Genomic DNA, 54801 nt, shown 5'->3' with positions numbered 1-54801 from the left:
TCGGGCTGCTCGACGGCATGGCTGACGGTGACGCCGATCTCCGCCATTCGGTTCACGACGCCGATCCCGGCATGCGGCCCACCCTCCGGAAGCACAACGAGCGTGCCGCCGGTGAGCTCGTACGGCTCCCAACTCGTCGACAGCTGCACGGGCCTGCCGTCAGCGAGGAACTCGTAGACGGTACGGACGCACAGATCACCCTCGGCGATCCCGAGCCGCGCCGCGATCTCAGCCGGCGCGGGCACCTTCGCCTCGGTCCGGCTCTCCCAGTTCCCCTGCTTGCCCAGTGCCTGCATATCCGCCCGGAACGGGGAACCGCCCGGCTGCTCACGCGCCGAGGATCGCACCACCCGTACGCGCTGCCTGGGCTCGGCGACGTAAGTACCCGAACCCGCGCGTCCCTCCAGCACACCTTGAGAGATCAGCAGTTCCTGCGCCCTGCGAACCACGTTCTCGCCGACACCGCACTCCTCGGCGATCTGGGCGCGTGAGGGGAGCCGATCGCCGGCCGTCCACTCGTGCTCCGCGATCCGCTGCCGCAGGACGTCGGCGATGCGGAGATAAGGCGGCTGCTCAGGCATGTGGAAAATCTAGTCCACTAGCTCTAATCTAGTTAACTAGCTTCACTCAACGTGTTCAATCGGCGACGGAGGCCCTCCTGTGCCCGCTTCGGATGCGAGGGCCAAGGATCTCGCCGTTCGGTTGTCGGCCCTCGGGCTGACCACACGCGTGAAGCCGCACGCCACGTACACGTCGATCGAAGCGGAGGTACCGGAGGCGCTGCCCGCCGAATCGTGGCGGGAGGTCTTGGAAGTGGTGGCGGAGGCCGACCGATTCGGGCTCGTCGCCAGCAGCTTGACCGGCCGCACCCTCTGGGCCGCCGTAAACAAAGCGGTCCCCGCGACGGGCGACGTCCGGGGACCTGGCCGTCAGCGATAGGAGCTGATCAGCGTGCACAACCGTATGGGCCCCACCCCCGCCCGCACCAGTGGGCTGCAACTACCCACACTCTCCTATGCCACGCACGGGAGGACCACGTACCGGTCGAGCTCGTGCGCGATCGGCACGCACTCGGAATGCGCCCAGTCGTCCCCCGCAGCGGCGCCTGTCGGAGTCCCCGTGATCTACGAGGCCTGCGCCTGCTCCTGCCACGTGGCGGACGAAGCCCCTGAACCGCGGCAGGCGAACCAGTGAGAGGGCAGCCCCCCACTGGCGCGTACGCCGCGAGCATCGAGATCACATCGGTCAGCGTCCAGCTCGGCGACGTCATCCCAATCGGTGGCCAGCCATGCCGGGTCGCCGACCTCGTCCAGATGCCGGCCGGGGCCAAGCGCCTGTTCTTCGAGACGGGTGAGGTGCTGACGCTGCATGCGCGGAGCCAACTCATCGCCCTCCGGATGATGAGGAAGTGGTGATCCGCCCCGTGCCCTCCCGCCGTCAGACCATCGCGGACGACCTCCGCCGCCAGATCGCGACAGGCCACTTCAAAGCCGGCGAACGCCTTCCCTCCGAAGCCCAACTCGCCACCCGCTACGAGGTAAGCACACCAACGCTTCGAAGCGCCCTCGCGCTCCTGCAAGGCGAAGGCCTGGTGGAGAAGATCCACGGCAGCGGCAACTTCGTCCGCCACCCGCTCCGCAGGATCACGTACGTCGGTGGAGGAGCCGCGCCGTACGCGCACACCGGGACCGCTGGGCCCCTGCGCCTGACCGTCCGAACCACCAACGTCCAGGCGCACGGCCACCTGACAGCCCTCCTGCACGTGCCATTCGGCAGCCCCCTGACCGAATTCCACTGCCTCAGTCACCAAGGAAAATCGCCGCACGGCCTGGCACGCATCTACGTCCCCCGCGACCTGGTGCCGGTCGACTTGGCCGAAGAGTCCCCCGAGGCCCTGACGACACGCCTGGCAGAGCTCCGCCCCCCACTGGCCGAGGTCCAGGAAAGGCTCAGTGCCCGCCTCCCAACCCCGGAGGAGGCGACGACCCTTCGAATCGGCACGTCCTTGGCCGTCCTCTCGATCACACGCGTGGCGACCGACACGACGGGGCGCGCGGTAGAAGCGGCCCTCTTGGTCCTGCCGGGCGACCGATCCGACGCACTCTTCACTGCCCACCCTCCGACGAAAGCGAGGACGTCGAAGAAATGACCTCGTACACCGAGCTGAGACTCCTCCCATGGCCCGGCCTCGACGGCAAGCCCTGCTTCCTGAGCACAGACGACGCCGGCGGCTACCTCTCCCGCCTAGCCGACAGCACCGAAGCGATACAGCTAGGCCTGGGTGCCGAGCTCCTGGACCACGCGCTAGAAGTACTCGCCGACGCCGAGACAGATCCCGACGAGCTCCGTCTACTGGCTACGGACCTAACGGGCGCCCTGCAAGACGCGGTCCGCGTAGCAACAAGCCGCGGCCGCCGCATCCCGCGCCCAGGCCAGTCGGTTCGCGCGGGATTGCCAGCGCGCTCCAGGTAGGAAACTCCATACAAGGCAACACCGGAGCGGCCCCAGGCCCAGTCTGGGGCCGCTCCTAGTTGGGAGACACGGCTCAGAGGCTCCATGCGCCCCACAAGTTGTGGTGGTCCGGGCCACCGGCGACAGCCCTGCGACTCCCTCAGGCCACGAATGGGCCGCGGACGGCAGGATGGCGCTTCAGGTCTCTTGCAACTTGGCGCCAGGGCCCAGTTCGGGTGCACCGAGAGAGATGCGACGTGTGGTCACGCTGATAGATTAGAACTTTTGTGCTAGTGAAGAGTGTTGGCGTCGGCCGTCGCCGATGTGGCGGCAGAGTGCCCACAGCACTGCTGATCATGGGCTTGACCTGGTCGTTCTCTGACTGTTGGAGGGCGGTACGGGAAGTTCGCCAGCGACCCGAGAACCAGCCAATGGCCAGTTTTCGCCTATCTAGGCAAGAGCCTTTTTCCCTACGTATGATCTAGATCTGAAAAATTGGATGCGGGCCGGGGGGGCTGGCAAGGACCATGAGCGCCATGAAGCAGGCAAGCATGCACGTGAACTCTCTCGTGCTAGACGAGTCAAACCCGCGGCACGAGAAGAAGACCGCGAGTTTGGAAGAATCAATCGCGGCCCTCCTGGGGCATAACCCCGAGAAGCTCTATCGGCTGGCTAAGGACATCGCCCAGCATGGCATAAACCCCGCCGAGCTTCCCATCGTGGTCATCGAAGGCGATCGCAACATAGTAGTGGAGGGTAATCGGCGGGTAGCTGCGCTCAAGCTGCTCGGTAACCCTAGCCTCGCACCCACAGAGAAACTCCAGAAGCAGTTCGCCGCGATCGCGCGAAATAACGCTATCCCGAGAAGGGTGGCGTGCGTAATTGCCGAGAGTAGGACACAGGCGGAACACTGGATCATGCTTCGGCATGATGGAGAAAAGCAGGGCGTCGGCATTGTGCCCTGGAGTTCCGCGGAAAAGAGCCGGTTCAGTGGCCGGTCCACGCCAACGGGGAAGGCTCTGCTTTTCATTGAGGCCGTCTCCAAGTGGTTCGCTGATGATCCGAACCTCGTGAAGGACGCCCACACGGTGCGTAACAGTCGGATCACCAATCTCGGGCGGATGCTCGCTGACCCCTACGTAAGGAACAGGCTCGGACTTACGTTCGAAGGCGACGTTATTCTCAGGGGTTACAGCCTCGAAAAAATGAAGCCTGTATTGGCTCGTCTGTTCTCCGACCTTGCTGGGTCGGTGACGGTTGATCAAATCAAGAGCAAGGAGCAGAGGAAGGACTATCTTCAGCAGGTTGAAGATGACCTTCCTCGGCTCGCCGATAGGCTCGAAATCCCTCAGGTGTACTCCAAAAATGGAGCGACGAATGATCAATCCGTCTCCTCGCAAGGGGATCTGGACGACAATGCCCCGGACGCGAAGCCGGCGAAACGGCGGCGGGCCGACTTCGACAAAAAGTTGTTTCAGGGTGTTGTGCTCCGGCATGTGAGCCTCAGGACATCCGAAGTCCTGGAAGAGGCTAAGCAGCTGAAGATAGATGAGATGCCCAACGTCGCCGCGATCATGGTTCGGGCGGTGGTGGACATTGTGGCCACCGAGGTTGCTGAGAAGCTGAATTGGCGGCGGAACCAGGACACTCTCAAGGGTAGGATCGGGGCCGTACTTACCCAGGTGGACCCGAACAAGGACAACCCAACTCTCGTGAATGCCTGGCGGTTTTCGCAGCAGGATGATGGCGCTTTGGTCTTGAAGACGCTGCACTCCTTTGTGCATACGTGGGAGAGCAATCCACTCTCATCGGAGGTTAGAAAGTTGAGTATGGCGTACGGACCTCTCCTGATCCTCGCGGATGAGCTCTTGGAGAAGAAGCGCCGATGAGATACATTAGCCCGCTTCGCTATCCAGGCGGAAAGGCGCGACTGGCGCCTTATATTTCACAGTTGATGGCGCGACAGCGCCCGCGTCCCCGTTCGTACGCTGAGCCATTTGCGGGGGGCGCGGGTGCTGCTTTGCGTCTGCTTGTGGACGGTGAAGTTGAGCGAATCTACATCAATGACCTAGATCAAGGAATTTCAGCCTTCTGGCGCTGCGTTTTTCGGCATCCCGAGGAATTCTCTCGAATGGTGGAGAGCGAGGATATTAGCGTCGCGGCGTGGCATAAGCACTCTGAGGTGTATAGAAACCCGCAAGGGTTCGACGATCTAACTCTGGGGTTCTCTACCTTTTTCCTTAATAGGTGTAATCGATCTGGCATCCTCCGGGCAAGGCCGATCGGGGGGCTGGATCAGGCGGGTAATTGGAAGATCGATGCTCGCTTTAACAGGGCGTCGCTGGCTGCCCGAATTCGGTACCTCGGCGAGTTCGGAGAGAGGGTGTCCCTCTCGCAGCAGGATGCACGCGAGTTCATTAGGGATATTGAGCCCCACGGTTCCGACGTTCTTCTCTATGTGGATCCGCCCTACTTGGTCCAGGGTGACCGTCTTTATCTGGATTCATTGGCGCGCGAAGATCATGAAGAGTTGGCTAAAGTTCTTCGCGCAACTAGCCTTCAGTGGTTTCTGACCTACGACGCGGACAAGCGCATTACTGATGATCTCTACAAGGGATTCAGGTGTGCAGAGTTTGACATACTGCATACGGCTCAGATACAGCGCACGGGCGTCGAGTATGCGATCTTTGGCAACGGGCTGACTGTGCCGCGGTACGCGGGAATCATTGGAGAGGATAATTTTCGGTGGATGACTTCCTCCCGGAAGAAAGCCCTCGTCTAGCAGCAGTTGTGTTCCGAGGTCGGCGGAGCGGCTTTGGCCGGTGTCCTGCCCGGTTTGGGGTCGAGCATGATCAGGGGGCCGTACGCTGGTTGGCAACTCGGGCAGGCTTTGGGCCTGACCGCAATGTGGTCGAGTGGCCCCCTGGTCTTGCTCGACGCGGGACCCGAACCGGGGAGGTGGGTAAAGCCGTGGAGCCGACCGCCCCAGCCCCAGCGGGTTTCTCCCACCAGCTACCCGAGCTGTAGGTGCGCGGCTGGCGGTCCGGGCGGGAGCGGGGCGGAGACAGGAGCGCAGGCCCGGGGCGACGGGCGCGCGATGCCGCCTTGGCGGCGGAAGCGCCCTTGATGAAGTAGGGAAACTCTTATCGCATCGCTGCTGGGTCAGAGGGCGATCGGGCGGTAGGCCATGGCTCGGTCCACGATCTGTTCAGCAGTGGGCTCCGGTCCGGGAGCCGGATGGAAGATGTAGTTGATGATGTGCGGGCACCGTAGGCCCCGTTGCAGGGCTTCGATGATGGAGTCGTCCTCGGCCTCGCTCGAAGTGCCGCTGTCCATGAGGAGCTGGACCAGGTGGACGGCCTCCTCGCGGGTCATGACGTGACGAGATGGCGGCCGTCGTGGCTGCGGACGTGGGGGCCCGCTTCGTCCAGGGCGTCCAGGAGACGGATCGCGTAGACCTCGGACATCTGGGCCGAGACCTCGTCCGGAGTGAGCCAGGCGACCGCGGTTGATTCCTCAGAGGTGCGTTCTGTGCCGCCGGACGGCATGCAGCGGAAGACCAAGGCGACGATGCCGCGTGTCGTGTTCTTGTAGACGCCGGTTAGGGCGTCTACCTCTACCTCGATGCCCGTTTCCTCCAGGACCTCGCGGCGGACGCCGGCCTCCGGGGACTCGGTGAGTTCGAGGACTCCGCCGGGTAGCTCCCAAGTCCCGTTGTCCGCTCGGCGGATCGCCAGGAGTCGGCCGTCCTCGCGCAGCACTGCCCCGGCTACGGACACGGAGTGCAGTGGCGTTGACTTGGCCTGCGGGGAACCCGTACTCATGTACAGGAGCATAGGAGGAAGAGAAGGACTATGGGAACCGCAGTGGGAGGTGGCCGCGGGGCAGGGCCGCGCTACGTGCAGATCGCTGACGAACTCGTCCAGCAGATCCGGGCCGGCGTACTGAAGGCCGGAGACATGGTGCCGAGTGAGTCAGAGCTGGTGGATCGCTACGGCGTCTCCGGCGGGACGATTCGGAAGGCCATGGTCGAGGTTCGGGCCAGTGGGCTCGTGGAGACCCGGCACGGCAAGGGCTCGATGGTGAAGGCCCGGCCCCCCGTACGGCACCGGTCCTCGGATCGGTTCCGCCGAACGCATCGACAGGAAGGGCGGGCCGCCTATCTCGCCGAGTCCGCGCAGTCCGGCGCTGAGGCCAAGGTGAGCGTGCTGTTCATCGGGCCCATGGAGGCTCCGGAGGAGATCGCCGCGAGGCTGGGAGTGACTGCGGGGACTCAGGTGCTCGCACGGCGGCGGCTGTACTTCCGGGATGGGACACCTGTCGAGACAGCCAGCTCGTACCTGCCGTGGGACGTGGTCAAGGACATCCCGGAGCTGTTCGCCGAGAACCCTGGTCCTGGTGGCATCTATGCGCGACTGGAGGATCACGGGCACGTCTTTGCGGAGTTCGTGGAGACGCTCCAGGCTCGGCCGGCCACCAAGGCGGAGACCACGGAGCTGTCCCTGAGCCCCGGCGCGCCCGTGGTGCATCTGGTTCGCGATGCCGTGACGGAGGAGGGGCGAGTGGTCGAGGTCTGCGACACCATCATGGCCGCTGACCAGTTCGTCTTCGAGTACAGGATCCCTGCGCGCGACTGACGACCGCTCAACTCCCCACAGCCCGCTGCGAGTTTCTCTTCGTAGCGGGTTGACTCATGCATAGGAGTGGTGCACTCTTCTTCATGTCACTCATGTACATGAGTGACGGAGTCCGACCCCTATGTAGGAGTGATCTTCCGTGCGTCAGATCCCTGTGGACACCACCGGTGCGACCGTGATGGTCGCCCAGCCTCCGCAGCTCAAGCTGCGCGACAAGAAGACCGGCCAAGTCGCCGTCGACACCGAGAGTGGCAACAACCTCATGACCGTCGACGTGCTGTTCGTGATGAACGGCAACGCCGAGGTCGTGTCCGTCACCGTCGCGGAGCCCGACATCTCCGGCGACTTGGTCACGGGTACCCCCGTCGCGCTGACCGGCCTCGTCGCCCGACCGTGGGAGAACGAGTTCAACGGCCAAAAGCGCCACGGGCTCAGCTTCCGCGCCGTCGCCGTCACCTCACTGGCCAAGGCGGGCTGAGCATGGACGCCTTATGGGTCACGCTGCTGGTGGTCCTGGCCCTCGCGCTCCTTCTGTGCTGGCGGTGGCCCACCTGGTACTGGATGACCTTCGGGGTTACCTTCGCGACGATCCGCGTCCTGATCCGCTACCGGTCGGTCATGGACGCCTGCGGGCTCACCGTCCCGCCCGCCCGCTGGCGGCTGACACTCGCCCGGGTTGCCAACCGCCCTGTCCCCGAAGCTCGTTCGCCGCGCATCCTGCGACTGCGGCCCACTGCGACCGGCCTGGTCCTGAGGCTCAAACTCCGGCCCGGACAGGACGCCTTCGACTTCTCCGCCTCCTCCGACCGGCTTCGGCACTCGTTCGGCCTGCACAACGTCGTCTCCCGGGAGATCCGGTCCGGCGTCGTCGAGCTGCGGATGACCGGGTACGACGTACTTGAGCGCGTGCGCATGCCGCGGGCGCTGCCGTCCGAGGTACTCCGGGTTCCGGTGGCCCTGCGTGAGGACGGGGAGGTCCACTACCGGGACTACCGGCAGGTCCCGCACGCCCTGAACGTCGGCGCGACGAAGTCCGGCAAGTCCGTCTACCAGCGCACGCTCGTTGCAGGGCTGGCGCCGCAGAACGTCGCGCTCGTCGGCATCGACTGCAAGAACGGCGTGGAACTGTCCCCGCTGGCAGCCCGGTTCAGCGCCTTGGCAGAGAACCCCGCCGACGCGGCTGATCTGCTGTCCGCGCTCGTCCAGTACATGGGCCGCGTTTACCAAGTCATCCGGGCCGAGCAGCGCATCAGCGTCGGCCTGCCGGATGCGGAGATCACCGCCGACATCTGGGACCTGCCCGCGCACCTCCGTCCCGTACCCGTCGTCGTCATCGTCGACGAGGTCGCTGAGCTGGCTCTCGCCGCGAACAAGGCCGAGGAAGTCCGGCGGGACCAGATCGTCACCGATCTTGTACGTCTCGCCCAGCTCGGCCGCGCCGCCGGCGTCCACCTGGAGATCTGCGGCCAGCGCTTCGGCTCCGAGCTCGGCAAGGGCATCACCATGCTCCGCGCCCAGCTCACCGGCCGTACCGCCCACCGCGTCAACGACGAGACCTCGGCAAACATGGCCTTCGGGGACATCTCGCCGGACGCCGTCCTCGCCGCAGTCCAGATCGACAGGGACCGCCCAGGCACCGCCGTGGCCGGTGACTCCTCCGGCGGCTGGTCCCGAATCCGGGCCCCGCACACCACGCTCCGCCAGGCCGTGGACACCTGCAACGCCTCCGCGCACCGCACCCCGAGCATTCCCGAGCTGGACCCCTTCCGGCCGGCGCTCCCGCCTCGCGTGCACGTCGGCAAGGTCCAGCCCAAGGCCACCGCAGCAGGTGCCTTCTAAGCACTTGGCCCACCCCGGTCGGCGCGGCCTCTCGCGCCAAGTCCCTACCCGCCCCATGCCTGAAGGAGGTGAAGAACACCATGACCCGCCTGGTCCGCCCGGACGCCGTCCTCGTCCAGGCCGTCATCGCCGGAGCCCTCTCCTTCGCCCACCTGCACGACCTCGCCGAAGCCGCCGGTCAGGACGGCTGGAAGGCCTGGGCCTACCCGGTCAGCGTGGATCTGCTCCTCGTCGCCGCCTGGCACCGCCTACGCAGCCTGCGAGACGCGGGGGAGCCTTCGCGCTCGGCCTGGTCCTGGTTCACCGTAGCCCTCGCGGCCTCGCTCGGCGCGAACGTCGCGACCGCCGGCCTTCTCGACCTGCACGACGTCCCGGACTGGCTCCGCATCCTCGTCGCCGGATGGCCCTCGCTCGCCTTCCTCGGCGGCACGCTCCTGGTCCACCGGCCTACGACGACCAGCGCTCCGGACCCCGAACCTGAGCCGGTGGTTGAGGGGGAGACAGAACCCGGCGTACAGGCCGCTCCGGCCCCCGCCCTGCCCGCCCCGGAGCCCACGGTCACCGCACCACCCCCCGCCCTCGTCGCCCATGCCCAGAAGATCGCCGCCGAGCACCGCACCCGTACGGGCTCGGACATCGACACCGAGACCCTGCGAACCCGGCTCGGCGTCCCGCCCTCGCTGGCTGAGGCCATCGCCGCCCAGCTGGCCTGAGAGGAGATCCCATGCCCGCCCGGATCAACTTCCGCTCGCTCATGAAGATCGGCCCCGTCCAGATCGGCACCTACCGCGACCGCCACGGCCGCAGCAAGGACGCCGCCGTCTGCACCACCGACGGATGCGGCTGGTCCTCCGACTACAGCTCCTCGACCGCCGCCCAGCTCGCCGCCCGCACCCACCGCTGCCGCGTCAGCTGAACGCCTCGAAAGGCCACCGCCATGGACGTCCCGCTCTGGTTCGCCCTGCTCGCCGTCGGAGTCCTCGGCGTGAAGCTCATCCGTCCGCCCTGGTGGCTCGTCGCCGTGATCCTCCTCGGCGGCTTCCTCCTCGCGGACAGCTTCCTCGCCCCGGCCATCGACACCGCGATCAACAAGTAGCCCAACCCGGAAGGAGAACGACCGTGTTCAAGCCCAAGTACCCGAGCCTTGACACCTACACCCCGGCGACGATCCGGCCGACCCCGGTGCCCGCCGAACACTTCGCGGCGGCCCCGGTGTCGGCAAAGCCCCAGACCGCCCTCGGCGGCCTGGTCCAGAACTCGCCCGGGACCGCGCTCGCCCTCGCCGCCGGCGGAGTCGCCGGAGTCCTCGCCCTGGCGTCCGTCGCCGTCTCGTTGCTCCTGGCCGTCGCGGTCACCGCGGTCGCCCTGTCCGTCAGCGGCGTCGTCCTGCTGTTCCTCGTCCGCGCCCTGCGCCAGGACTTCAAGAACCACTGACCGGCCTCCAGGCGGCGCACAAGCCACCAAGCATCGCCGCCGCCCGGAGAGACCGGCCCCTCCCGACCGCAATCGAAAGGACCACCATCATGGACCGGGGCACACGCCCGCCGTGCCGCATCTGCCCGAACTGCGAGGCACACCCCTCCACCGCCCGCCGTCAGGTGGCGACCGCGTGACCGGCTCCGCGCCCCTCGCGGACCTGGATCCCGGCCTCCTCGGCGACATGCTGAAGGCGGCCGCCGATCCCGGTTACGCCCGCTGGGAAGATCAGATTCGCCGTACGGGCGGCTGCTCGGACCCCATCCACATCACCGGCTGGACCGTCACCAAGGACAAGACCACCGGCGAGACCCTGCACCGCTACTCCACCGAGAACGAACCCGGCGCCCGCCTCCGCATCGCCTGCGGCAACCGCCGCGCCTCCCGTTGCCCCAGCTGCGCCTGGACCTACGCCGGAGACACCTACCACCTCATCCGGGCCGGGCTCGCGGGAGACGACCGCCGAGATATCCCCGGCACTGTCCGCGAACACCCCCGCGTCTTCGCCACGCTCACGGCACCCTCTTTCGGTCCCGTGCACAACCGCCCCGTGGGCCGTCCCTGCCGCTGCGGCAAGCACCACCAGGAGGACGCCGCCGAACTCGGTACCGCCCTCGACCCCGAGACGTACGACTATGCGGGCTCCGTCCTCTTCAACAACCACGCCGGACAGCTCTGGCAGCGCTTCACGACCCGCCTGCGCCGTGAGATCGCCGCGTACGCCGGGCTCACCCAGCGGGAGCTGAAGGATGTGGTCCGGATTTCCTACGGCAAGGTCGCCGAGTTTCAGAAGCGCGGCGCGATTCACTTCCATGCCGTGGTCCGCATCGACGGTCCTGACGGGCCGGACAGTCCGCCGCCCGCCTGGGCCACGACTGAGCTCCTCGACCGTACGATCCGGGCGGCCGCCGCCCACTCGTACACCTCGATCAGCGTCCCTGCCGTCGCCGATCAGGCTGCTCGCACCTTCCGCTGGGGGACACAGCTCGACGTACGGCCCATCAAAGTGTTTGGGGACGGCTCGTACATCACCGAACAAGCCGTCGCCTCGTACGTCGCCAAGTACGCCACCAAGGCGGCCGAGAACACCGGCACCCTCGACCGGCGGGTCGGGAACAGGGAGGCGCTCGTCCTCCTGGACGTCCCCGAGCACGCCGCCCGGCTCGTCGGGGCCTGCCTCGACCTGGACCCGCTCTACCCGGAACGCAGGCTCGCCGCCTGGGCCCACATGCTCGGATTCCGCGGGCACTTCTCCACCAAGTCCCGCCGGTACTCGACCACCCTCGGTGACCTGCGCCAGACCCGTGCCGACTACCGCGCCGCCCAGGAACGCGAAGCACGCGGCCTCGGCGACGTCGAGCCGGGCACCGTGCTCGTCCTCGCCTCGTGGCAGTACGCCGGCCATGGCCACAGCCTCGGGGAATCCGTCCTCGCCGCCACCATCGCCCGCGACATCCAACTCAATCGCCAGACCGCCCGCGAAGCACTCGCGGAGCTCACCACGGATCAGGAGGCCGGGCTATGAGCGTGATGAGTCACCACGGCGCCGAAGCCGCGGCACCAGTGCTCTACCGCGTCGCCGAGGCCACGACGGTCCTGAGGCTGAGCCGGACCGTGATCTACGAGCTGATCCGTGCGGGTCGCCTCCGGACGGTCACGGAGGGCCGCACGCGCCTCGTTCCCGCTTCCGCCATCGCGGACTACGTGGCCCTTCTGGAGCGCGAAGCAGGTGCAGGGCGATGACAGCGCGCCGAAGCCGCGGGGACGGCGGTCTGCACTGGGACGAGGATCGGCAGCGCTGGATTGCCAGCGTGACCCTCGGCTTCTCGCCCAGCGGGAAGCGCATCGTGCGGAAGGGCAGCGGCAGGACCAAGACCGAGGCCAAGGCCAAGCTCAAGGAGGTGCTGCGGGATCACGAGGACGGGCTGGCCATCGCGCCCACCAACTACACGGTGGAGAACGCGGTGAACGACTGGCTTATGTACGGGCTGGCCGGCCGCGACGCGAAGACCGTGGCCACGTGCACCTCGCTCAGCCGGATCCACGTGATCCCCGCGCTCGGGGCCCGGAAGCTGAGGGAGCTGAGCGGCGAGGACGTCGACAAGTGGCTGGCAGACAAGGCCATGACGCTGAGCACGCGCACGCTTCAGGCGATCCACTCGTGCCTGAACCGCTCCGTGAAGCGAGCCATGGTCCGGGACAAGGTGAAGCGGAACATCGTGGAGCTCTGCTCGATCCCGACAGGCCAGCCCGGTCGGCCGTCGAAGGCGCTCAAGCTCGCCCAGGCTGAGGCGGTGCTGAAGGCGGCAGCGGGGACGTCCGCGTACGCGTACATCGTGGTGGCCCTGCTCACCGGCGCGCGGACGGAAGAGATGCGGGCCCTTACCTGGGACCACGTCTTCCTGAAGGGGGACCCGGACGCGTCGCCGCCCGTGCCGCCGCACATCGCGGTGTGGCGGTCAGTTCGCTCCACCGGGGACACCAAGACCAAGAAGTCGCGACGGACGATCGCCCTGCCGGCCAGGTGCGTGGATGCGCTCTGGCAGCAATTCGAAGATCAGGGATGGGATCGGCTGGCCGCTGGTGATCAGTGGACGGAGAAGGGGCTCGTCTTCTCTTCCGCGACAGGGACGGAGCTGGACTCCACCAACGTCCGGCGCGCCTTCCGGCAGGCGATCACCGGCGCCGAGGGAGTCGACGCGAAGGAGTGGACCCCGCGGGAGCTCCGACACAGCTTCGTCTCGCTGCTCTCGGACAAGGGTGTCCCGCTCGAAGAGATCTCCCGGCTGGTCGGGCACTCCGGCACAGCGGTCACAGAGGCGGTCTACCGGAAGCAGATCCGTCCGGTGATCCAGACGGGGGCGACGATCATGGACGGCATCTTCAAGGAAGATCCAAAGCCGTAGTCACTCAGTTAGTCACTCAGCAGAAACAGGTGAGGCACCTACCAAAATTGGTAGGTGCCTCACCTGGTCTTACTCTGTCGGGGTGGCGGGATTTGAACCCACGACCTCTTCGTCCCGAACGAAGCGCGCTGCCAAGCTGCGCTACACCCCGATCGCCGCCCGCAGGCTTGCTGCCTGGCGACATCGATTACTTTAGCGGACCGGCGCCCGTAGACGAAATCCGGTTTTCGCGGGGCGGCCGGGTGCCCTACGAGCGGGGCGTGAGAGTGAGGAGGGTCGCCTCCGGGGGGCAGGCGAAGCGGACCGGGGTGTAGCGGTTCGTGCCGCACCCGGCCGATACGTGGAGGTAGGCGCGGTGGCCGTTCGCCTCGTGCGCCGAGAGGCCCTTCACGCGGTCGGTGTCCAGGTCGCAGTTGGTGACCAGGGCGCCGTAGAAGGGGACGCACAGCTGGCCGCCGTGCGTGTGGCCGGCCAGGATCAGCGGGTAGCCGTCGGCGGTGAACGCCTCCAGCGACCGGAGGTACGGCGCGTGCACGACCGCCATCGAGAAGTCGGCGTCCGGCTCCGGCCCGCCCGCCACCTGCTCGTAGCGGTCCCGCTTGATGTGCGGGTCGTCCAGGCCGGTGAAGGCGAGTTCCACGTCGTTCAGCTTCAGCCGGCCACGGGTGTTCGTGAGGTTCAGCCAGCCGGCCGCGTCGAACGCGTCGCGCATCTCCTCCCACCGGTTGTGCACGGCGCCGACCACCGGCTTGTTGCCGTTGAGGCCGTGCCGGCCCTGCGCCTTCTCCAGGAGGTAGCGCCCGGGGTTGCGCAGCCGCGGCCCGTAGTAGTCGTTCGACCCGAAGACGTACACGCCGGGGAACTCCATCAGCGGACCCAGCGCGTCCAGCAGCTCCGGGATGCCCTCGGTGTCCGAGAGGTTGTCGCCGGTGTTCACCACGAAGTCAGGGCGCAGCCCGGCGAGGGACTGCAGCCAGGCCTGCTTCTTGTGCTGGCCGCTGACCATGTGGATGTCCGAGACCTGGAGGACCCGCAGCGGACGCATGCCGGGCTGCAGGACCGGTACGGTCACCCGGCGCAGCCGGAACGACCTCGCCTCGAAGCCGGCGGCGTACGCCACACCGGCCGCACCGACGGCCGCCACTGTGGCGGCGACCTTCAGGGGGACTCCGTAACGCGCGCGCATGGAGACATCGTCGCAGACGGAGCAGGCGCCGAAAACGAGTGGGCGGCACCGGGGGAGCACCTGGCAGACTCGGGGCATGACCACGCTCAAGGCCAAGCTCCAGGACGACCTCACCACCGCCATCAAGGCGCGCGACGAGCTGCGCTCGTCCACGCTGCGCCTCACCCTCGCCGCCATCACCAAGGAGGAGGTGGCCGGCAAGACCGCGCGTGAGCTCTCCGACGAGGAGGTGCTCAAGGTGATCGCCAAGGAGGCGAAGAAGCGGCGCGAGGCCGCCGACGCCTTCGCCCAGGGTGGCCGGGCCGAGCAGTCCGAGCGGGAGATCGCCGAGGGCAAGGTGCTGGAGGGCTACCTGCCGAAGCAGCTGTCCGACGACGAGCTCCGCGCCATCGTGGCGCAGGCCGTCGAGGAGGCCAAGGCCGCGGGCGCCGAGGGGCCGCGCGCCATGGGTGCCGTGATGAAGATCGTGAACCCGAAGGTGGCCGGGCTGGCCGAGGGCGGGCGGGTCGCCGCCGTCGTGAAGCAGCTCCTTTCCTAGGGGAGAAGACGACGAGGGAGGGGCCCCGGCCGGTCGGCCGGGGCCCCTCCCTCGTCTCTGCTCCGTCAGCGGCGGCCGCCGTTGCCGTTGCCGTTCGGGCCGCCGATGATGCCCGGCTCCAGGGTGATCCCGGGGAACGGGTCGGTCGGGTCGTCGGTGCCGCCCGTGGTGCCGCCGTCGGCCGTGCCGCCGCCGAGGGTGCCGGCGATGGTCCCGGCGTTCGCGCCGCCGGGCCGGCCGTCGCCCGGCTTGTCACCGCCGCCGGGCTTGTTCGGCCGGTTCGGCCGGCCCGGGCGGCTGCCCGCGTTCGGCGCCTGGGACTCCGGCGGCAGGCCGACCGTGCTGAAGTTCACCACCGGTCGTCCGGCCAGCGCGCCCGAGACCGCCTGCTTCCAGATCGGGCCGGGCAGGCCGCCGCCGAAGACCTTGTCGTAGTACTCGCCGCCGATGGTGATCTGCTCCATCGCCACCTGCTTGGAGCCGCCCGAGCCCACCCAGGTGGCCCCGGCCAGGTTCGGCGTGTACCCGACGAACCACGCGTTGTAGCGGTAGTCCGTCGTACCGGTCTTGCCCGCGCTCTGCCGGTCGGTCAGACCGGCCTGCCGGCCGGTGCCGGAGTCGACCACGCCGAGCAGCAGGGTGTTGATGGTGTCGGCGGTGTTCTCCGACATCACCCGCTCGCACTTGCTCTTGGGCACGGCGAGCGCCTTGCCGTGCGAGTCGGTGATCGACTCGATGGCGACGGGCGAGCAGTACGTGCCGCGGTTCGCGAAGGTGGCGTAGGCGTTGGCCATGGTCAGCGGGGACATGCCCTCGGTGCCCAGGGAGATCGCCGGGACCTCCTTGAGCTTGGTGCCGTCCGCCGGGATGACGCGGAGCTTGTTGGTCATCTGCGTCAGCGGGCACACGCCCATCTCGCCGATCATCTCGACGAAGTACGTGTTGACCGACAGCGCCATGGCCTCCCGCATGGCGTACGGGCCGACCTCGGACTCCTTCTCGTTCTTGACCGGCTTGTTGCTGTCGCGGACCCACGGGTTGTCCCCGCAGGTCTGCACCGTCTCCGGGTAGAGCATCGAGTACGGGGCCGCGTACGTCTTCGACGGCGTCATGCCCTGCTCGATCGCGGCGGCCGCGACGAACGGCTTGAACGTCGAACCGGTCGGGAAGCCGTAGGTCGACCCGCCCATCCGCTTGTCCACCGAGAAGTTGATCTGGGTCTCGTTCTTGCCGAAGCCGTACGGCTTGGACTGGCCCATGGCCATGACCCGGCCGGTGCCCGGCTCGACCAGGGTGACCGCCGTGGCGACCCGGTCCTCCTGGTCGACGTGGTCCTTGATCGACTCGTTGACGGAGTCCTGGGACTGCGGGTCCAGGGTGGTGCGGATGGTCAGGCCGCCCTGGTTCCAGATCTTGGCCCGGTCCTCGCGGGTGTTGCCGAAGACGGGGTCGGACAGGAAGGTGTTGCGCACGTAGTCGCAGAAGAAGCCGGCGCCCTTCACGGCGGTGATGCAGCCGTTCTTGGGACGGGTCACCTTCAGCTGGACCGGCTTGGCCTTCGCCGCGTCCGCCTCCGCCTGCGAGATGTCCTTGACGTCGGCCATCCGCTGGAGGACGACGTTCCGGCGCTTCATCGCCTCGGTGGAGTCGTTGACCGGGTCGTACCGGCTCGGCGACTGGACCAGTCCGGCCAGCAGCGCCGCCTCCTCCAGGTCCAGGTCCTTCGCGGCCTTGCTGAAGTAGCGGCGGGAGGCGGACTCGATGCCGTAGGCCTGCTGCCCGAAGTACGTGATGTTGAGGTAGTTCTCGAGGATCTTCTTCTTCCCGAGCTCCTCCTCGACCTGGATCGAGTACTTGAGCTCGCGGATCTTGCGCCCGAGGCTCTTCTGCTGGGCCTCGCGGACCTTGGTCTCGTCGTCGCCGGCCTCCTCGACGAAGACGTTCTTCACGTACTGCTGGGTGAGCGTGGAGGCGCCCTGCGCCGCGCCGCCCTCCTGCGCGTTGCGGTTGACCGCGCGCAGGATTCCCTTGAGGTCGACGGCGCCGTGCTCGTAGAAGCGCGAGTCCTCGATGGCGACGATGGCCTTCTGCATGTACGGGGAGATGGCGGTGAGCGGGACCACCTGCCGGTCGCGCGAGTAGACCGTGGCGATCAGGCCACCCTCGGCGTCCAGGATCGTGGTGCGCTGACTCAGCGGCGGGGTCTTGAGATTGGCCGGGATCTCGTCGAATCCCTCGACCGTGCCCTTGGCGGCGAGCCCCAGGGCGCCGGCTCCGGGGATCGCGATGCCGGCGAGTACGACTCCGGAGAGAACCGACACACCGAGGAACTTGGCGGCCTGCTGACTCCCCGAGAGCCCTCCGCCCGAGCGCTTCTTTGCCATGAAGGCAGCCTACGTTCTCATTCGCCGGACACACACGAATGCCTTGGCCTAAGCTGCTCCCAACTGTCACAGCAGTGTGGCACCGCATCAACCCCTCGGCTTGATTTTCACCCTTCCCGAATGGGGTGGACTGATGTCCGAATCTCGCGGTTCCCTCTGATGGCTCTCCGACGATTCCACCCGAATTGCCGGAATGGTCGGGCATGTCGCGCGATCACTCCGTCGGGTGATCTGCCGCTTACCCATAGTCCGTTCGGACCATTCAAGATTGGGCCCGTCGGGGGTGTTGCACTGTGCTCGCCTTCCGTAACGTCCTCAACTGGCAGCGGTGAATATGCCGCTGCCGCCGTGGGGGAGCCTCGATTCGGGAGAGGACGGCGCCGGCATGGGCTGGGTTACCGACTGGAGTGCGCAGGCAGCCTGCCGCACTACCGATCCGGATGAACTGTTCGTTCAAGGAGCGGCACAGAACAGGGCCAAGGCGGTGTGCACCGGTTGTCCGGTGCGGACCGAATGCCTGGCCGACGCCCTCGACAACCGCGTCGAGTTCGGCGTCTGGGGCGGAATGACCGAGCGGGAACGGCGGGCACTGCTGCGCCGGCGTCCCACCGTCACCTCGTGGCGACGGCTGCTCGAAACCGCCCGCACGGAGTACGAACGCAGTACGGGCATTCTGACCGTGGACGTCGGCGCGGACGTCGACGTCCCGTACGAGACCTACGCGGCGGCGGGGTAACGGACCCCGCACCACGCCGCACGAGCGACTCGCCGCTCCGGTCACCCGCCGGTCGCGAGCCGCTCACCGATGGCCCGAAGCCCGGCGAGGTCGTGCACATCGCCGGGCAGGGCGGCCACTTCGGCCACCGCCACCTCCGGGTGCAGCGAGGCGAAGCGGTCACGCGTGCGCTGCTCGCGCGCGATCACCTGCATCCGCTCGGCATGCAGTCGCAACAGCCCAGCGGTGACGTCCTCGATGGCGATCCCTTCCGCGTCCGGGGGAGTGTCCGCGGCGGAGTCACCCAGTCCAGCTTTCCCGGACTGCTGATCGACAATGCCGCCCTCTTCAAGATTCTCCGCGGCGGCCAGCGCCCGCTCCGCGGACAACCCGTCCGCCCCGCTGCCGTGCACCCGGTTGAGCACCAGCCCGGCCAGCGGCATCCGTTCCTCGGCCAGCCGCTCCACGAAGTACGCGGCCTCGCGCAGCGCGTCCGGTTCGGGCGCCGCGACCACCAGGAACGCCGTACCGGGAGCCTGGAGGAGCCGGTACGTCGCGTCCGCGCGGGTGCGGAAGCCGCCGAACATCGTGTCCATCGCCGCCACGAACGTCTGCACGTCCTTCAGCAGCGAAGCACCCATCAGCTTGCTCAGCGTGCCCGTCATCATCGACATGCCGACGTTCAGGAACTTCATCCCGGCCCGGCCGCCCACCTTCGCCGGCGCCATCAGCACCCGGATGAACTTCCCGTCCAGGAAGGACCCCAGACGCTTCGGCGCGTCCAGGAAGTCCAGCGCGGACCGGCTCGGAGGCGTGTCCACGACGATCAGGTCCCAGTCGTCCCGGGCCCGCAGCTGCCCCAGCTTCTCCATCGCCATGTACTCCTGCGTGCCGGCGAAACCGGCCGACAGGGACTGGTAGAAGGGGTTCTCCAGGATCGCCCGGGCCCGCTCGCCGTCCGCGTGCGCCTCGACGATCTCGTCGAAGGTCCGCTTCATGTCCAGCATCATGGCGTGCAGTTCACCGTCGCCCGCCACCCCCGCCACCCGCCGCGGGGTGTTGTCCAGGGAGTCGATCCCCATCGACTGCGCCAGCCGGCGCGCCGGGTCGATGGTCAGCACCACCACCCGCCGGCCCCGCTCGGCGGCCCGCAGCCCCAGCGCGGCCGCCGTGGTCGTCTTCCCGACCCCGCCGGCCCCGCAGCACACCACGATCCGGGTCTGCGGATCGTCGAGCAGCGCGTCCACCGCCAGCACTCCCGGCGTACCCACACCCGTCACCGCGACCTCGCTCACTCGTCCTCCCCCGCCTGCTTGCGCAGTTCGGCCGCGAGCTCGTAGAGACCCGCCAGGTCCATGCCCGCGCCGAGCAGCGGCAGCTCGTACGACGGCACGTCCAGCCCCGCCAGTACGCCGCGCTGCTCGCGCTCCAGCGCCACCCGCTCGGCGTGCTCGGCCGCCTGCTCCAGCAGCGGGCCCACCAGCCGCTCGGCCGGCCCGCCGCGCCGGTCGCCGCCCAGCCCCGCACGGGCCAGGGCCTGCGCCACCTCGGCCCGCCGGTCCCCGGCCGCCGACCGCAGCGCCTCCTCGTCCAGGTGGTGCGGCCGCACCATGTTGACCACCACCCGGCCCACCGGAAGCCCCGCTCCGACCAGTTCCTCTATGCCGTCGGCCGTCTCCTGCACCGGCATCTCCTCCAGCAGGGTCACCAGGTGCACCGCCGTCTGGGGGGACTTCAGCACGCCCATCACCGCCTGCGCCTGGTTGTGGATCGGCCCGAACCGGGCCAGCCCCGCCACCTCGTCGTTGACGTTCAGGAACCGGGTGATGCGGCCCGTCGGCGGCGCGTCCATCACCACGTGGTCGTACACGAACCGGCCGGCCTTGTCCTTGCGCCGCACCGCCTCGCACGCCTTGCCGGTCAGCAGCACGTCCCGCAGACCCGGCGCGATGGTGGTGGCGAAGTCGATCGCCCCCAGCTTCTTCAGGGCCCGCCCGGCCGACCCCAGCTTGTAGAACATCTGCAGGTAGTCCAGCAGTGCCCGCTCCGCGTCGATGGCGAGCGCGAAGACCTCGCCCCCGCCCGGAGCCACGGCGATCTTCCGCTCCTCGTACGGGAGCGCCTCCGTCCCGAACAGCTGCGCGATGCCCTGCCTGCCCTCCACCTCCACCAGAAGTGTCCGCCTGCCCTCGCGCGCGAGGGCCAGCGCGAGTGCCGCGGCGACCGTGGTCTTCCCGGTTCCGCCCTTGCCGCTGACCACCTGGAGCCTGCTCACAGCCCACGAGCCTAACCGGCGCGGCATGAGGGCCGCCCGGCAGGCACTACCCTCGGCCCCATGACCAAGAAGTTCGAATACGCGACGGTTCCGCTGCTGGTGCACGCCACCAAGCAGATCCTGGACACCTGGGGCGAGGACGGCTGGGAGCTCGTCCAGGTCGTGCCCGGCCCGAACAACCCCGAGCAGCTCGTGGCCTACCTCAAGCGGGAGAAGGCATGAGCGCCGTGGAGGCGAAGCTCGCCGAGCTCGGCCTGAAGCTCCCCGAGGTCGTGCCGCCGCTGGCCGCGTACCAGCCGGCCGTCCGCTCTGACCGGTACGTCTTCACCGCCGGCCAGCTGCCGATGGTCAAGGGCGCGCTCCCGATGACCGGCAAGGTCGGCGCCGAGGTCTCGGCCGAGCAGGCCAAGGAGCTGGCCGCGACCTGCGCGCTGAACGCGCTCGCCGCGGTCAAGTCGGTGATCGGCGACCTCGACAGGATCGTCCGCGTGGTCAAGGTGGTCGGCTTCGTCGCCTCCGCGCCCGACTTCACGGGCCAGCCCGGCGTCCTGAACGGCGCCAGCGAGCTGCTCGGCGAGGTGCTCGGCGACAAGGGCGTGCACGCCCGCAGCGCGGTCGGCGTGACCGTTCTGCCCCTCGACGCGCCGGTCGAGGTCGAGCTCCAGGTCGAGGTCACGGACTGACGCACCCGTTCCGGCCGCGCGGTGTTCCGGCGCGGCCGGTACCGGCCGGCGAACCCGGCCGCGGGCCCGCGGCACCGGATGGGTCTCGAACATCGGGCCGGATGGTCGTAGCCTTCGGCCATGTCGAAGCGTGAGCACACCGCCCCCGCCGGCGGCCAGTGGTACCCGCCGGAATGGCCCGACCGGATCCGGGCCCTGGCCGACGGAACCCTCACCCCCGTCGCCCCCAAGCGGGCGGCCACCGTGATGCTGCTCCGCGACACCCCCCGCGGGCCGGCCGTGCACATGCTGCGCCGCCGCGCCTCCATGGCCTTCGCCGGCGGCGCGTACGCCTACCCCGGCGGCGGGGTCGACCCGCGCGACGAGGACCACCGCACCGGCTGGGCCGGCCCCTCCCTGGAGGAGTGGGCGGACCGGCTCGGCACCCCCGACACCGCCACCGCCCAGGCCGTCGTCTGCGGGGCGGTCCGCGAGACCTTCGAGGAGGCCGGCGTCCTGCTCGCCGGGCCCGCCGACGGCACCCTCATCCCCGACCTCACCGGCGACGACTGGGAGGCCGACCGCCGCGCGCTGGTCGCCCGCGAGCTGTCCTTCGCCGAGTTCCTCGACCGCCGCGGCCTCGTCCTGCGCTCGGACCTGCTCGGCGCCTGGGCGCGCTGGATCACCCCCGAGTTCGAGCCGCGCCGCTACGACACCTGGTTCTTCGTGGCCGCCCTGCCCGAGGGCCAGCGCACCCGCAACGCCTCCACCGAGGCCGACCGGACCGTGTGGATCCGCCCGGCCGAGGCCGCCGAGGGCTACGACAAGGGCGAGCTGCTGATGATGCCGCCCACCATCTCCACCCTGCGGTCCCTCCAGCCGTACGGCACCGCCGCCGAGGCCGTCGCCGCGGCGGCCGGCCAGGACCTCGCGCCGGTCCTGGCCCGGGCCGCGCTGGAGGACGGCGAGCTCGTGCTCAGCTGGCCCGGGCACGACGAGTTCACCAAACGGGTACGACCGGCCGGGGGCCCGGCATGACCGACGCAGCCGCCCTCCCCGGACAGCCCCGCGGGGTCGTCGCCTCGGGACCGGCCACGGCCCGCGCGGTGAACGTCCTGGCCCCCAACCCGTCCGCGATGACCCTGGACGGGACCAACACCTGGCTGCTGTCCGAGCCCGGCTCCGACCTGGCGGTGGTCGTCGACCCGGGCCCGCTGGACGACGCGCACCTGCGCGCGGTCATCGACACCGCCGAACGGGCGGGCAAGCGGATCGCGCTCACCCTGCTCACCCACGGCCACCCCGACCACGCCGAGGGCGCGGGCCGCTTCGCCGAGCTGACCGGTACCCGGGTGCGGGCCCTCGACCCGGCGCTGCGGCTCGGCGACGAGGGGCTCGCGGCCGGCCAGACCATCGAGGTCGGCGGGCTGGAGCTGCGGGTGGTGTCCACCCCCGGCCACACCTCCGACTCGCTCTGCTTCCACCTGCCGGCCGACCGGGCCGTCCTCACCGGGGACACCGTCCTGGGCCGCGGCACCACCGTCGTGGCCCACCCTGACGGACGGCTCGGCGACTACCTGGACTCGCTGCGCCGGCTGCGCTCCCTCACCGTCGACGACGGGGTGCACACCGTGCTGCCGGGGCACGGGCCGGTCCTGGACGACGCCCAGGGCGCGGTCGAGTACTACCTGGCGCACCGGGCGCACCGGCTGGCGCAGGTGGAGACGGCCGTGGAGAACGGTTTCACCACCCCGTCCGCGGTGGTCGCCCACGTGTACGCGGACGTCGACCGCTCGCTGTGGCCGGCCGCCGAGTGGTCGGTCCGCGCCCAGCTGGAGTACCTGCGCGACCACGGCCTGATCCCGGGCGGCCCGGAGGCCTAGCCGGCCCCTGTCCACCCGGCCCCTTCCGCCGGTCCCCTGTCCACCCGGCCCCTGTCCGCCCGGCCCCTGTCCGCCCGGGCCGTGCCTAAGCCGTGTCCGGGCCGGGCACCAGGGCCCCCGGGTGTCCCGTGCGGCGGGCCTTCGTCCCGATCCGGGCCGCGTACTCCTGGGCCAGCCACGGTCCGAGGTCGTCGAGGTACGCGCGGAGCACGTCCGGGTCCCCGGTCGGGGTCAGGGCGGTCCCGGCGGCGGCCCTCATCTGGGTGGCCCGCTCCGGGTAGTACTCGCCGAACACCTCGGCCGACTCGCGCAGGTCGCTCGTCCATCCGTGCCACCGGGGCATGACGAGCGTGAGACCCGTGCGGACCAGCCGCCGGGACACGGCCCGGACCAGCTTCCGGCGTTCCTCCGGCGAACCGGCGGCCGCGGCCCGCTCCCGCCACCGGGGCAGTACGTCGGCCAGGTCGCCGTTGGTCTCGCGGGCGAGCAGGGTGTCGGGCCGGTACCGGGGCAGGTGCTCGGCCAGGTCGCTGCCGAGCAGCGGCGTGCACAGGCAGGCGAGGAACCAGCCCAGGTCGTATCGCTCCTGCTCGCTGAGGAGGGTCTCCTTGGAGAACAGCAGGATGCCGCCGCCGTCGATCACGTCGAAGTCCTGGTCGAGGCCCTGGACGAGCACCTCGGCGGCGTCCAGGTCGTCCTGGTCCGGCTCGTGCTGGAGGGCGACGAGCAGGTCGATGTCGGACTCCCCGGGTCTGGCCGTCCCGCGCGGCAGTGATCCGTAGAGGTAGGCGCTGTGCAGCCGGCGCCCGTACGCCTCGGCGATGCGGGCGCGTGCGGCGGCGACCACCGGCCGGAAGGCGGGCGGCACCTGCCCGAGGGAGCCCTCGCGTTCGATGTAGCCGTGCCCGTCCAGTCCCTTGTGTCCGATGCGCGTGTGCTCCATGGCATCCACTGTGCCGGGTGTGTCGCGCTACCGGGCGGGCAACGCGCCAGGGGCCCCGCCCTGACCCGGGCGGGGCCCCTGGAGAAGGGTTTGCGCGCGTCAGCGGGAGCGCTTGGCCAGCCGCTCCACGTCCAGCAGGATCACCGCGCGGGCCTCCAGCCGCAGCCAGCCGCGGCCGGCGAAGTCGGCGAGGGCCTTGTTGACCGTCTCGCGGGAGGCGCCGACGAGCTGCGCCAGCTCTTCCTGGGTGAGGTCGTGGACGACGTGGATGCCCTCCTCCGACTGCACGCCGAAGCGGCGCGACAGGTCGAGGAGCGCCCGGGCCACGCGGCCGGGGACGTCGGAGAAGACCAGGTCGGACATCTGGTCGTTGGTCTTGCGGAGGCGGCGGGCGACGGCCCGCAGCAGCGCGGTGGCGACCTCCGGGCGGGCGTTCAGCCAGGGCTGGAGGTCGCCGTGGCCGAGGCCGAGCAGCTTGACCTCGGTCAGCGCGGTGGCGGTGGCCGTGCGGGGGCCCGGGTCGAAGAGCGACAGCTCGCCGATGAGCTCGCCGGGGCCCAGTACCGCGAGCATGTTCTCGCGGCCGTCGGGCGAGGTCCGGTGCAGCTTCACCTTGCCCTCGGTCACCACGTAGAGCCGGTCGCCCGGGTCGCCCTCGTGGAACAGGGCGTCACCGCGCGCCAGGGTCACCTCTGCCATGGAGGCGCGGAGCTCCGCGGCCTGCTCGTCATCGAGCGCCGCGAAGAGCGGGGCGCGCCGCAGAACGTCGTCCACGAGTCTCTCTCCTATGTCGACCAGCTCAGGGGACCGTGCTCCCCATTTTGCCGGACGCTGCAAACAGTGCGATCAATCACAAGGATGCCGGACGCACGGGTGTGCGTGTGTGGTCCCGGGCCGATCGGGGTGGTGTTACCGGAGGTCCGGCCGGGTGTCGTCGCCCGGCCTTAGGCTGGCCGGGTGTCCAATAAGCCGGTGAGAACACAGGCCATGGGGTCCGCGGGAGTGACGGCCCCCTCCGATTCAGCTGTGGGCGAACAGGGCGGCGCGAAGATCGCCCCAGCACCGAAGGGCAAAGCTTCGGCCAAGAAACCGAAGCCGGAATCCCGGCTCGGCATGGTGCGCCGGGCCCGGCGGATCAACCGTGAACTGGCCGAGCTCTACCCGTACGCGCATCCGGAGCTCGACTTCCGGAACCCGTTCGAGCTGCTCGTCGCGACCGTCCTGTCGGCGCAGACCACCGACCTGCGGGTGAACCAGACCACCCCGGCGCTGTTCGCGAAGTACCCCACGCCGGAGGACATGGCGGCCGCCCGACCGGAGGACCTGGAGGAGATCATCCGGCCCACCGGGTTCTTCCGGGCGAAGGCGAAGTCCCTGCTGGGTCTGTCCGCGGCGCTCCGGGATCGTTTCGGCGGCGAGGTGCCGGGTCGGATCGAGGACCTGGTCACCCTGCCGGGGGTCGGCCGCAAGACGGCCAACGTGGTGCTGGGCAACGCGTTCGGTGTCCCGGGGATCACCGTGGACACCCACTTCGGGCGCCTCGTGCGCCGCTGGAAGTGGACCGACCAGGAGGACCCGGAGAAGGTCGAGGCGGAGATCTGCGCGATCTTCCCGAAGAGCGAGTGGACGATGCTCTCGCACCGCGTCGTCTTCCACGGCCGGCGCATCTGCCACGCCCGCAGGCCCGCCTGCGGGGCCTGCCCGATCGCACCGCTGTGCCCCGCCTACGGGGAGGGCGAGACCGACCCGGAGAAGGCGAAGAAGCTGCTCAAGTACGAGATGGGCGGCTACCCGGGCCAGCGCCTGTCGCCGCCCCCGGACTACCCGGGCCGGCCGGCGCCGCCGCTCGGGGGCGGCGCGAGCTGAGGCCTCGGCGCCCGCGGGGTGTCGCGGTGGAACCATTCAGGCCCCGCGCGGCGTTGCTGCCGTAACGGGGATCACACGGAACGGGGTACGGGTGCCGATGACAGGAGCTGCGCAGGGCGGCGCGACGCAGGGCCGGGCCCACGAGCCCGCGTACGGGACGGCGTACGGGACACCGCGCGAGGCGTCCCACGACGCGGGGCCGGGCACGGCCGCCCGGCGCGCCGGCGGCGGGGGTGGCGCCGGCGGGGGCGACGGCATCCGGGTCAGCACCGAGGGCCTGCCGGACTGGCTGCACCCGGTCGCCGAGATGGCGCGCACGGTGCGGCCCCGCCAGCTCAGCCGGTTCCTCCCGCCCGAGGACGGCGGGGGCCGCCGGTCGGCCGTACTGATCCTCTTCGGCGAGGGCCCGGACGGCAGCCCGGAGCTGCTGCTGATGGAGCGCGCCGGCACCCTGCGGTCGCACGCCGGGCAGCCGTCCTTCCCCGGCGGCGCGCTCGACCCGGAGGACGGCGATCCGCACACCACGGGCCCGCTGCGTGCCGCCCTCCGCGAGGCGCGGGAGGAGACCGGCCTGGATCCGGCCGGGGTGCAGCTGTTCGGCGTGCTGCCCAGCCTGTACATCCCGGTCAGCGAGTTCGTGGTGACCCCGGTGCTGGGTTGGTGGCACACGCCGAGCCCGGTCGGCGCGGTGGACCCGGCCGAGACCGCCCGGGTCTTCACCGTGCGCGTGTCCGATCTCACGGATCCGGCGCACCGGGTCACCGTGGTCCACCCGAGCGGACACGCCGGACCAGCCTTCACCGTGGAGTCGGCCCTGGTCTGGGGCTTCACGGCCGGCGTGATCGACCGTCTGCTGCACTTCGCCGGGTGGGAGCGGCCGTGGGACCGATCACGTCAGGTCCCGCTCGACTGGCGCGCATGAGACGGTGACCCACGTGAACGTCCTGGACATCCTGTTGCTGATCGCCGCCGTGTGGTTCGCGATCGTCGGCTACCGCCAGGGGTTCGTCGTCGGCATCCTGTCGGTGATCGGATTCCTCGGCGGCGGCCTGGTCGCCGTCTCACTGCTGCCGCTGGTCTGGGACGAGGTGACCGACAACGGCACCCGGGTGTCCACTCCGGTCGTCATCGCGGCCGTGGTCGTGATCATCGTCTGCGCCTCGGTGGGCCAGGCGCTGACCACCCACCTGGGGAACCGGCTCCGCAGACACATCACCTGGTCGCCGGCCCGGGTGGTGGACGCCACCGGCGGCGCCCTGGTCAACGTCGTCGCGATGCTGCTGGTGGCCTGGCTGATCGGATCCGCCCTCGCCGGCACCTCCCTGCCCACCCTGGGCAAGGAAGTCCGCAACTCCAAGGTACTGCTGGGCGTTTCGCGGGTGCTGCCGGAGCAGGCCAGCACCTGGTTCTCCAACTTCAGCTCCACGCTGGCCCGCAACGGCTTCCCGCAGGTCTTCAGCCCCTTCTCCAACGAGCCCATCGCCGAGGTGCGCCCCCCGGACCCGGCCCTGGCCGGCAGCCCCGTGGCGGACCGGGCGAAGCGATCCATCGTCAAGGTGGTCGGTACGGCGCCGAGTTGCAGCAAGGTGCTCGAGGGCACCGGCTTCGTCTTCGCCCCCGGCAAGGTCATGACCAACGCCCATGTGGTCGGTGGCGTCGGCGAGCCGACCGTGCAGGTCGGCGGCGAGGGCCGGCTCTACGACGGCAAGGTCGTCCTCTACGACTGGGAGCGCGACATCGCGGTCCTGGACGTGCCCAAGCTGAAGGCGCCCGCGCTGCAGTTCACCGAGACGGACGCGACCGGCGGGGCCGACGCCATCGTGGCGGGGTTCCCCGAGAACGGCGCGTACGACGTGCGTTCGGCGCGCGTCCGCGGCCGGATCAACGCCAACGGTCCGGACATCTACCACCGGGGGACCGTCCGCCGCGACGTGTACTCCCTGTACGCGACCGTGCGCCAGGGCAACTCCGGGGGACCGCTGCTGACGGCGGAAGGCCAGGTGTACGGGGTCGTCTTCGCGAAGTCGCTGGACGACCCGAACACCGGGTACGCGTTGACCGTGGACGAGATCCGCGAGGACATCGAGCGCGGCCTGACGGCCGAACAGCGCGTGGACAGTCAGGGCTGCGCGCTCTGACCCCCTCGGAAGCCTGACGCCCCCGCCCGCCCCGCCCTGCCTGCCTTGCCTCGCCTTGCCCCGTCCCGGACCGGCCCTCAGCCGGTCAGCCGGGCGCGGTGCTCCGTTTACGTGCGCTGGTGCCGCAGGCGGGCCGAGACCCAGCGGGCCCGGCGGCGCAGGATGCGGGGGATGTCGAGACGGGGGTCGCGGGCCTGGAGCCCGGCCCTCTCGTGGCTGCCCGGCGCTGCTGCCGGGCGGCGGTCGCTTGCGGAGTCACCGTAGTTGTGCGTCCAGCCCATACTCCGACGTCTGCCCGTGCCCCAAGGTCGGTAACCGCGTTCGGGGCGGCCAATTGGCCTATGCGCCGGGCATGTGATCGTACGTAGAACAGGCGTTGTGTCCGTTCGTCCTACTAGCGGTCCGGTTCGGGGTCCTTGAGCCAGTTGACGAGTTCGGTGGAGAAGGCGACCGGGTCCTCCTCGTGAGGGAAGTGTCCCAGGCCGTCGAACAGCCGCCAGCGATACGGGGCTTCGACGTACTCGCCGGAACCGGCGGCGCTGCGGGTCCGCATCACCGGGTCCAGGGATCCGTGCAGGTGCAGGGTCGGTACCCGCACCGGACGCTTCATCCGGCGGTTGAACTGGTAACCGTCGGGCCTGGCCAGCGAACGCACCATCCACCGGTACGGCTCGATGGAGCAGTGCGCGGTGGACGGGATGCAGATCGCCCGCCGGTACACCTCCAGGTCCTCCTCCGAGGGCTCCAGCGGCCCCGACCACTCACGGATCAGCTCCCCGGCGAGCGCGCCGCCGTCCGCCTGGAGCCGCCGCTCGGGGATCCACGGCCGCTGGAAGCCCCACACGTGCGATCCGGCGCGGCTCTGCGCGAAGTCGGAGAGCATCGCCGAGCGCCAGCGGCGCGGGTGCGGCATCGAGGAGACCACGAGCCGGCGCACCAGCTTGGGCCGCATCACCGCCGCCGTCCAGGCCAGGTAGCCGCCGAGGTCGTGGCCGACCAGCGCCGCGTCCGGCTCGCCGAGGGAACGGATCACCCCGGTGACGTCCAGGGCCAGGTTCGCCGGGTCGTACCCGCGCGGGGTGCGGTCGCTGCCGCCGACCCCGCGCAGGTCCATGGCCACCGCGCGGTATCCGGCGTCGGCGAGCGCGGTCAGCTGGTGCCGCCACGTCCACCAGAACTGGGGGAAGCCGTGCAGCAGCAGGACCAGCGGCCCGTCGCCGAGTTCGGCGACGTGGAACCGGGCCCCGTTGGCCGCGACGTCCCGGTGCGTCACCTCTGCACCGGGGATGTCGAGCCGGACCGCCGTGGCTGCGGTGGGCGGGGTACCGGAGTCCGGCGTGGGCGCTGTCATGACGACGAGCGTGCCACACCCACGGCGTTGTCACTGAACGGCCGCGGGTGCGGCTTGACCGTGCCGACCACGGCCGCGGTCTGCTTGACCGAGGCGATGGACCGCTCCGGCGGCTTGACCTTCTTGAACTTGGACACGGCGAACAGCGCCGCCACGCCCGCGATCAGCAGGAACGCGACGCCCACGATCAGGAAGGACCAGGCCAGCCCCAGCCCGAGGTTGTGGATGCCGTAGGCCGCGGCGAAGCTCAGCACCGGCAGCGAGAACAGCGCCAGCACCCCGGCGACGCTGATGGCGGCACCGCCGATGCCGGCCCGCTTGACGTCCTGCCGGAGTTCGGCCTTGGCGAGGGCGATCTCGTCGTGCACGAGGGCGGACATCTCGGCGGTCGCCGTGGCGACCAGCTGGCCGAGGGTGCGCTCGGCCCCTTGCGTGCCTTGGTCCGCTGCGCTCATCGCTCTCTCCCTTTGTCTTCGCGTCCTGTCGTCACTCAGATCATGCCGGACGACCGCTGTCGGTGTCCGACCCGGCCGCCGCTTCGGCCCGGCGCCGGTGCTCGGCGGCCTTCTCCTCGTAGATCTTCGCCATCCGCAGGTGGTACCCGGCAGTGTGCTCCTCGTAGACGTCCGGGACGCCGTCGAGGTCGTCGTCGCGCTCCTCGGCCTCGGTCAGGGCACGGTACTTGCGGTCGCGCAGCTTGAGGAGGACGCAGGCGACGACGGCCGCGATCAGGGAGCCGATCAGCACCGCTGCCTTGACCTCCTCGGTGAGCCCGGCGTCGCCGGCGAAGGCGAGTTCGCCGATCAGCAGGGAGACGGTGAAGCCGATGCCGGCCAGCGAGGCCACGGCGAGGACGTCCGGCCAGGCGAGGTCCTCGTTGAGTTCGGCCCTGGTGAAGCGGGCCGCCAGCCAGGTGCCGCCGAAGATGCCCAGCGTCTTGCCGACGACCAGGCCGAGGACCACGCCGAGGGTCTCGGGGCGGGTGAAGACGTGGGCGATGGCCTCGTCGGACAGGGACACGCCGGCGGAGAACAGGGCGAACAGGGGGACCGCGAGACCGGCGGACAGCGGCCGGACCAGGTGCTCGATGTGCTCGCCCGGGGAGTGCTGCTCGCCCTCCCGGCGGGTGCAGCGGAGCATCAGGCCCATGGCGACGCCCGCGATGGTGGCGTGGACGCCGCTGTTGTACATCAGGGCCCAGACGACCAGGGCGAGCGGGACGTAGACGTACCAGCCGCGGACGTTCAGGCGCAGCAGGAACCAGAAGAGGACCAGGCCGGCGACGGCGCCGCCGAGCGCCGGGAAGTCGATCTCGTTGGTGAAGAACACCGCGATGATGACGATCGCGAAGAGGTCGTCGACCACGGCCAGGGTGAGCAGGAAGGCGCGCAGGGCCGAGGGCAGGGAGGTGCCGATCACCGCGAGGACGGCGAGGGCGAAGGCGATGTCGGTGGCGGTGGGGACGGCCCAGCCGCCCAGTGAGCCGCCGCCCAGCTGGTTGACCACGGTGTAGACGAGGGCCGGTACGACCATGCCGCAGAGGGCGGCGATGACGGGCAGGGCGGCCGCCTTGGGGTCGCGCAGGTCGCCGGCGACGAGCTCGCGCTTGAGCTCGATGCCGGCCACGAAGAAGAACACGGCGAGCAGGCCGTCGGCGGCCCAGTGCTGGATCGACAGGTCGAGGCCCAGGGCCGCGGGACCGATGTGGAAGTCCCGGACCGCCGGGTAGCTGTCGCTGATCCCGGGGGTGTTCGCCCAGACGAGTGCGGCGATCGCGGCCACGAGGAGGATCACACCACCGACGGTCTCGGCGCGCAGGGCGTCGGCGACGTACTGGCGCTCGGGCAGCGAGAGCCGTCCGAGGAGCTTGTGGCGCTGGGAGTCGGTGGGGGTGGGCGCGGCCACGGGGACACCTCCGGTCGGTCGGACGACGACATGACGAATCGTTTTGCCGACCAGACTTCCCGGCACACCCCATGAACTATTTACGCATTCAATACTTTACACGGTGTAGCTCGAAGCGGTGCGGTGATCACACTTTACGCACAAAAGGGGCACCCGGCACGGTCGCCGGATGCCCCTCGCGCGGGACGCGTCGCCCCGCGGGCCGATCAGTCCTCGCTGGAGGCGCTGGGCAGCTTGGTCTGGATCAGGTCCATCACGGAGGAGTCGGTCAGCGTGGTGACGTCGCCCAGCTCGCGGTTCTCGGCCACGTCGCGCAGCAGCCGGCGCATGATCTTGCCGGACCGGGTCTTGGGCAGCTCGGCGACCGGCAGGATCCGCTTCGGCTTGGCGATCGGGCCGAGCGTGGAGCCCACGTGGTTGCGCAGGTCGGCGACGAGGGACTCGTTCTCGGAGGCGGAACCGCGCAGGATGACGAACGCGACGATGGCCTGACCGGTGGTCTCGTCGGAGGCGCCGACCACGGCCGCCTCGGCGACCGAGGGGTGCGAGACCAGGGCCGACTCCACCTCGGTGGTCGAGATGTTGTGACCGGACACCAGCATCACGTCGTCCACCCGGCCGAGCAGCCAGATGTCGCCGTCGTCGTCCCTCTTGGCACCGTCGCCCGCGAAGTACTTCCCCTCGAAACGGGACCAGTAGGTGTCGATGAACCGCTGGTCGTCACCCCAGATGGTGCGCAGCATGGACGGCCACGGCTCGGTCAGCACCAGGTAGCCGCCACCGCCGTTGGGGACCTCGCTGGCCTCGTCGTCCACCACGGTGGCCGCGATGCCGGGCAGCGGGCGCTGGGCCGAACCGGGCTTGGCCTCGGTCACGCCCGGGAGCGGGGAGATCATCATGGCGCCGGTCTCGGTCTGCCACCAGGTGTCCACGACCGGGCAGCGGTCGCCGCCGATGTGCTTGCGGTACCAGATCCAGGCCTCGGGGTTGATCGGCTCGCCGACCGAGCCGAGCACGCGCAGGGAGGACAGGTCGAACTTGGCGGGGATGTCGTCGCCCCACTTCATGAACGTCCGGATGGCCGTCGGCGCGGTGTAGAGGATGGTGACGCCGTACTTCTGCACGACCTCCCAGAACCGGCCCTGGTGCGGCGTGTCCGGCGTGCCCTCGTACATGACCTGGGTGGCGCCGTTGGCGAGCGGCCCGTAGACGATGTAGGAGTGGCCTGTCACCCAGCCGATGTCGGCGGTGCACCAGTAGACGTCGGACTCCGGCTTGAGGTCGAAGACCGCGTGATGGGTGTAGGCCACCTGGGTGAGGTAGCCGCCGGAGGTGTGCAGGATGCCCTTGGGCTTACCCGTCGTCCCCGAGGTGTAGAGGATGAACAGCGGGTGCTCGGCCCCGAAGGCCTCCGGGGTGTGCTGGGTGGACTGACGGCCGACCAGCTCGTGCCACCAGATGTCCCGGCCCTCGGTGAACTCGGTCTCCTGCCCGGTGCGGCGCACCACGAGCACGTTCTTGACCTGCGGGCACTTGGCGACGGCCTCGTCGATGGCCGGCTTCAGCGCGCTGGGCTTGCCGCGGCGGTAGCCGCCGTCCGCGGTGATGACCAGCTTGGCGTCGGCGTCCTGGATGCGGGAGGCGACGGCGTCGGCGGAGAAGCCGCCGAAGACCACGGAGTGGGCGGCGCCGATCCGGGCGCAGGCGAGCATCGCCACGACCGCCTCGGGGATCATCGGGAGGTAGACGGCCACCCGGTCGCCGGCCTGCACGCCGAGTTCGGTCAGGGCGTTGGCGGCCCGGGAGACCTCGTCCTTGAGCTGGGCGTAGGTGAGGGAACGGCTGTCGCCCGGCTCGCCCTCGAAGTGGATGGCGACCCGGTCCCCGTGGCCGGCCTCCACGTGGCGGTCCACGCAGTTGTACGCCACGTTCAGGGTGCCGTCCGCGAACCACTTCGCGAAGGGCGGGTTGGTCCAGTCGAGCGTCTCGGTCGGCTCGGTGGCCCAGGTCAGCCGCCGGGCCTGCTCGGCCCAGAAGCCCAGCCTGTCAGCGTCCGCCTGTTCGTAGGCCCGCGCGGTGACGTTCGCGGCGGCGGCCAGCTCGGCGGGCGGCGCGAACCGCCGCTCCTCCTTCAGCAGGTTGGCCAGGCTCTCGTTGCTCACGACATCTCCCTTTCCCAGGGTGTCCGTTGTGTCCCCGGCATAGCTCATCAGGCGGAAGGCCAGGTGACAAGGGGTAACCGAAAATTGGTTTAGACCTGTAGGCCTTCGGCCGGATCCTTCCGGACACCGCTTCCAGACGTGGATGGCCCCCTCCCGCGACACGGCGCGCGGGAAGGGGCCATACGGTGGCACGGATACCGGAGCGTAGCGGTTCAGGCGTGGGCCGGCGCCGGCGACTGGCTGCGCTCGGCCGGAACCACACTGTCGAACACCCGGCAGTCGAAGAAGTCCCTGCCCTCGGAGAGCAGGTAGGCCTGGGCCTCGCCCACGTGGAAGTACATCCCGTGCAGTTCCAGCGTGCCCTCGGCCAACCTGCGGGCCACCGACTCGTGCGCGCGCAGGTGCTCCAGCTGCTGGACCACGTTCGTCAGGCACAGCTGCTCGACCGCGTCGGCCGGGAGCCGGCCCGCGATCCGCGCCCAGGGGTGGTGGCGGCTGGCCATCCGCTCCAGGCTCGGCCGTCCGTGCCGCAGCCAGCGCCCCAGCGGCGTGTCCGGCATCTCGGGAGAAGCGTTGAGCAGGGCCTGCATGGCCCCGCAACCGGAGTGCCCGCACACCGTGATGCTGTCGACCTTGAGCACGTCCACGGCGTACTCGATGGCCGCCGCGACCGAGTCGTCACCGGACTCGACGCCCGGCAGCGGCACCAGGTTGCCCACGTTGCGGACGGTGAACAGGTCACCGGGTCCGCTCGACGTGATCATGCTCGTCACCAGCCGGGAGTCCGCACAGGTCAGGAACAGCTGCGAAGGCTGCTGCCCCTCGCGCGCGAGCCGTGCCAGCTCGCCCCGCACGTGGGGCGCGGTGTCCCGCTGGAAGGCGCTGATCCCGCTGGCCAGCCGCTCGGCGCCGCGCACCGGCCGGTCCTCGGGGGACGGCTCGGCCAGCTGCTGGTCGCAGTGGTTCTGCCATGGGGTCCAGGGCCGGCAGCACTGGTGGGCGCCGCGCCCCGCGCCGTTCGGCTGGTTCTCGCCCGGCCGCAGCCCGGACCGGCCGGCGATCTCCACCGCACCGCCGTGCGCCACATGGGATTCCTGCCAGTCGTGCAGCGTCTCGTACGCGGCGTGGTCCATGAACGAGCCGTCGAGCTCGATCACCACGTGCCCGCGGGGCGGGATCTGGCTCAGCTCCCGGCTCAGCCGGGGCACCGCGAGGAAGGTCAACTGCCCGCGCGCATGGACCCGGTGGCCGTCCCCTTCCTCCGTCACGGTGATGCGGGTCCGGGCCAGCCGGTGCAGCGCCACTGCCACGGCCACGGCGATGCCGATCGCGACGCCCTCCAGCACCCCGCCCAGCACCACGGCGACCACGGTCGTCAGGTAGACCACGATCTCGCGGTGCCGGGTGACGTTGCGCATGTGGGTGATGTTGACCATCTGCACGCCGACCGCCATCACCAGCGCGGCCAGGGCCGCCAGCGGGATCAGGTCCAGCACCGGCACCAGCAGCGCGGCCGCCAGCACGATCCACAGCCCGTGCATCATCGACGACCTGCGGCTGACCGCACCGGACTTGACGTTCGCCACGCTGCGTACCGCCACACCGGTGACGGGCAGCCCGCCGAGCGCGCCGGAGACGATGTTCGCCGCACCCTGGCCGCGGAGTTCGCGGTCGAGGTCGGCGCGCGGCGGCCGCTCCGTGCCGCGTTCGCTCGCGATGAGCTTGTCGAGGGCCACGGCGGACAGCAGCGATTCGACGCTTCCCACCAGGGTGATCGTCAGTACGGCGGCGATGAGCCCCAGGACGGGGCCCTCAGGCAGCTCGGGGAGCGCGTGGCTGCGCCAGGACGGCAGGTCGACCCGGGGCAGCGCGAGCCCGGCCAGGGCGGCCATGGCGGTGGCCGACGCCACCGCGGCGAGCGCCGGAGGGATCTTGCGCAGCAGGGCGCCCGCCCGGCCCGGCAGCCGCGGCCAGCCGAGCAGGACGACCAGCGTGAGCGCGCTGACGGCCAGCGCCGCGGGGTGCGGGTCGGCCAACTGTCCCGGCAGCCCGAGGACGTTGTCGATGGCGGAGCTCTGCGGGGTGCCTCCCAGCACGATGTGCAGCTGGGCCAGGGCGATGGTCACGCCGATGCCGGCGAGCATGCCGTGCACGATGGCGGGGCTGACCATCAGCGCGGACCGGGCGGTCCGCAGGGCGGCGAGCCCGAGCTGGCACACCCCGGCCATCACGGTGATCGCACAGGTGGTGCGCCAGCCGTAACGCTGGATCAGTTCCGCCGTGACGACGGTGAGACCGGCCGCCGGGCCGCTCACCTGGAGTGGCGCGCCGCCCAACCGCGCGGCCACGATGCCGCCGACGGCCGCGGCCACCAGGCCCGCCTGCAGCGGGGCGCCGGTGGCCAGGGCGATGCCGAGCGAGAGCGGCAGTGCGATCAGAAAGACGGAGATGGATGCGGAGAGGTCTGCGGTGCGGGGGTTGGTCATAAGTCCCGTCTCCTCTGGTCAGGGAGGGTGGAGCGGCGGGAGTCTCAACACTCGGTAAATGGATGGTAATGGAGAGTAAAGACGGGCGCTGCTCATAACGGGCAAATGGCTTAAAGCTTCCCCCTCAAGAGTGATTAAGCATTTTGTACGGCTTGTCACACCTTCCTCAAAGATGCCCGCGTGGGACGTTGCGGCGCGGAAGCAGCACCAGCGAGGAGAGGCGGGCGGATGAAGGCCGTCAACAAGAAGATCGCCGGCGGCCTGGTTGCCACGGCGCTGGTCCTGGGCGTCGCGGGCTGCACCTCGGAGCGGTCCCCGAAGGCCGCGCCGGGCGCCGCCGCGCCGGAGGCCCCCGGCAGCGTGCTCCGCCTCATCGGCGACGGCTCCACGTCGTACACCGGCCCGCAGCCGAACGTGCAGAAGCCGCGCAGGCTCGGGCCCGGGGAGAAGCCCCCGCAGTTCGTGGTGTTCTCCTGGGACGGGGCCGGCGAGGACAGCCAGAAGCTGTTCTCGCACTTCCGCGGGGTCGGCAGGAAGTACAACGCCCGGATGACGTACTTCCTCAGCGGGGTCTACATGCTCCCGGAGGAGAAGCGTTCGCTCTACACCGGCCCGCAGCACGAACCCGGCCGGTCCGACATCGGGTTCGGGGACCCGCAGGGCATCAAGGACACCGCCACCCAGATCCGCGAGGCCTGGCTGGAGGGCAACGAGATCGGCACCCACTTCAACGGCCACTTCTGCGGCCCGGACGGCGGGGTCGGCACCTGGTCGGTGGACGACTGGAAGAGCGAGATCCGGCAGGCCAAGGCCTTCGTCAAGAACTGGAAGACCAACGCGGGCCTGCAGCAGGAGAAGGCGCTCCCCTTCGACTACGACAAGGAGCTCATCGGCGCCCGCACCCCCTGCCTCGAAGGCCAGAAGAACTTCATGCTGGCGGCGAAGAGCATGGGCGGGTTCCGCTACGACTCCAGCGGCATCAGCAAGCAGAAGTGGCCGAAGAAGACGGACGGCCTCTGGGACATCCCCCTGCAGCTCGTCCCCATCCCCGGGCGGGCCTTCGAGACGCTGAGCATGGACTACAACTTCATGGTCAACCAGTCCGGGACGACCTCCCAGGGCGACCCCTCCCAACACGCCTACTGGGGGAACCAGATGCGCGACGGCCTGATCCAGGCCTTCGACCGGGCCTACCGGGGCAACCGGGCGCCGCTCGTCATCGGCAACCACTTCGAGTCCTGGAACGGCGGCACCTACATGCGCGCCATCGAGGAGACGATCAAGTTCGTCTGCGTCCAGCCGGAGGTCCGCTGCGTGCCCTTCCGTGAGCTGGTCGACTGGCTGGACGCGCAGGACCCGAAGACCGTGGAGTGGATGCGCACGCTGGACGTCGGCGAGGCGCCGAAGGAGGGTTGGGCCAGGTTCCTGACCACCGGACCGGCGCCCTCGCCGGCCGCGTCCGCTCCCACGGCGCCCGAGGGGGTCACGCAGGCTGAGGAGACGGACGAGGAGTAGCGCCCCTCTGCTCCCCGAGCACGAACGAGGGGTCGACCTGCCCCGCCAGGTCGACCCCGGTCTTCGCGTTCCCCCAGCTCTCGGCGTTCCTCAGGTGGAAGTGCACCATCTGCTCGGTGTAACGCACCCAGTCCCGCCGCGCGTACGACTCGTCGGCCGCGTCCTGCAGGGTCCGCAGCGCGGCCCGGTTGCCCGCCTCCAGCTGCTCGAAGCGCTCCGGCCGTCCCTTCTCCATCGCCCGCACCCAGTCCGAGTGCCCGACCGTGACCAGCAGGTCCTCGCCGACCTCGGAGCGCAGGAAGTCCACGTCGTCCGTGCCCTGCACCTTGTTTCCGACCACCTTCAGCGCCACGCCGAAGTCCCGCGCGTACTCCTTGTACTGGCGGTAGACCGAGACGCCCTTGCGGGTGGGCTCGGCCACCAGGAAGGTCATGTCGAACCGGGTGAACATGCCCGAGGCGAAGGAGTCCGAGCCGGCGGTCATGTCGACGACCACGTACTCGTCCGGCCCGTCGACCAGGTGGTTCAGGCACAGTTCGACCGCTCCCACCTTGGAGTGGTAGCAGGCCACGCCCAGGTCGGACTCGGTGAACGGTCCCGTGGCCATGAGCCGGACCGGCTGCCCGTCGAGGGCCACCCGCCGGGCGCAGGCGTCGTAGACCGGGTTGTCCTCGCGTACCCGCAGCAGCCGGGATCCGGCTCCGGGCGGAGTGGTCTTGATCATCGACTCGGCCGAGGCGATCCGGGGGTTCGAGCCCCGCAGGTACTCCTTGATCAGGGGGAGTTGCGCTCCCATGGCAGGCAGCGCGGCGGACTCCTCCTCGGTGAGTCCGAGCGCGGTCCCGAGGTGCTGGTTGATGTCGGCGTCCACAGCGACGACGGGGGCCTCGGCGGCGGCGAGGTGGCGGATGAAGAGGGAGGACAGCGTGGTCTTGCCGCTGCCGCCCTTCCCTACGAAAGCGATCTTCATGTTCACCTAGAGTAGTCTGACGATCGCCGTATATGGTCGAGGTGAGTGAAGAAGACCACTCGATCGTGGGGTCGGTGCTACGGGTGTGCAGTGCGTAGGCTCCTTACTTATGAGTACGTCAGCCGATCCGCTCGCCGCCCTCGCGGGCCTTCCGGGCGTCGCGGACTCCGTGGAGTCCGTCCGCAAGGCCGTCGACCGGGTCTACGGGCACCGTGTGATGCGCCGCCGGAGCACGGAGGTCTCGTCCGAGGCCGCGCTGCGCGGGGCGCGCGGCAGTGCCGCGCTGTCGGGCGCCGACTGGGCGTTGGAGGAGGTCCGCCGGCGCACCGACTTCGGGCTGGAACCGGAGGCCCGGACCGTGGGTGCCGCGCTGCGGCTGACCGCGGAGGCGGGCCAGCTGCTGAGCATCTGGCGGCAGTCCCCGCTGCGGGTGCTGGCCCGGCTGCACCTGGTGGCGGCGGGCTCCGCCGTGCCCGGGGACGCGGTGGGACGGCCCCGGCGGGCCGGGGAGACGGTGGACGAGCCGCTGGTGGGCCTGCCGCTGCCGAGCGCGGAGGAGGTCGCGGGCCGGCTGGACGGTCTGTCCCGGCTGGTGATCGCCGGGGGATCCGCTCCGGCGCTGGTCACGGCCGCGGTGGTGCACGGAGAGCTGCTGGCCCTGCGGCCGTTCGGTTCGTACAACGGCGTGGTGGCGCGGGCCGCCGAGCGCATCGTCCTGATCAACAGCGGTCTGGACCCCAAGGCCATCTGCCCGGCCGAGGTCGGCCACGCCGAGCTGGGTGCCGAGGCCTACCTCGCGGCCCTGGAGGGATACGTGTCCGGTACCCCCGAGGGAGTGGCCGGCTGGATCGCGCACTGCGGGCGGGCGGTCGAGCTCGGCGTGCGCGAGTCCACGGCGGTCTGCGAGGCGCTCCAGCGCGGCGCGGCCTGACGGGGCGGCGTCCGGGCCGGGGAACCGGCCCGGCAAAGGGTTGCGGCGACACCGTACTGCTCATGGTGTCGCCGCTGGCATTCCCGCCCAGTTACCAAGCGTCCTCGATGGTTGCCCATCAGGTCGGGAACTCTGCCCGCTCACCTGGTGTGGCTGGCCCGTAATCGACGGGTCGACGTCGCGTGGGTGCTAGGCGTTCATGCTTCGGTCCGTGGGGCCTTGCTGCGTTCTAAAGATGATCCTCTCGGATGTTCTCCAGGTCTCGCGGGCCGTGACTCCTTTGTACCTCCAACCGGGAGGAAGTGGAACCCCTGGCTGTAGATCTTTACTTTCAGGGGCCTTTTGGGGCGAAACGGACGGCCGAGGTGCGCCCGGGCCTGGGAAGGCGAGCCGGGCCGCGATCGCGGCCCGGACGGCCCGGGACGGTCAGGCGAGGGCGTGTGCCCGGCGCCTGCTCGCGTACCAGACCAGCCCCGCCGTGGCTGCGGCCGCGCCCACGGCGGCGGCCGCGATCAGCGCCGGGCGAGCGGGCATCGAGAGCCCGGGCAGGCGCTGCTTCAGCCGGACCGGGCGGTTGAACACCAGCACCGGCCACTCCCGTGCCACGGCCTCGCGGCGCAGCGCCCGGTCGGGGTTGACCGCGTGCGGGTGGCCGACCGCCTCCAGCATCGGCACGTCCGTGATCGAGTCGCTGTACGCGTAGCAGCGGGCCAGGTCGTAGCCCTCCGACTCGGCCAGCTGGCGCACCGCCTCCGCCTTGGTCGGGCCGTAGGCGTAGTACTCGATCTCCCCGGTGAAGCAGCCGTCCTCGCCGACCACCATCCGGGTGGCCACGACCCGGTCGGCGCCGAGCATCTCGCCGATGGGTTCGACGACTTCGGCACCCGAGGTCGACACGATGACCACGTCCCGGCCCGCGGTGTGGTGGGCCTCGATCAGGGAGGCGGCCTCGTCGTAGATGATCGGGTCGATGAGGTCGTGCAGCGCTTCGGCGACGATCTCCTTCACCTGCTGGACGTTCCACCCCTTGCAGAGGGCGGAGAGGTACTCCCTCATCCGCTCCATCTGGTCGTGGTCGGCGCCGCCGGCCAGGAAGATGAACTGGGTGTACGCGGTGCGCAGTACCGCCCGCCGGTTGATCAGGCCGCCCTGGTAGAAGGACTTGCTGAACGTGAGAGTGCTCGACTTCGCAATGACCGTCTTGTCCAGGTCGAAGAAGGCGGCAGTGCGAGGCATGGAGTGCGGCAAGGACTGGTTTTCCACGCCCCGAGCATATGCGCCCACCATTCGGCGTAAGGTGTGGCGTGTGGGTTTGCCTGAGAACGCTCTCGGGTACACCATGGAAGTCACGGATCGTTCGCGACCGTGCTAACCCGGTCCGACTCCTCCCCCCCCGAGTCGGCCGTGGGGACGACCCCCGCTCTCCCCCCCGGCGGGGGTCGTCGCATGTCCGGACGCGGTTGACAGCTCGCCCTCCGGTCTCCGGTGATCCGTTTCATGGCCCCTCCTCTTCCGCTGAGCCCTTCGATGCGGGCCCTCACCCTTCCCAGACTCGTGACTCTCCGTAGTTGTTCCGGCGCGCTCGGGAAGTCACCTGGAGGGGTGACCGGAATATTCACAGGGGATGCGGAATCCACAGTTCTCCACCAAGATCCACTTCTTTTCGCGGGTTCGGCCACGGTGATTCCGACCGCGAAGTCCGCGGTTCACGGATTTGAAGTGAGAAGGGGGCGGAGATCGTGGCCGGAACCATGTCCCGCGAACTGCCGGAGCCGCCGCTGCCCGCTGCGGGCAAGCCGCTGATCATCACCGAGGACCCGGTGCTGCTCGACGACCTGCTGCGGTTGTGCGCGGCCGCCGGCGCCGATCCGCGGGTGCACCATGCGGTGCCCGAGCAAACCGCGGCCGCCGGGACGGGTGGGGCGGGCGGTGCGGGGCCCGGAGGCCCGGGCTGGAGGGAACCGCCGCTCGTGCTGGTCGGGGAGGACGCCGCCGCCCGGGTGGCCGGGGCCCCCCGGCGCGGCGGGGTGTTCCTCGTCGGACGTTCCGAGGGGCGCGACACCGACGATCCGGACGTTTGGCGGCGGGCGGTGGAGATCGGCGCCGAGCAGGTGCTGTGGCTGCCCGAGTGGGAGAGCTGGCTGGTCGACCGCATCGCCGACGTGGCGGAAGGGGCCGCCAGGCCCGCCCTCAGCGTGGGGGTGATCGGGGGCAGCGGCGGCGCCGGGGCTTCCACCCTGGCCTGCGCCCTCGCCGTCTCCGCGGCCCGGTCCGGCGAACGCACCATGCTCATCGACGGCGACCCGTTCGGCGGAGGGCTCGACGTCCTGCTCGGCGGTGAGGGCGCCGAGGGGCTGCGCTGGCCGGACTTCGCCGCCTCCCGGGGCCGGGTCGGCGCCGGCGCCCTCGAGGAGTCCCTCCCGGAACTCCACGCGCTGCGCCTTCTCAGCTGGGACAGGGGCAAACGCGTGGTGGTGCCGCCCGCCGCGATGCGTTCGGTGATGGCCGCGGCCCGGCGCCGCGGCGGGGTCGTGGTCGTGGACCTGCCCCGCCGGGTGGACGAGGTGGCCGTGGAGGCCCTCGCCCAGCTCGACCTGGTCCTGATGGTGGTTCCTGTCGAACTGCGCGCGGTCGCCGCCGCCAGCAGGGTCGCCGACGCGCTGGAAGGCGTGGCTCGCGACCTGCGGCTGGTGGTCCGGGCCAGACTCGCCGGCGAGTTGGACGCGGACGAGGTCGCGGGGCTGCTGAGGGTGCCGCTCGCCGGCGAGATGCCGGTGGAGCTGGGCGTCTCGGAGTGGCTGGCCCGCGGCGAGCCGCCGGGCACCTTCGCGTGGGGGCCGCTGGCCCGGTTCTGTGACGTGTTCTGGAGGCGGGCGCTGGGCGGCGGCCAAGGGGTGCCGTCATGAGCGCGAGGCTGCTGGACACGGTCCGGGCCCGGTTGGCGGAGAGCGGTGCGGATCCCACTCCGGCCAGGGTCGCGGCCGTGCTGCGGGCTCAGGGACGACTGCTGGGTGACGCAGAAGTACTGGGTGCGGCGGCCGAGCTGCGGTCCGAGCTGGTGGGTGCCGGGCCGCTGGAGTCGCTGCTCGCCGATCCCGCTGTCACCGACGTGCTCGTGGCGGCCCCCGACCGGGTGTGGGTGGACCGCGGCGCCGGCCTGGAGCTCACCGGCGTCACCTTCACCGACGGGGACGCGGTGCGCAGGCTGGCGCAGCGGCTCGCCGCGGTCGCCGGGCGGCGGCTGGACGACGCCCGGCCCTGGGTGGACGCCCGGATGCCCGACGGCACGAGGCTGCACGCGGTGCTGCCCCCGGTCGCCGTCGGATCCGCCTGCCTCTCCCTGCGCGTGGTGCGGCCCCGGGCGTTCACCCTGGAGGAGCTGACGGAAGCGGGAACGCTGCCGCCGGGCGGGCGCCGTGTGCTGCGGGCCGTGGTGGAGGCCCGGCTGTCCTTCCTGATCTCCGGTGGGACCGGAACGGGCAAGACCACCCTGCTCAGTTCGCTGCTGGGGCTGGTGGGGCCCGGGGAGCGGATCGTCCTCGCCGAGGACTCCGCCGAACTCCGCCCGGACCACCCGCACGTGGTGCGACTGGAGAGCCGGCCGGCCAACCAGGAGGGGGCCGGCCTGGTCACCCTGGCCGACCTGGTCCGCCAGGCACTCCGCATGCGGCCCGACCGGCTCGTGGTCGGCGAGGTGCGCGGGGCCGAGGTGGCCGACCTGCTGGCCGCCCTGAACACCGGGCACGAAGGCGGTTGCGGGACCGTGCACGCGAACGCCGCGGCGCACGTGCCGGCCCGGCTGGAGGCGCTGGGTTCCGCGGCGGGCCTCGACCGGGCCGCGCTGCACAGTCAGCTGGCGGCCGCCCTGGACCTGGTGATCCACCTGGCCCGGGACCGGGACGGCCGCCGCCGGGTGGCCGAGGTGCACGTACTGGAACGCGACCCGACCGGGTTGGTGGTCACCGTCCCGGCGCTGCGCTGGGCCGCCCGGGGATTCGTACGGGAGCGCGGCTGGGAGCGGCTGCGGCCCCTGCTCGGGGGCCTGCGGTGAGCGGGACCGTGCCGGCCCTGCCGCTGCCGGTGTTCGGTGCGGTGCTGTGCGCGGCTGCGGCGGCGTGGCTGCTGGCCGGGGACGGCCGGTCGGCCGGGCGGGCCCGGGTCCTCCTCGCGGGCGGCGGGCCTGTGGAACCGGTGCGGGTCCCGGTCTGGGACGCCTTGCTGCCGCTGGCGCACCGGAGCGCGTCCCGCTGGCCGGAGTGGGGCTGTGTCCTGGCGGGTCTGCTGGTGGCGCTGCTGGGCGGCTCCCCACTGCCCCTCGTGGTCGGGGTGCTGGCGGTGCCGGTGGTGCGGCGGTGGCTGCGAGTGCGGGCCCGGGTGCGGGCGGGGGATGCCCGGGCGGCCGAGGTGGTGGCCCTGTGCGGCGCGGTGGTGGGGGAGTTGCGGGCCGGTGCCCAACCGGGTCAGGCCCTGGGTTCGGGGCTGCGCCGTACGACGGCACTGGGCGCGGAGGAGGCGGCGGTGCTCGCGGCCGCCGCGTTCGGCGGGGACGTCCCGGGCGCGCTCAGGGAGGCGGCCCGTGCGCCGGGGGCGGAGGGTCTGGCCGGCATGGCCGCCTGCTGGCGGGTCTCGGTGGACGGGGGCGCGGGTCTGGCGGCCGGCCTGGAGCGGCTCGAGGCGGCGCTGCGGTCCGAGCGGGACCGGCGGGAGACCCTGCGGGCCCAGCTGGCGGGAGCCCGGTCCACCGCGGTGGTGCTGGCCCTGCTGCCCGTGGTGGGACTGCTCATGGGAACGGCGCTGGGCGCGGATCCGCTCCGGGTTCTGCTGCACAGCCCGCTGGGGCTGGGCTGCCTGCTCGTCGGCGGAGTGCTGGAGGTGCTGGGACTGCTGTGGTGCCGGCGCATCGTGAGGGCGGGGGAGGGCTGATGGACGACCTGGTGGTCCACAGGCTGGGGACGGCATGTGCGCTCGGGGTGGCCGCCGGCTGTGCCGTGTCCTGGGCCGCGGCCCGGATGCGGGGGCGCGCGGCGCGGCGGCGGGTGTCGCTGCTGCTCGGCGCGCCGCCCGAGCGGCGCCGGATACGGGAGCGGCTCCGGCTGGGGCTGCGGCGGAGGAGCCGGCGCTCCCCTGAGGTGGGGGCCAAGGAGGCGGAGCGTCAGCTTCCCCTGGCGGCGGACCTGCTGGCGGCGTGCCTGGCCGCCGGGGCGGCGCCCGTGGAGGCGGCGGAAGTGGTGGGGGAGTCGCTTGGCGGCCCGGTCGGTGACCGGCTCGCCCTGGCCGGGGCCGAGCTGCGGCTGGGCGGCGAACCTGGCGCCTGCTGGGGCAGGTTGGCGGAAGTGCCCGGGGCCGCCCCGCTGGCGGACTGCCTGGAACGGGCCGCCAGGACCGGGGCGCCGGCCGCCGATCCCGTGTCGAGACTGGCGTCCGCCCTGCGTGAGGAAAGGGCCCGCCGTGCGGCTGCCGCGGCGCAGCGGGCCGCGGTTTGGGTGACCGCTCCGGTCGGGCTCTGTTTCCTGCCCGCGTTTCTCGCGATCGGCGTGGCTCCGGTGGTGATCGGAATGGCCTCCCGACTGCTCTCCGGCAACTGAAACCACATCAACAACAAAAACCAACAGGAGGTTGTCATGAGGATCATCTGGTTTCGGCTGAAGGCCGTCCTGGCGGGCCGGGTCGACGACGCGGGAATGTCGACGTCGGAATACGCCATGGGCACGATCGCGGCGTGTGCGTTCGCGGCCGTTCTGTACAAGGTGGTCACGAGCGAAGTCGTCTCCACGGCCCTCCAGTCGACCATCGGAAAGGCACTCGATGTGCCGTTCTGATCTTCGGCGGTGCCGCGAGGGCGGTTATGTGACCGCGGAGGCGGCTCTGGTCATTCCGGCGCTGGTCCTTTTCGCTGCGCTGCTGGTGTGGTCGCTGATGGCGGCGGCCGCGCAGATGAGATGTGTGGACGCGGCCCGGGCGGGAGCCCGTGCCGCGGCCCGGTCCGAGCCGGCGGAGGTGGTGCGGGCCGCGGCCGCGGCGGCCGCCCCGGCGGGAGCGGAGGTGGAGCTGCTCCGGGAGGGGGATCTGTGGCGGGTCCGCGTGGCCGCGCCGGCACCGGGGCCGGCCGGTCTGCCGGTCAGGCTGGGCGCCTCGGCGGTGGCGCTCGCCGAGGACAGCGTGGGGCCGCCGCCATGAGCCGGGACCGGGGCTCGGCCACGGTGTGGGCGACGCTGGTGGCGGTCGTGCTGAGCACGGTGTTCGGAGGCGTGCTGCTGCTGGGGCAGGCGCTGACGGCACGGCACCGCGCGGCCGCGGTGGCGGACCTCTCGGCCCTGGCCGCAGCGGTGACCTGGGCACATGGTCCGGGCCCCGCCTGCACGGCGGCCCGCAGGGTCGCTCGGGCGCAGGGCGCCGTGCTCACCGGGTGCGTGGTCCTGGGCGAGGTCGCGGAGGTCGAGGTCCGGGCTCCCGCGGGCCCGTTCGATCCCTCGATACGGGCCCGGGCCGGACCGGCGGTCAGCCCTCCGGGGCGCCCGCCAGAAGGCGGGTGAGGAGGCGCACGGCGCCCCGCTTGTGGAGGGGGTCGTTGCCGTTGCCGCACTTGGGGGACTGGATGCAGGACGGGCAGCCGTCCTCGCACTCGCAGGCGGCGATCGCGTCCCGGGTCGCGGTCAGCCAGGTCCGGGCGGTGTGGAAGGCCCGTTCGGCGAAGCCGGCTCCGCCCTGGTGGCCGTCGTAGACGAACACGGTGGGCAGGAGGGTGTCCGGGTGCAGCGGCACCGAGACACCCCCGATGTCCCAGCGGTCGCAGGTGGCGAACAGGGGCAGCAGGCCGATGGAGGCGTGCTCGGCGGCGTGCAGGGAGCCGCCGAGGATCTCCGGGATGATCCGGGCCGCGTCGAGCTGGTCCTCGGTGACCGTCCACCACACGGCCCGGGTGCGCAGGGTCCGGGGCGGCAGGTCCAGCTTGGTCTCGCCGAGGACCTCGCCGGTGAGCAGCTTGCGCCGCAGGTAGGAGACGACCTGGTTGGTGACCTCGACGGAGCCGTAGCAGAGCCGGGCGTCCCCCCAGGGGATCTCCGTCTCGGTGTCCAGGATCGCGATGGAGGTGGTGTCCCGGGCGGTGGTGGAGAAGGGCGGGTCGGCTTCCTCGACCAGCGCCACGGAGTCCCCCAGGTCCAGGTGCCTGACCAGGTAGGTGCGGCCCTGGTGGAGGTGGACGGCACCGTCGTGCACCGCGGTGTGCGAGGCGGCCTCGTCGACGGTGCCGAGCAGCCGGCCGGTGTCCGCTTCGACGATCTGCACCGGGCGGCCGCCGCCGCCCCGGATGTCGGCGAGGTCGGCGGCCCGCTCCCGCCGGGTCCAGTGCCAGGCGGTGGCGCGGCGGCGCAGCAGCTTCGCCGATTCGAGCTGGGGGAGGAGGTCGTGGGCGGCCGGCCCGAAGAGGGCCAGGTCGGGTTCGGTCAGGGGTAGCTCAGCGGCTGCCGCGCACAGATGGGGGGCCAGTACGTACGGGTTGTCGGGATCGAGGACGGTGGCCTCCACGGGCCTGCGGAACAGTGCCTCGGGATGGTGCACCAGGTAGGTGTCCAGCGGGTCGTCGCGGGCGACGAGCACGGCCAGGGCGCCCTGGCCGGCGCGTCCGGCCCGGCCGGCCTGCTGCCAGAGCGAGGCGCGGGTACCCGGGTAGCCGGTGATGAGGACGGCGTCCAGGCCGGACACGTCCACGCCGAGCTCCAGGGCGGTCGTCGCGGCCAGGCCCAGGAGTTCCCCGGAGTGCAGGGCCCGCTCCAGGGCGCGCCGCTCCTCGGGCAGGTAGCCGCCCCGGTAGGCGGCGACCCGGCCGGGGAGGGTGCGGTCCACCGCGGCGAGGCGTTCCTGGGTGATCAGGGCGATCAGCTCGGCGCCGCGCCGGGAGCGGACGAAGGCGACGGTGCGTACGCCCTGTACGACCAGGTCGGTGAGGAGGTCGGCGGTCTCGGCGGTGGCGGTGCGGCGCACCGGGGCGCCCTTCTCGCCGGTGAGCTCGGTCAGCGGCGGTTCCCACAGGGCGAAGACCACCTCGCCGCGCGGGGAGGCGTCGTCCACCACCTCGGTGACCGGGACGCCCGTGAGGCGGGACGCGGTCCCCGCCGGGTCGCTCGCGGTGGCGGAGGCGAGCAGGAAGACCGGGTCCGCGCCGTAGCGGGCGCAGAGCCGCCGCAGCCGGCGCAGGACGTGCGCCACGTGGGAGCCGAAGACGCCGCGGTAGGTGTGGCACTCGTCGATGACGACGTAGCGCAGGGCGCGCAGGAAGGAGGACCAGCGCGGGTGGGCCGGGAGTATCCCGCGGTGCAGCATGTCGGGGTTGGTGAGCACGTAGTTGGCGTACTGGCGCACCCATTCGCGTTCCTCGACCGGGGTGTCGCCGTCGTAGACGGCGGGCCGGACGGCGTTGCCGAGCGGGGCGGCCAGCTCCCGGACGGCCCGCCGCTGGTCGGCGGCCAGGGCCTTGGTCGGAGCGAGGTAGAGGGCGGTGGTGCCGCGCCCGTTGGGCGCCTCGGCGCCGTCGGCGAGGGCGGTCAGGACGGGGGCCAGGTAGGCGAGGGACTTGCCGGAGGCGGTGCCGGTGGCGACCACCACCGACTCGCCGTCGAGGGCGTGCTCGGCGGCCGCGGCCTGGTGCTCCCACGGGTGCTCGATCCCGGCCGCCCGGATGGCGGCTACTACATCCGTTCGGATGCGGTCGGGCCAGACCGCATGACGGCCCGCCCGAGGGGGCAGATGCTCCGTATGGGTGATGCGCGCAGCCCGGCCCGGCCCCTGGGCCAGCCGGTCCAGGACGGTGCCGGGGGTGGGTCGGAGGTCCCCGGGGGCCGTGGGCCGACCGGGGCGGTGAGTCTTGGCCATTGCCACCGAGTGTGTCACTGCGGTCGGGGACAATGGTCGCAAGGCGTCGTGCGCGCCTGCCGATAAGTGATTGAATGCCATCGCGGCAGCCAATCCCTCCACTACCTTCGGGTGGGGAGGCCCCTGGGGGGCGCCGCTCGATAGCAAGGTGCTGGAGGATCCGTGGACCTGTCCCTGTCGACTCGCACTGTCGGCGACCGTACGGTCGTCGAGGTCGGTGGCGAGATTGATGTGTATACCGCGCCCAAGCTGCGCGAGCAGTTGGTCGAGTTGGTGAACGACGGCAACTACCACCTGGTCGTGGACATGGAGCGAGTGGACTTCCTCGACTCCACCGGCCTGGGTGTGCTGGTCGGAGGCCTCAAGCGCGTCCGTGCGCACGAGGGCTCCCTGCGCCTGGTCTGCAACCAGGAGCGCATCCTGAAGATCTTCCGCATCACCGGCCTCACCAAGGTCTTCCCGATCCACACCTCGGTGGATGACGCCGTCGCCGCCACGGACTGACGGCACCGACGCAAGCCAGCGGGGGCCGGGCCATGGGCCCGGACCCCTGTCCGCACGCCCGTAGTCCGAGGGGGAGCCATGGCCACCGTTGAACTCCGCTTCAGCGCTCAGCCCGAGCACGTCCGCACGGCCCGACTGGTCGCGGCCGCCGTGGCGCGCCGGGCCGGGGTGGAGGAGGCAGTGCTCGACGAGGTGCGCCTCGCCGTCGGCGAGGCGTGCTCGCGTGCTGTCGGGCTGCACCGGGGGAGCGGCGTGAACGACCCCGTGCGCGTGGTGCTGACCGAGGAGGAGAAGGTGTTCTCCATCGAGGTCGGCGACGGGGTCCCGGCCACCGCGGACGGCTCCGCCGGCGACGCGGGCGCTTCCGGCGCCGGCGCCGGCGTCGACACCGAGGGCGAGGACGAGATGGGCCTCGCGGTGATCCGCGGGCTGGTCGACGACGTCGAGGTGATCCCCGGCGAGGCGGGCGGAGTGATCCGTATGAGCTGGCCCGCCAGTGGGATCTCCGATCACGCTTAGATCAAATCCGAATAACCGATCAAGGCCCTGCCGAGCAGGGCCTTTTTCGTGTTCGCCGACCGCCCGGCACGCGTCAATGCTTTTGCCCCATTACCGCTTTCGAGGGTATTGGAGTGACGCGATCTTTTGCTGAGGAGCAAGGGGAGGCCAATTCCGTTTCACGCGTACTGTTTTGATCGGGTGAGGCTCCCTACAATCCGTCCACATCTTTGAGCTCATCACGTCAAGGAGGACGTATGACGGGGCTCTTCACCCCCACCGCAGCCGCGGTACTCACCGATGACGATCGAATGATCGTCATTGTGATCGCGGCAGTAGCAGTAGCAGCACTCGTCGTCGCCCAGCTCCTGGTCCGCCAGGTGCTCGCCGCCGACGAAGGCACCGACAGCATGAAAAAGATCGCCGCGGCCGTCCAGGAAGGCGCCAACGCGTACCTCGGCCGCCAGTTGCGCACCCTCGGCGTGTTCGCCGTCGTCGTGTTCTTCCTGCTCTTCCTCCTGCCCGCCGACAACTGGTCGCAGCGGGCGGGACGTTCCGCCTTCTTCCTCGTCGGCGCCCTCTTCTCGGCGGTCACCGGCTACATCGGCATGCGACTGGCGGTCCGCGCCAACGTCCGCGTCGCCGCGGCCGCCCGCGAGGCCACCCCCGCCGAGGGCGAGCCCGAGAAGGACCTCACCACCGTGGCCCACAAGGCCATGCGGATCGCCTTCCGCACCGGCGGCGTCGTCGGCATGTGCACGGTCGGCCTCGGCCTCCTGGGCGCCTCCTGCGTCGTCCTCGTCTACGCCGCGGACGCCCCCAAGGTGCTGGAGGGCTTCGGCCTCGGAGCCGCGCTGATCGCCATGTTCATGCGTGTCGGCGGAGGCATCTTCACCAAGGCCGCCGACGTCGGCGCCGACCTGGTCGGCAAGGTCGAACAGGGCATTCCGGAGGACGATCCGCGCAATGCCGCGACCATCGCCGACAACGTGGGCGACAACGTCGGCGACTGCGCGGGCATGGCGGCCGACCTCTTCGAGTCCTACGCCGTCACCCTGGTGGCCGCCCTGATCCTCGGCAAGGCGGCCTTCGGCGACCTCGGCCTGGCCTTCCCCCTCATCGTCCCCGCCATCGGCGTGATCACCGCGATGATCGGCATCTTCGCGGTCTCCCCGCGCCGCTCCGACCGCAGCGGCATGTCCGCCATCAACCGCGGCTTCTTCATCTCCGCCGTCATCTCCCTGGTGCTGGTGGCGGTCGCCGTCTTCGTCTACCTGCCCTCCACCTACAAGGACCTGGCCGGCGTCGAGAACGCCGCGATCAGCAACCACCCCGGCGACCCGCGGATCCTCGCCCTCGTCGCCGTCGCCATCGGCATCGTGCTCGCCGCCCTCATCCAGCAGCTCACCGGCTACTTCACCGAGACCAACCGGCGCCCCGTCCGCGACATCGGCAAGTCCTCGCTGACCGGCCCGGCCACCGTGGTCCTCGCCGGCATCTCCGTGGGCCTCGAATCGGCCGTCTACACCGCGTTGCTCATCGGCCTCGGCGTCTACGGCGCGTTCCTCCTGGGCGGCACCTCGATCATGCTCGCCCTGTTCGCGGTCGCCCTGGCCGGCACCGGCCTCCTCACCACCGTCGGCGTCATCGTCGCCATGGACACCTTCGGCCCCGTCTCCGACAACGCCCAGGGCATCGCCGAGATGTCCGGCGACGTCGAGGGCGCCGGCGCGCAGGTCCTCACCGACCTCGACGCCGTCGGCAACACCACCAAGGCCATCACCAAGGGCATCGCCATCGCCACCGCGGTGCTCGCCGCGGCCGCGCTCTTCGGCTCGTACAGCGACGCGATCGCCGGGGCCATCAAGGAGGTCGGCGTCAAGACCGGGGACATGGCCCTCAGCCTGGACATCGGCCAGCCCAACAACCTGGTCGGCCTGATCCTCGGCGCCGCCGTCGTCTTCCTGTTCTCCGGACTGGCCATCAACGCGGTCTCCCGGTCCGCCGGCTCGGTCGTCTACGAGGTGCGCCGCCAGTTCCGCGAGCACCCCGGGATCATGGACTACTCGGAGAAGCCCGAGTACGGCCGCGTCGTCGACATCTGCACCAAGGACGCGCTCCGCGAACTCGCCACGCCCGGCCTGCTCGCCGTCATGGCGCCCATCGCGGTCGGCTTCACCCTCGGTGTCGGCGCCCTCGGCTCCTACCTGGCGGGCGCCATCGGCTGCGGCACCCTGATGGCCGTGTTCCTCGCCAACTCCGGCGGAGCGTGGGACAACGCCAAGAAGCTCGTCGAGGACGGCCACCACGGCGGCAAGGGCAGCGAGGCCCACGCCGCGACCGTCATCGGCGACACCGTCGGCGACCCCTTCAAGGACACCGCCGGCCCGGCCATCAACCCGCTGCTCAAGGTGATGAACCTGGTCGCGCTGCTGATCGCCCCCGCGGTCGTGCAGTTCAGCTACGGCGACGACGCGAGCCCGGTCGTCCGTGCCGTCGTCGCGGCCTTCGCGATCGCCGTCATCGTCGGCGCCGTCTACGTGTCGAAGAAGCGCGGCATCGCGGTCGGCGAGGAGGGCGGCGACGGGGCCACCGAACGCGTCGGCCAGCAGGCCGATCCCGCGGTGGTCTCCTGACCCAGGAGGTACGCCCGAACGGCGGACGGGCGGCGCGGACTGACGCGCCGTCCGTCCGCCTTTCTGCGAGCCCGGATGGTGGGCGTGTATCTTCCGGCCGAGAGCCTTGGGAAGGGACCAATCCGGTGAAGAAGAAGCTTGCGGCCGCCCTCGGTGGCGGTGCGGTGCTGATGCTCGTGCTGTCCGGGTGCGGCGACGACGGCGAGGAGAAGACCAGCGGCTGGGCCAAGAAGGTCTGCGACAGCTGGCAGCCGCAGCTCAAGAAGATCGAGGACGCCAACGCCCAGATCAAGCGCGTGGCCGGGGAGAGCAGCAAGCCGGAGGAAGTCCAGCAGACCGACTCCGCGGCCTTCCAGACCCTCGCGGACGCCTACAAGGCGATCGGCGCGGGGCTGAGCAGCGCAGGGGAACCGCCGGTCAAGGACTCCCGGCCCAGCATGGAGGCCGCGGTCAAGGACTTCACCGCCACCTCCCAGGGCTACGCCGACCTCAAGGCGAAGATCGACGCCCTCGACCCCAAGGACCAGGCGAAGTTCGCGGCCGGCCTGCAGGAACTCGCGGACGGTCTCGACAAGGTCGCCGCCAGCGAGAAGACCGCCAAGGACAAGCTGAAGTCCGCCAACCTCAGCGACCCGCTGGCCAAGCAGCCCGGCTGCCAGATCACGACGTCCTCGCCCGCGGCGGGCTGAGCCGCCGCCCCCGCCGGGCGCCCCGGCGGGGGCGCGCCCGCCGGTCGTACGGAAAGCGCGCGGCAGCCGACACAATGGGCGGGTGAGTACCGCCAGCCTTCCCACGCCCGACCGTGCCGCCGCGCTCCGTGCGGCCCTGCTCTCCGCCGGCTTCACCGCCGACGGGCTGCTCGACCTGCTCGGCGCCCCCGCGTACGCCGCGCTCGCCCGCAGCGAGACGGTCCCCGCCCTGCGCGCCACCCGCGGGGACGGCCCCCTGCCGAGCCTGGTCCGGTTGTTCCTGCTCCAGCGACCCGTTCCGTACGCCCGCGCCGCGGCCGCCCTGCCCGTCGAGGACGCGCTGGCCGACGGCTGGCTGCGCCGCGGCGAGGGTCCCGCCGGCGAGGACCTCGTGCACGCCACCGTCGACGTACGCCCCTACGGCGGGCCCGACGGCGAGGACTGGTTCATCGTCTCCGACCTCGGGTGCGCGGTCGGCGGCGCCGGCGGCATCGGCAGCGGCGAGGAGGGCGTCGTCCTCGGCGTCGGCGGCGCCTCCACCACGCTGGCCGGGATCACCGTCCGGACCCCCGTCGGCTCCGCCCTCGACCTCGGTACCGGCTCCGGCATCCAGGCCCTGCACGCCTCCCGGCACGCCACCCGGGTCACCGCCACCGACGTCAACCCGCGCGCCCTGGACTTCACCCGGCTGACCCTCGCCCTGTCCGGGGCGCCCGAGGCCGAACTGCTCACCGGGTCCCTCTTCGAGCCGGTCGGCGACGCCACGTACGACCTGATCGTGTCCAACCCGCCGTTCGTCATCTCCCCCGGCGCCAGGCTCACCTACCGGGACGGCGGCATGGGCGGCGACGACCTGTGCCGCACCCTGGTCCAGCAGGCCGGCGCCCACCTCAACCCCGGCGGCTACGCCCAGTTCCTCGCCAACTGGCAGCACGTCGAGGGAGAGGACTGGAAGGACCGGCTCCGCTCGTGGGTGCCGCGCGGCTGCGACGCCTGGATCGTGCAGCGCGAGGTCCAGGACGTCACCCAGTACGCCGAACTGTGGCTGCGCGACGCGGGCGACCACCGCACCGACCCGGGCGAGTACACGCGGCGGTACGAGGACTGGCTCGACGAGTTCGAGGCCCGCAAGACCCGGGCCGTCGGCTTCGGCTGGATCACCCTGCGCCGTTCCGACGCCGAGACGCCCTCGATCGTGGTGGAGGAGTGGCCGCACCCGGTGGAGCAGCCGCTCGGCGAGACCGTGCTCGCCCACTTCGCCCGCCAGGACTACCTGCGCGACCACGACGACGCCGCCCTGCTGGAGGGCCGCTTCCAGCTGGCCGCCGAGGTGGTGCAGGAGCAGGTCGGCGCGCCCGGGGCCGAGGACCCCGAACACGTGGTGCTGCGGCAGAACCGCGGCATGCGGCGCGCCACCAAGGTGGACACGGTGGGGGCCGGGTTCGCCGGCGTGTGCGACGGCTCACTGAGCGCCGGGCGGATCCTGGACGCCATCGCCCAGCTGGTCCAGGAGGACCCGGTCCTGCTCCGGGACCGGACCCCTGAGTCGATCCGGCTGCTCGTGGAGCAGGGGTTCCTGGAGCCCGCCGGCTCCGGCGCCCCCACCGCCGGCTAGGTGCGGCGCGTCCGAACCGGACCCCGACCCCCGGACCCCGAACCCCGATTTCACCCCCGGTTCGTCCGCCGTACCCCTGGACCTGACAGGGTCGCGCCAGAGGGACAGCCGAGGGGATCCGGGGGGATCCCCGGAGCGGCTCCGGGGGAAGGGGTACGGCATGGACGTTCTTCCGGCGGCATTCGCCGCCACGGTGTTCCTGCTGTTCGGAGCCGCTCTGCTGGCCTGGACGGGGGCGCGCCTCGTGCACCGCGCGCCGGTCGCCGAGGGCGCGCGCCCCGTCGTGGCCGTCCCCGTGGCCCTGCTGGCCGGTCTGGGCGCGCTCGCCCTCGGGGTGTGGTGCCTCGGCCGGCTCTGAGCGCTCCGAGTCCGCGCCCGGGTCGCGGGGGCCGGGAGGGGCCCGGCAGCGCCACCGGACGGCCCCACCGGTGGGGGCCAGACGGCCCCCGGGCGGCCCCGCGGCGGTGACCGGGAACTGCCCGGCGCGGTATCCGGGCGGCACGAAGGGCACTAGTCGGGTTACCGTTCGAGTGGCCGTTGCGGGCTTGTGCCGTTTGACACGGGGGCGGGTTGTACCGTCACACTCCGCAGCGTCGCCGTACTGCGACCGAGTGCCGACCGGAGAGAAGAGCCAAGTTGTCCCCGACTAGCGAGACCGCACAGGGCGGCCGCCGACTCGTCATCGTCGAGTCCCCTGCCAAGGCGAAGACGATCAAGGGCTACCTCGGCCCTGGGTACGTCGTCGAGGCCAGCGTCGGGCACATCCGCG

At 70.8% G+C, this 54801-nt stretch carries 58 protein-coding genes and 1 tRNA gene (2 of these 59 cut by a window edge); 40 read left to right on the top strand and 19 right to left on the bottom strand.

Features of this window, described 5'->3' with window-relative positions; all coding sequences use genetic code 11:
• Nucleotides 1–581 carry the 5' portion of a GntR family transcriptional regulator gene (locus tag ACFY61_RS28620; protein WP_389476603.1) on the bottom strand. It extends 175 nt beyond the left edge of the window, so the window shows 581 of its 756 coding nt (coding positions 1–581); the start codon lies at nucleotides 579–581; its stop codon lies beyond the left edge, outside the window.
• A gap of 79 nt (nucleotides 582–660) precedes the next feature.
• Between ACFY61_RS28620 and ACFY61_RS28615 the strand changes: the two genes are divergently transcribed.
• A complete protein-coding gene (locus ACFY61_RS28615) occupies nucleotides 661–939 on the top strand; it encodes a hypothetical protein (RefSeq protein WP_389476601.1) in 279 nt (92 codons plus the stop codon).
• A 185-nt stretch (nucleotides 940–1124) separates the two neighbouring features.
• Here the strand turns inward: ACFY61_RS28615 and ACFY61_RS28610 are convergent, their stop codons facing one another.
• Nucleotides 1125–1370, bottom strand: a complete 246-nt coding sequence (locus ACFY61_RS28610) for a hypothetical protein (protein ID WP_389476599.1) — start codon at nucleotides 1368–1370, stop codon at nucleotides 1125–1127.
• A gap of 41 nt (nucleotides 1371–1411) precedes the next feature.
• Here ACFY61_RS28610 and ACFY61_RS28605 point away from each other — a divergent pair, with 41 nt between their 5' ends.
• The 4 genes from ACFY61_RS28605 to ACFY61_RS28590 all read left to right on the top strand — a co-directional run bounded on the left by ACFY61_RS28605 (nucleotide 1412) and on the right by ACFY61_RS28590 (nucleotide 5233).
• Entirely contained in the window at nucleotides 1412–2149 is a 738-nt protein-coding gene (locus tag ACFY61_RS28605) for a GntR family transcriptional regulator (RefSeq protein ID WP_389476690.1), read from the top strand.
• Entirely contained in the window at nucleotides 2146–2472 is a 327-nt protein-coding gene (locus tag ACFY61_RS28600) for a hypothetical protein (protein ID WP_389476597.1), read from the top strand. Before ACFY61_RS28605 ends, ACFY61_RS28600 begins: the two co-directional genes overlap by 4 nt.
• Nucleotides 2473–2987: 515 nt before the next feature.
• The gene (locus ACFY61_RS28595) at nucleotides 2988–4340 is read left to right on the top strand and encodes a hypothetical protein (RefSeq protein ID WP_389476595.1); all 1353 of its coding nucleotides are present in this window, start codon (nucleotides 2988–2990) and stop codon (nucleotides 4338–4340) included.
• Nucleotides 4337–5233 (top strand): DNA adenine methylase, encoded by an 897-nt coding sequence (locus ACFY61_RS28590; RefSeq protein WP_389476593.1) that lies wholly within the window; start codon nucleotides 4337–4339, stop codon nucleotides 5231–5233. Before ACFY61_RS28595 ends, ACFY61_RS28590 begins: the two co-directional genes overlap by 4 nt.
• A gap of 380 nt (nucleotides 5234–5613) precedes the next feature.
• Here the strand turns inward: ACFY61_RS28590 and ACFY61_RS28585 are convergent, their stop codons facing one another.
• Nucleotides 5614–5826 (bottom strand): e9imm peptide, encoded by a 213-nt coding sequence (locus tag ACFY61_RS28585; RefSeq protein ID WP_389476591.1) that lies wholly within the window; start codon nucleotides 5824–5826, stop codon nucleotides 5614–5616.
• Nucleotides 5823–6287 (bottom strand): NUDIX hydrolase, encoded by a 465-nt coding sequence (locus tag ACFY61_RS28580; protein ID WP_389476589.1) that lies wholly within the window; start codon nucleotides 6285–6287, stop codon nucleotides 5823–5825. The genes ACFY61_RS28585 and ACFY61_RS28580 overlap by 4 nt, the downstream gene beginning before the upstream one ends.
• An 18-nt stretch (nucleotides 6288–6305) precedes the next feature.
• Here ACFY61_RS28580 and ACFY61_RS28575 point away from each other — a divergent pair, with 18 nt between their 5' ends.
• The 10 genes from ACFY61_RS28575 (at nucleotide 6306) to xerC (ending at nucleotide 13309) form a co-directional block, all read left to right on the top strand.
• The gene (locus tag ACFY61_RS28575) at nucleotides 6306–7088 is read left to right on the top strand and encodes a GntR family transcriptional regulator (RefSeq protein ID WP_389476587.1); all 783 of its coding nucleotides are present in this window, start codon (nucleotides 6306–6308) and stop codon (nucleotides 7086–7088) included.
• A 139-nt stretch (nucleotides 7089–7227) separates the two neighbouring features.
• Nucleotides 7228–7566 (top strand): hypothetical protein, encoded by a 339-nt coding sequence (locus tag ACFY61_RS28570; RefSeq protein ID WP_030152743.1) that lies wholly within the window; start codon nucleotides 7228–7230, stop codon nucleotides 7564–7566.
• A gap of 2 nt (nucleotides 7567–7568) precedes the next feature.
• Entirely contained in the window at nucleotides 7569–8927 is a 1359-nt protein-coding gene (locus ACFY61_RS28565) for an FtsK/SpoIIIE domain-containing protein (RefSeq protein WP_389476585.1), read from the top strand.
• An 80-nt stretch (nucleotides 8928–9007) separates the two neighbouring features.
• Entirely contained in the window at nucleotides 9008–9640 is a 633-nt protein-coding gene (locus tag ACFY61_RS28560) for a DUF2637 domain-containing protein (RefSeq protein ID WP_389476688.1), read from the top strand.
• 11 nt (nucleotides 9641–9651) lie between these two features.
• Nucleotides 9652–9843 carry a mobile element transfer protein gene (locus ACFY61_RS28555; protein ID WP_389476583.1) on the top strand — a complete coding sequence of 64 codons (192 nt, stop codon included), beginning with the start codon at nucleotides 9652–9654 and terminating at the stop codon, nucleotides 9841–9843.
• A 21-nt stretch (nucleotides 9844–9864) separates the two neighbouring features.
• A complete protein-coding gene (locus tag ACFY61_RS28550) occupies nucleotides 9865–10023 on the top strand; it encodes a hypothetical protein (protein WP_107084747.1) in 159 nt (52 codons plus the stop codon).
• 23 nt (nucleotides 10024–10046) lie between these two features.
• Nucleotides 10047–10361 (top strand): SpdD protein, encoded by a 315-nt coding sequence (locus ACFY61_RS28545; RefSeq protein ID WP_389476581.1) that lies wholly within the window; start codon nucleotides 10047–10049, stop codon nucleotides 10359–10361.
• Between the two features lie 175 nt (nucleotides 10362–10536).
• A complete protein-coding gene (gene repSA, locus ACFY61_RS28540) occupies nucleotides 10537–11928 on the top strand; it encodes a replication initiator protein RepSA (protein WP_389476579.1) in 1392 nt (463 codons plus the stop codon).
• Nucleotides 11925–12146, top strand: a complete 222-nt coding sequence (locus ACFY61_RS28535; protein ID WP_266627009.1) for a helix-turn-helix domain-containing protein — start codon at nucleotides 11925–11927, stop codon at nucleotides 12144–12146. Before repSA ends, ACFY61_RS28535 begins: the two co-directional genes overlap by 4 nt.
• Nucleotides 12143–13309, top strand: a complete 1167-nt coding sequence (gene xerC / locus ACFY61_RS28530; protein ID WP_389476577.1) for a tyrosine recombinase XerC — start codon at nucleotides 12143–12145, stop codon at nucleotides 13307–13309. Before ACFY61_RS28535 ends, xerC begins: the two co-directional genes overlap by 4 nt.
• Nucleotides 13310–13386: 77 nt before the next feature.
• On the opposite strand, the gene ACFY61_RS28525 is transcribed toward xerC, so the two are convergent.
• Nucleotides 13387–13460 (bottom strand) — tRNA-Pro (locus ACFY61_RS28525).
• Nucleotides 13461–13556: 96 nt separating this feature from the next.
• Nucleotides 13557–14495, bottom strand: coding sequence for a metallophosphoesterase (locus ACFY61_RS28520; protein ID WP_389476575.1), 939 nt, complete (start codon nucleotides 14493–14495; stop codon nucleotides 13557–13559).
• 76 nt (nucleotides 14496–14571) lie between these two features.
• On the opposite strand from ACFY61_RS28520, the gene ACFY61_RS28515 reads away from it, so the two are divergent.
• Nucleotides 14572–15033, top strand: a complete 462-nt coding sequence (locus ACFY61_RS28515) for a GatB/YqeY domain-containing protein (RefSeq protein ID WP_389476573.1) — start codon at nucleotides 14572–14574, stop codon at nucleotides 15031–15033.
• A 65-nt stretch (nucleotides 15034–15098) separates the two neighbouring features.
• Here the strand turns inward: ACFY61_RS28515 and ACFY61_RS28510 are convergent, their stop codons facing one another.
• On the bottom strand, nucleotides 15099–17417 hold the full coding sequence (locus tag ACFY61_RS28510; RefSeq protein WP_389476571.1) for a transglycosylase domain-containing protein: 2319 nt from the start codon (nucleotides 17415–17417) through the stop codon (nucleotides 15099–15101).
• A gap of 385 nt (nucleotides 17418–17802) precedes the next feature.
• Here ACFY61_RS28510 and ACFY61_RS28505 point away from each other — a divergent pair, with 385 nt between their 5' ends.
• Nucleotides 17803–18153: a WhiB family transcriptional regulator gene (locus ACFY61_RS28505; protein WP_389476686.1), complete on the top strand. Its 351-nt coding sequence runs from the start codon at nucleotides 17803–17805 to the stop codon at nucleotides 18151–18153.
• A 41-nt stretch (nucleotides 18154–18194) separates the two neighbouring features.
• On the opposite strand, the gene ACFY61_RS28500 is transcribed toward ACFY61_RS28505, so the two are convergent.
• Nucleotides 18195–19427: an ArsA family ATPase gene (locus ACFY61_RS28500; RefSeq protein ID WP_389476569.1), complete on the bottom strand. Its 1233-nt coding sequence runs from the start codon at nucleotides 19425–19427 to the stop codon at nucleotides 18195–18197.
• Entirely contained in the window at nucleotides 19424–20407 is a 984-nt protein-coding gene (locus tag ACFY61_RS28495) for an ArsA family ATPase (protein ID WP_389476567.1), read from the bottom strand. Before ACFY61_RS28495 ends, ACFY61_RS28500 begins: the two co-directional genes overlap by 4 nt.
• Nucleotides 20408–20467: 60 nt before the next feature.
• On the opposite strand from ACFY61_RS28495, the gene ACFY61_RS28490 reads away from it, so the two are divergent.
• From ACFY61_RS28490 to ACFY61_RS28475, 4 genes are all read left to right on the top strand, one after another.
• On the top strand, nucleotides 20468–20629 hold the full coding sequence (locus ACFY61_RS28490) for a DUF4177 domain-containing protein (protein WP_007264966.1): 162 nt from the start codon (nucleotides 20468–20470) through the stop codon (nucleotides 20627–20629).
• Complete coding sequence (locus tag ACFY61_RS28485) at nucleotides 20626–21090, top strand: RidA family protein (RefSeq protein WP_389476565.1); 465 nt, start codon at nucleotides 20626–20628, stop codon at nucleotides 21088–21090. The genes ACFY61_RS28490 and ACFY61_RS28485 overlap by 4 nt, the downstream gene beginning before the upstream one ends.
• A 120-nt stretch (nucleotides 21091–21210) precedes the next feature.
• Nucleotides 21211–22107 carry an NUDIX hydrolase gene (locus ACFY61_RS28480; RefSeq protein ID WP_389476563.1) on the top strand — a complete coding sequence of 299 codons (897 nt, stop codon included), beginning with the start codon at nucleotides 21211–21213 and terminating at the stop codon, nucleotides 22105–22107.
• Entirely contained in the window at nucleotides 22104–22952 is an 849-nt protein-coding gene (locus tag ACFY61_RS28475) for an MBL fold metallo-hydrolase (protein WP_389476561.1), read from the top strand. Before ACFY61_RS28480 ends, ACFY61_RS28475 begins: the two co-directional genes overlap by 4 nt.
• Nucleotides 22953–23037: 85 nt before the next feature.
• On the opposite strand, the gene ACFY61_RS28470 is transcribed toward ACFY61_RS28475, so the two are convergent.
• Both ACFY61_RS28470 and ACFY61_RS28465 read right to left on the bottom strand, forming a co-directional pair.
• On the bottom strand, nucleotides 23038–23895 hold the full coding sequence (locus ACFY61_RS28470) for a nucleotidyltransferase domain-containing protein (protein ID WP_389476559.1): 858 nt from the start codon (nucleotides 23893–23895) through the stop codon (nucleotides 23038–23040).
• A gap of 99 nt (nucleotides 23896–23994) precedes the next feature.
• The gene (locus ACFY61_RS28465; protein WP_007264960.1) at nucleotides 23995–24669 is read right to left on the bottom strand and encodes a Crp/Fnr family transcriptional regulator; all 675 of its coding nucleotides are present in this window, start codon (nucleotides 24667–24669) and stop codon (nucleotides 23995–23997) included.
• Between the two features lie 213 nt (nucleotides 24670–24882).
• On the opposite strand from ACFY61_RS28465, the gene nth reads away from it, so the two are divergent.
• From nth to ACFY61_RS28450, 3 genes are all read left to right on the top strand, one after another.
• On the top strand, nucleotides 24883–25761 hold the full coding sequence (gene nth, locus ACFY61_RS28460; protein ID WP_389476684.1) for an endonuclease III: 879 nt from the start codon (nucleotides 24883–24885) through the stop codon (nucleotides 25759–25761).
• Between the two features lie 97 nt (nucleotides 25762–25858).
• A complete protein-coding gene (locus ACFY61_RS28455) occupies nucleotides 25859–26683 on the top strand; it encodes an NUDIX hydrolase (RefSeq protein ID WP_389476556.1) in 825 nt (274 codons plus the stop codon).
• A gap of 13 nt (nucleotides 26684–26696) precedes the next feature.
• Nucleotides 26697–27899 carry a MarP family serine protease gene (locus tag ACFY61_RS28450; RefSeq protein ID WP_389476554.1) on the top strand — a complete coding sequence of 401 codons (1203 nt, stop codon included), beginning with the start codon at nucleotides 26697–26699 and terminating at the stop codon, nucleotides 27897–27899.
• Between the two features lie 394 nt (nucleotides 27900–28293).
• Here the strand turns inward: ACFY61_RS28450 and ACFY61_RS28445 are convergent, their stop codons facing one another.
• From ACFY61_RS28445 to ACFY61_RS28425, 5 genes are all read right to left on the bottom strand, one after another.
• A complete protein-coding gene (locus ACFY61_RS28445; protein WP_389476552.1) occupies nucleotides 28294–29250 on the bottom strand; it encodes an alpha/beta fold hydrolase in 957 nt (318 codons plus the stop codon).
• Nucleotides 29247–29705 carry a phage holin family protein gene (locus tag ACFY61_RS28440; RefSeq protein WP_389476550.1) on the bottom strand — a complete coding sequence of 153 codons (459 nt, stop codon included), beginning with the start codon at nucleotides 29703–29705 and terminating at the stop codon, nucleotides 29247–29249. The genes ACFY61_RS28445 and ACFY61_RS28440 overlap by 4 nt, the downstream gene beginning before the upstream one ends.
• Nucleotides 29706–29745: 40 nt before the next feature.
• On the bottom strand, nucleotides 29746–31155 hold the full coding sequence (gene nhaA, locus ACFY61_RS28435; RefSeq protein ID WP_389476548.1) for a Na+/H+ antiporter NhaA: 1410 nt from the start codon (nucleotides 31153–31155) through the stop codon (nucleotides 29746–29748).
• 206 nt (nucleotides 31156–31361) lie between these two features.
• A complete protein-coding gene (gene acs / locus ACFY61_RS28430) occupies nucleotides 31362–33365 on the bottom strand; it encodes an acetate--CoA ligase (protein ID WP_389476546.1) in 2004 nt (667 codons plus the stop codon).
• A gap of 164 nt (nucleotides 33366–33529) precedes the next feature.
• The gene (locus ACFY61_RS28425) at nucleotides 33530–35803 is read right to left on the bottom strand and encodes a SulP family inorganic anion transporter (protein WP_389476544.1); all 2274 of its coding nucleotides are present in this window, start codon (nucleotides 35801–35803) and stop codon (nucleotides 33530–33532) included.
• Nucleotides 35804–36031: 228 nt separating this feature from the next.
• On the opposite strand from ACFY61_RS28425, the gene ACFY61_RS28420 reads away from it, so the two are divergent.
• Complete coding sequence (locus tag ACFY61_RS28420; protein ID WP_389476542.1) at nucleotides 36032–37318, top strand: hypothetical protein; 1287 nt, start codon at nucleotides 36032–36034, stop codon at nucleotides 37316–37318.
• On the opposite strand, the gene ACFY61_RS28415 is transcribed toward ACFY61_RS28420, so the two are convergent.
• Entirely contained in the window at nucleotides 37287–38288 is a 1002-nt protein-coding gene (locus tag ACFY61_RS28415; RefSeq protein WP_389476540.1) for an ATP-binding protein, read from the bottom strand. The genes ACFY61_RS28420 and ACFY61_RS28415 overlap by 32 nt on opposite strands.
• A 109-nt stretch (nucleotides 38289–38397) precedes the next feature.
• Here ACFY61_RS28415 and ACFY61_RS28410 point away from each other — a divergent pair, with 109 nt between their 5' ends.
• Nucleotides 38398–39219 (top strand): oxidoreductase, encoded by an 822-nt coding sequence (locus ACFY61_RS28410; protein WP_389476538.1) that lies wholly within the window; start codon nucleotides 38398–38400, stop codon nucleotides 39217–39219.
• Between the two features lie 426 nt (nucleotides 39220–39645).
• On the opposite strand, the gene ACFY61_RS28405 is transcribed toward ACFY61_RS28410, so the two are convergent.
• On the bottom strand, nucleotides 39646–40506 hold the full coding sequence (locus ACFY61_RS28405; protein WP_389476536.1) for an HAD family hydrolase: 861 nt from the start codon (nucleotides 40504–40506) through the stop codon (nucleotides 39646–39648).
• Nucleotides 40507–40958: 452 nt separating this feature from the next.
• On the opposite strand from ACFY61_RS28405, the gene ssd reads away from it, so the two are divergent.
• Genes ssd through ACFY61_RS28370 form a run of 7 tightly spaced genes read left to right on the top strand, consistent with a single transcriptional unit; the run spans nucleotide 40959 to nucleotide 45752 of the window.
• A complete protein-coding gene (ssd, locus tag ACFY61_RS28400; RefSeq protein ID WP_389476534.1) occupies nucleotides 40959–42125 on the top strand; it encodes a septum site-determining protein Ssd in 1167 nt (388 codons plus the stop codon).
• A complete protein-coding gene (locus tag ACFY61_RS28395; RefSeq protein ID WP_389476532.1) occupies nucleotides 42122–43270 on the top strand; it encodes a TadA family conjugal transfer-associated ATPase in 1149 nt (382 codons plus the stop codon). Before ssd ends, ACFY61_RS28395 begins: the two co-directional genes overlap by 4 nt.
• Entirely contained in the window at nucleotides 43267–44142 is an 876-nt protein-coding gene (locus tag ACFY61_RS28390; RefSeq protein ID WP_389476530.1) for a type II secretion system F family protein, read from the top strand. The genes ACFY61_RS28395 and ACFY61_RS28390 overlap by 4 nt, the downstream gene beginning before the upstream one ends.
• Entirely contained in the window at nucleotides 44142–44804 is a 663-nt protein-coding gene (locus ACFY61_RS28385) for a type II secretion system F family protein (RefSeq protein ID WP_389476528.1), read from the top strand. Before ACFY61_RS28390 ends, ACFY61_RS28385 begins: the two co-directional genes overlap by 1 nt.
• Nucleotides 44805–44840: 36 nt before the next feature.
• The gene (locus ACFY61_RS28380) at nucleotides 44841–45038 is read left to right on the top strand and encodes a DUF4244 domain-containing protein (protein WP_389476526.1); all 198 of its coding nucleotides are present in this window, start codon (nucleotides 44841–44843) and stop codon (nucleotides 45036–45038) included.
• 28 nt (nucleotides 45039–45066) lie between these two features.
• On the top strand, nucleotides 45067–45396 hold the full coding sequence (locus tag ACFY61_RS28375) for a TadE family type IV pilus minor pilin (RefSeq protein WP_389476524.1): 330 nt from the start codon (nucleotides 45067–45069) through the stop codon (nucleotides 45394–45396).
• Complete coding sequence (locus tag ACFY61_RS28370; protein WP_389476522.1) at nucleotides 45393–45752, top strand: Rv3654c family TadE-like protein; 360 nt, start codon at nucleotides 45393–45395, stop codon at nucleotides 45750–45752. Before ACFY61_RS28375 ends, ACFY61_RS28370 begins: the two co-directional genes overlap by 4 nt.
• Here the strand turns inward: ACFY61_RS28370 and ACFY61_RS28365 are convergent.
• Nucleotides 45718–48171, bottom strand: a complete 2454-nt coding sequence (locus ACFY61_RS28365; RefSeq protein WP_389476520.1) for a DEAD/DEAH box helicase — start codon at nucleotides 48169–48171, stop codon at nucleotides 45718–45720. The two genes, ACFY61_RS28370 and ACFY61_RS28365, sit on opposite strands and share 35 nt — an antisense overlap.
• Nucleotides 48172–48252: 81 nt before the next feature.
• Here ACFY61_RS28365 and bldG point away from each other — a divergent pair, with 81 nt between their 5' ends.
• From bldG to topA, 7 genes are all read left to right on the top strand, one after another.
• Nucleotides 48253–48594: an anti-sigma factor antagonist BldG gene (gene bldG / locus ACFY61_RS28360; protein ID WP_389476518.1), complete on the top strand. Its 342-nt coding sequence runs from the start codon at nucleotides 48253–48255 to the stop codon at nucleotides 48592–48594.
• 78 nt (nucleotides 48595–48672) lie between these two features.
• Entirely contained in the window at nucleotides 48673–49113 is a 441-nt protein-coding gene (locus ACFY61_RS28355; protein WP_389476516.1) for an ATP-binding protein, read from the top strand.
• A gap of 236 nt (nucleotides 49114–49349) precedes the next feature.
• Entirely contained in the window at nucleotides 49350–51728 is a 2379-nt protein-coding gene (locus ACFY61_RS28350; protein WP_389476514.1) for a sodium-translocating pyrophosphatase, read from the top strand.
• Between the two features lie 125 nt (nucleotides 51729–51853).
• Nucleotides 51854–52417 (top strand): small secreted protein, encoded by a 564-nt coding sequence (locus ACFY61_RS28345; protein ID WP_389476512.1) that lies wholly within the window; start codon nucleotides 51854–51856, stop codon nucleotides 52415–52417.
• Between the two features lie 82 nt (nucleotides 52418–52499).
• Entirely contained in the window at nucleotides 52500–54032 is a 1533-nt protein-coding gene (locus tag ACFY61_RS28340; protein ID WP_389476510.1) for a methyltransferase, read from the top strand.
• Between the two features lie 160 nt (nucleotides 54033–54192).
• Nucleotides 54193–54390: a hypothetical protein gene (locus ACFY61_RS28335; RefSeq protein ID WP_389476508.1), complete on the top strand. Its 198-nt coding sequence runs from the start codon at nucleotides 54193–54195 to the stop codon at nucleotides 54388–54390.
• A 278-nt stretch (nucleotides 54391–54668) separates the two neighbouring features.
• Nucleotides 54669–54801: the beginning of a type I DNA topoisomerase gene (gene topA, locus ACFY61_RS28330; protein ID WP_389476506.1), read on the top strand. 2714 nt of this gene lie beyond the right edge of the window; only the first 133 of its 2847 coding nucleotides appear in the window; the start codon lies at nucleotides 54669–54671; its stop codon lies beyond the right edge, outside the window.

The sequence above is a fragment of the Streptomyces sp. NPDC012888 genome, assembly GCF_042900645.1.
Lineage (GTDB): Bacteria > Actinomycetota > Actinomycetes > Streptomycetales > Streptomycetaceae > Streptomyces.
This window is presented reverse-complemented; position numbering and strand designations above follow the sequence as displayed.

Bases quoted from the DNA above. Each gene is read 5' to 3' on its own strand.
- ACFY61_RS28335 (WP_389476508.1), top strand. From the start codon at position 54,193: ATGGACGTTCTTCCGGCGGCATTCGCCGCCACGGTGTTCCTGCTGTTC.
- ACFY61_RS28415 (WP_389476540.1), bottom strand. From the start codon at position 38,288: ATGAAGATCGCTTTCGTAGGGAAGGGCGGCAGCGGCAAGACCACGCTG.
- ACFY61_RS28385 (WP_389476528.1), top strand. From the start codon at position 44,142: ATGGACGACCTGGTGGTCCACAGGCTGGGGACGGCATGTGCGCTCGGG.
- ACFY61_RS28550 (WP_107084747.1), top strand. From the start codon at position 9,865: ATGGACGTCCCGCTCTGGTTCGCCCTGCTCGCCGTCGGAGTCCTCGGC.
- ACFY61_RS28535 (WP_266627009.1), top strand. From the start codon at position 11,925: ATGAGCGTGATGAGTCACCACGGCGCCGAAGCCGCGGCACCAGTGCTC.
- ACFY61_RS28445 (WP_389476552.1), bottom strand. From the start codon at position 29,250: ATGACAGCGCCCACGCCGGACTCCGGTACCCCGCCCACCGCAGCCACG.
- ACFY61_RS28355 (WP_389476516.1), top strand. From the start codon at position 48,673: ATGGCCACCGTTGAACTCCGCTTCAGCGCTCAGCCCGAGCACGTCCGC.
- ACFY61_RS28490 (WP_007264966.1), top strand. From the start codon at position 20,468: ATGACCAAGAAGTTCGAATACGCGACGGTTCCGCTGCTGGTGCACGCC.
- ACFY61_RS28370 (WP_389476522.1), top strand. From the start codon at position 45,393: ATGAGCCGGGACCGGGGCTCGGCCACGGTGTGGGCGACGCTGGTGGCG.
- ACFY61_RS28560 (WP_389476688.1), top strand. From the start codon at position 9,008: ATGACCCGCCTGGTCCGCCCGGACGCCGTCCTCGTCCAGGCCGTCATC.
- ACFY61_RS28505 (WP_389476686.1), top strand. From the start codon at position 17,803: ATGGGCTGGGTTACCGACTGGAGTGCGCAGGCAGCCTGCCGCACTACC.
- acs (WP_389476546.1), bottom strand. From the start codon at position 33,365: ATGAGCTATGCCGGGGACACAACGGACACCCTGGGAAAGGGAGATGTC.
- ACFY61_RS28610 (WP_389476599.1), bottom strand. From the start codon at position 1,370: ATGCAGCGTCAGCACCTCACCCGTCTCGAAGAACAGGCGCTTGGCCCC.
- ACFY61_RS28380 (WP_389476526.1), top strand. From the start codon at position 44,841: ATGAGGATCATCTGGTTTCGGCTGAAGGCCGTCCTGGCGGGCCGGGTC.
- ACFY61_RS28595 (WP_389476595.1), top strand. From the start codon at position 2,988: ATGAAGCAGGCAAGCATGCACGTGAACTCTCTCGTGCTAGACGAGTCA.
- ACFY61_RS28590 (WP_389476593.1), top strand. From the start codon at position 4,337: ATGAGATACATTAGCCCGCTTCGCTATCCAGGCGGAAAGGCGCGACTG.
- ACFY61_RS28580 (WP_389476589.1), bottom strand. From the start codon at position 6,287: ATGCTCCTGTACATGAGTACGGGTTCCCCGCAGGCCAAGTCAACGCCA.
- nth (WP_389476684.1), top strand. From the start codon at position 24,883: ATGGGGTCCGCGGGAGTGACGGCCCCCTCCGATTCAGCTGTGGGCGAA.
- ACFY61_RS28520 (WP_389476575.1), bottom strand. From the start codon at position 14,495: ATGCGCGCGCGTTACGGAGTCCCCCTGAAGGTCGCCGCCACAGTGGCG.
- ACFY61_RS28395 (WP_389476532.1), top strand. From the start codon at position 42,122: ATGAGCGCGAGGCTGCTGGACACGGTCCGGGCCCGGTTGGCGGAGAGC.
- ACFY61_RS28600 (WP_389476597.1), top strand. From the start codon at position 2,146: ATGACCTCGTACACCGAGCTGAGACTCCTCCCATGGCCCGGCCTCGAC.
- ACFY61_RS28420 (WP_389476542.1), top strand. From the start codon at position 36,032: ATGAAGGCCGTCAACAAGAAGATCGCCGGCGGCCTGGTTGCCACGGCG.
- ACFY61_RS28510 (WP_389476571.1), bottom strand. From the start codon at position 17,417: ATGGCAAAGAAGCGCTCGGGCGGAGGGCTCTCGGGGAGTCAGCAGGCC.
- ACFY61_RS28365 (WP_389476520.1), bottom strand. From the start codon at position 48,171: ATGGCATTCAATCACTTATCGGCAGGCGCGCACGACGCCTTGCGACCA.
- ACFY61_RS28455 (WP_389476556.1), top strand. From the start codon at position 25,859: ATGACAGGAGCTGCGCAGGGCGGCGCGACGCAGGGCCGGGCCCACGAG.
- ACFY61_RS28585 (WP_389476591.1), bottom strand. From the start codon at position 5,826: ATGACCCGCGAGGAGGCCGTCCACCTGGTCCAGCTCCTCATGGACAGC.
- ACFY61_RS28485 (WP_389476565.1), top strand. From the start codon at position 20,626: ATGAGCGCCGTGGAGGCGAAGCTCGCCGAGCTCGGCCTGAAGCTCCCC.
- ACFY61_RS28480 (WP_389476563.1), top strand. From the start codon at position 21,211: ATGTCGAAGCGTGAGCACACCGCCCCCGCCGGCGGCCAGTGGTACCCG.
- ACFY61_RS28565 (WP_389476585.1), top strand. From the start codon at position 7,569: ATGGACGCCTTATGGGTCACGCTGCTGGTGGTCCTGGCCCTCGCGCTC.
- ACFY61_RS28470 (WP_389476559.1), bottom strand. From the start codon at position 23,895: ATGGAGCACACGCGCATCGGACACAAGGGACTGGACGGGCACGGCTAC.
- ACFY61_RS28350 (WP_389476514.1), top strand. From the start codon at position 49,350: ATGACGGGGCTCTTCACCCCCACCGCAGCCGCGGTACTCACCGATGAC.
- ACFY61_RS28475 (WP_389476561.1), top strand. From the start codon at position 22,104: ATGACCGACGCAGCCGCCCTCCCCGGACAGCCCCGCGGGGTCGTCGCC.
- ACFY61_RS28575 (WP_389476587.1), top strand. From the start codon at position 6,306: ATGGGAACCGCAGTGGGAGGTGGCCGCGGGGCAGGGCCGCGCTACGTG.
- ACFY61_RS28555 (WP_389476583.1), top strand. From the start codon at position 9,652: ATGCCCGCCCGGATCAACTTCCGCTCGCTCATGAAGATCGGCCCCGTC.
- ACFY61_RS28515 (WP_389476573.1), top strand. From the start codon at position 14,572: ATGACCACGCTCAAGGCCAAGCTCCAGGACGACCTCACCACCGCCATC.
- xerC (WP_389476577.1), top strand. From the start codon at position 12,143: ATGACAGCGCGCCGAAGCCGCGGGGACGGCGGTCTGCACTGGGACGAG.
- ACFY61_RS28410 (WP_389476538.1), top strand. From the start codon at position 38,398: ATGAGTACGTCAGCCGATCCGCTCGCCGCCCTCGCGGGCCTTCCGGGC.
- ACFY61_RS28425 (WP_389476544.1), bottom strand. From the start codon at position 35,803: ATGACCAACCCCCGCACCGCAGACCTCTCCGCATCCATCTCCGTCTTT.
- ACFY61_RS28440 (WP_389476550.1), bottom strand. From the start codon at position 29,705: ATGAGCGCAGCGGACCAAGGCACGCAAGGGGCCGAGCGCACCCTCGGC.
- ACFY61_RS28405 (WP_389476536.1), bottom strand. From the start codon at position 40,506: ATGGTGGGCGCATATGCTCGGGGCGTGGAAAACCAGTCCTTGCCGCAC.